This window comes from Propioniciclava sp. MC1683, assembly GCF_014164675.1.
In the GTDB taxonomy this organism is placed as follows: Bacteria; Actinomycetota; Actinomycetes; order Propionibacteriales; family Propionibacteriaceae; genus Propioniciclava.
On record NZ_JACJFX010000007.1, the window covers coordinates 1 to 55,699 of the forward strand.

At 71.5% G+C, this 55,699-nt stretch carries 56 protein-coding genes and 2 tRNA genes (1 of these 58 cut by a window edge); 36 read left to right on the forward strand and 22 right to left on the reverse strand.

The genetic code is table 11. The features are described from left to right. Positions 1-203 precede the first annotated feature (203 nt). Entirely contained in the window at positions 204-764 is a 561-nt protein-coding gene (locus H5397_RS05890; protein WP_309224293.1) for a YceI family protein, read from the reverse strand. Between the two features lie 137 nt (positions 765-901). On the opposite strand from H5397_RS05890, the gene H5397_RS05895 reads away from it, so the two are divergent. After that, a complete protein-coding gene (locus H5397_RS05895; protein ID WP_182815612.1) occupies positions 902-1,408 on the forward strand; it encodes a single-stranded DNA-binding protein in 507 nt (168 codons plus the stop codon). A gap of 59 nt (positions 1,409-1,467) precedes the next feature. Here the strand turns inward: H5397_RS05895 and ettA are convergent, their stop codons facing one another. After that, entirely contained in the window at positions 1,468-3,150 is a 1,683-nt protein-coding gene (gene ettA / locus H5397_RS05900; RefSeq protein WP_182815614.1) for an energy-dependent translational throttle protein EttA, read from the reverse strand. Positions 3,151-3,267: 117 nt separating this feature from the next. Between ettA and H5397_RS05905 the strand changes: the two genes are divergently transcribed. The 3 genes from H5397_RS05905 to H5397_RS05915 are packed head-to-tail and all read left to right on the forward strand — an operon-like array spanning position 3,268 to position 5,409. Further along, positions 3,268-4,056 (forward strand): thioredoxin domain-containing protein, encoded by a 789-nt coding sequence (locus tag H5397_RS05905; protein ID WP_182815616.1) that lies wholly within the window; start codon positions 3,268-3,270, stop codon positions 4,054-4,056. Then, entirely contained in the window at positions 4,056-4,883 is an 828-nt protein-coding gene (locus H5397_RS05910) for a cytochrome c biogenesis CcdA family protein (protein WP_220492053.1), read from the forward strand. Before H5397_RS05905 ends, H5397_RS05910 begins: the two co-directional genes overlap by 1 nt. A gap of 10 nt (positions 4,884-4,893) precedes the next feature. Continuing rightward, positions 4,894-5,409, forward strand: a complete 516-nt coding sequence (locus H5397_RS05915) for a DUF308 domain-containing protein (RefSeq protein WP_182815618.1) — start codon at positions 4,894-4,896, stop codon at positions 5,407-5,409. 44 nt (positions 5,410-5,453) lie between these two features. Here the strand turns inward: H5397_RS05915 and H5397_RS05920 are convergent, their stop codons facing one another. The 3 genes from H5397_RS05920 to H5397_RS05930 are packed head-to-tail and all read right to left on the reverse strand — an operon-like array spanning position 5,454 to position 9,285. After that, positions 5,454-6,014: an NUDIX hydrolase gene (locus tag H5397_RS05920; RefSeq protein WP_182815620.1), complete on the reverse strand. Its 561-nt coding sequence runs from the start codon at positions 6,012-6,014 to the stop codon at positions 5,454-5,456. Beyond that, on the reverse strand, positions 6,011-8,821 hold the full coding sequence (locus tag H5397_RS05925) for an FAD-binding and (Fe-S)-binding domain-containing protein (RefSeq protein ID WP_309224294.1): 2,811 nt from the start codon (positions 8,819-8,821) through the stop codon (positions 6,011-6,013). Before H5397_RS05925 ends, H5397_RS05920 begins: the two co-directional genes overlap by 4 nt. Positions 8,822-8,826: 5 nt before the next feature. Then, positions 8,827-9,285, reverse strand: a complete 459-nt coding sequence (locus H5397_RS05930) for a MarR family winged helix-turn-helix transcriptional regulator (RefSeq protein ID WP_182815622.1) — start codon at positions 9,283-9,285, stop codon at positions 8,827-8,829. A gap of 106 nt (positions 9,286-9,391) precedes the next feature. On the opposite strand from H5397_RS05930, the gene H5397_RS05935 reads away from it, so the two are divergent. From H5397_RS05935 to H5397_RS05950, 4 genes are all read left to right on the forward strand, one after another. Then, on the forward strand, positions 9,392-11,206 hold the full coding sequence (locus tag H5397_RS05935) for a long-chain fatty acid--CoA ligase (RefSeq protein WP_182815624.1): 1,815 nt from the start codon (positions 9,392-9,394) through the stop codon (positions 11,204-11,206). 22 nt (positions 11,207-11,228) lie between these two features. Further along, positions 11,229-12,086 carry a thioesterase family protein gene (locus H5397_RS05940; protein ID WP_182815625.1) on the forward strand — a complete coding sequence of 286 codons (858 nt, stop codon included), beginning with the start codon at positions 11,229-11,231 and terminating at the stop codon, positions 12,084-12,086. Beyond that, a complete protein-coding gene (locus tag H5397_RS05945) occupies positions 12,050-12,922 on the forward strand; it encodes a shikimate dehydrogenase (RefSeq protein ID WP_182815627.1) in 873 nt (290 codons plus the stop codon). The genes H5397_RS05940 and H5397_RS05945 overlap by 37 nt, the downstream gene beginning before the upstream one ends. A gap of 376 nt (positions 12,923-13,298) precedes the next feature. Beyond that, a complete protein-coding gene (locus tag H5397_RS05950; protein WP_220492054.1) occupies positions 13,299-14,087 on the forward strand; it encodes a hypothetical protein in 789 nt (262 codons plus the stop codon). 9 nt (positions 14,088-14,096) lie between these two features. On the opposite strand, the gene H5397_RS05955 is transcribed toward H5397_RS05950, so the two are convergent. The 3 genes from H5397_RS05955 to gndA form a co-directional block, all read right to left on the reverse strand. Next, on the reverse strand, positions 14,097-14,825 hold the full coding sequence (locus tag H5397_RS05955; RefSeq protein ID WP_182815631.1) for a DsbA family protein: 729 nt from the start codon (positions 14,823-14,825) through the stop codon (positions 14,097-14,099). Between the two features lie 16 nt (positions 14,826-14,841). Beyond that, the gene (locus H5397_RS05960; RefSeq protein ID WP_182815634.1) at positions 14,842-15,600 is read right to left on the reverse strand and encodes a DUF4328 domain-containing protein; all 759 of its coding nucleotides are present in this window, start codon (positions 15,598-15,600) and stop codon (positions 14,842-14,844) included. Positions 15,601-15,665: 65 nt separating this feature from the next. After that, positions 15,666-17,114: an NADP-dependent phosphogluconate dehydrogenase gene (gene gndA / locus H5397_RS05965; RefSeq protein ID WP_182815635.1), complete on the reverse strand. Its 1,449-nt coding sequence runs from the start codon at positions 17,112-17,114 to the stop codon at positions 15,666-15,668. A gap of 129 nt (positions 17,115-17,243) precedes the next feature. Between gndA and uxaC the strand changes: the two genes are divergently transcribed. Beyond that, positions 17,244-18,671, forward strand: coding sequence for a glucuronate isomerase (gene uxaC / locus H5397_RS05970; RefSeq protein WP_182815637.1), 1,428 nt, complete (start codon positions 17,244-17,246; stop codon positions 18,669-18,671). Positions 18,672-18,789: 118 nt separating this feature from the next. Next, positions 18,790-19,794 carry a LacI family DNA-binding transcriptional regulator gene (locus tag H5397_RS05975; RefSeq protein ID WP_182815639.1) on the forward strand — a complete coding sequence of 335 codons (1,005 nt, stop codon included), beginning with the start codon at positions 18,790-18,792 and terminating at the stop codon, positions 19,792-19,794. 63 nt (positions 19,795-19,857) lie between these two features. Here the strand turns inward: H5397_RS05975 and H5397_RS05980 are convergent, their stop codons facing one another. Then, a complete protein-coding gene (locus H5397_RS05980; protein ID WP_182815641.1) occupies positions 19,858-21,156 on the reverse strand; it encodes a lactate racemase domain-containing protein in 1,299 nt (432 codons plus the stop codon). Positions 21,157-21,336: 180 nt separating this feature from the next. Between H5397_RS05980 and H5397_RS05985 the strand changes: the two genes are divergently transcribed. Then, the gene (locus H5397_RS05985) at positions 21,337-22,707 is read left to right on the forward strand and encodes a mannitol dehydrogenase family protein (protein WP_309224295.1); all 1,371 of its coding nucleotides are present in this window, start codon (positions 21,337-21,339) and stop codon (positions 22,705-22,707) included. A gap of 72 nt (positions 22,708-22,779) precedes the next feature. On the opposite strand, the gene H5397_RS05990 is transcribed toward H5397_RS05985, so the two are convergent. Genes H5397_RS05990 through pyrR form a run of 3 tightly spaced genes read right to left on the reverse strand, consistent with a single transcriptional unit; the run spans position 22,780 to position 25,534 of the window. Then, entirely contained in the window at positions 22,780-24,045 is a 1,266-nt protein-coding gene (locus H5397_RS05990) for a dihydroorotase (RefSeq protein ID WP_182815643.1), read from the reverse strand. Next, entirely contained in the window at positions 24,045-24,983 is a 939-nt protein-coding gene (locus H5397_RS05995; RefSeq protein ID WP_182815645.1) for an aspartate carbamoyltransferase catalytic subunit, read from the reverse strand. Before H5397_RS05995 ends, H5397_RS05990 begins: the two co-directional genes overlap by 1 nt. Continuing rightward, positions 24,983-25,534: a bifunctional pyr operon transcriptional regulator/uracil phosphoribosyltransferase PyrR gene (gene pyrR / locus H5397_RS06000; RefSeq protein ID WP_182815647.1), complete on the reverse strand. Its 552-nt coding sequence runs from the start codon at positions 25,532-25,534 to the stop codon at positions 24,983-24,985. Before pyrR ends, H5397_RS05995 begins: the two co-directional genes overlap by 1 nt. A gap of 66 nt (positions 25,535-25,600) precedes the next feature. Between pyrR and H5397_RS06005 the strand changes: the two genes are divergently transcribed. After that, entirely contained in the window at positions 25,601-25,789 is a 189-nt protein-coding gene (locus H5397_RS06005; protein WP_182815649.1) for a hypothetical protein, read from the forward strand. Here H5397_RS06005 and H5397_RS06010 read toward each other — a convergent pair. Both H5397_RS06010 and pepN read right to left on the reverse strand, forming a co-directional pair. Continuing rightward, complete coding sequence (locus H5397_RS06010) at positions 25,786-26,916, reverse strand: Nif3-like dinuclear metal center hexameric protein (protein WP_182815651.1); 1,131 nt, start codon at positions 26,914-26,916, stop codon at positions 25,786-25,788. The genes H5397_RS06005 and H5397_RS06010 overlap by 4 nt on opposite strands. A gap of 28 nt (positions 26,917-26,944) precedes the next feature. Then, complete coding sequence (pepN, locus tag H5397_RS06015; protein WP_182815653.1) at positions 26,945-29,530, reverse strand: aminopeptidase N; 2,586 nt, start codon at positions 29,528-29,530, stop codon at positions 26,945-26,947. A gap of 112 nt (positions 29,531-29,642) precedes the next feature. Between pepN and H5397_RS06020 the strand changes: the two genes are divergently transcribed. Genes H5397_RS06020 through H5397_RS06030 form a run of 3 tightly spaced genes read left to right on the forward strand, consistent with a single transcriptional unit; the run spans position 29,643 to position 32,033 of the window. Continuing rightward, positions 29,643-30,245, forward strand: a complete 603-nt coding sequence (locus H5397_RS06020; RefSeq protein WP_182815655.1) for a DsbA family protein — start codon at positions 29,643-29,645, stop codon at positions 30,243-30,245. 39 nt (positions 30,246-30,284) lie between these two features. Then, entirely contained in the window at positions 30,285-30,740 is a 456-nt protein-coding gene (locus H5397_RS06025; protein ID WP_182815657.1) for a ribose-5-phosphate isomerase, read from the forward strand. 15 nt (positions 30,741-30,755) lie between these two features. Continuing rightward, positions 30,756-32,033: a hypothetical protein gene (locus H5397_RS06030; protein WP_182815659.1), complete on the forward strand. Its 1,278-nt coding sequence runs from the start codon at positions 30,756-30,758 to the stop codon at positions 32,031-32,033. A gap of 1 nt (position 32,034) precedes the next feature. On the opposite strand, the gene H5397_RS06035 is transcribed toward H5397_RS06030, so the two are convergent. From H5397_RS06035 to H5397_RS06045, 3 genes are read right to left on the reverse strand one after another with little or no spacing between them, the layout of a single operon-like run. Beyond that, positions 32,035-32,658 carry a hypothetical protein gene (locus H5397_RS06035; protein ID WP_182815661.1) on the reverse strand — a complete coding sequence of 208 codons (624 nt, stop codon included), beginning with the start codon at positions 32,656-32,658 and terminating at the stop codon, positions 32,035-32,037. Then, positions 32,655-33,239, reverse strand: coding sequence for a hypothetical protein (locus H5397_RS06040; RefSeq protein ID WP_182815663.1), 585 nt, complete (start codon positions 33,237-33,239; stop codon positions 32,655-32,657). Before H5397_RS06040 ends, H5397_RS06035 begins: the two co-directional genes overlap by 4 nt. Then, complete coding sequence (locus H5397_RS06045; RefSeq protein ID WP_182815665.1) at positions 33,239-33,895, reverse strand: hypothetical protein; 657 nt, start codon at positions 33,893-33,895, stop codon at positions 33,239-33,241. Before H5397_RS06045 ends, H5397_RS06040 begins: the two co-directional genes overlap by 1 nt. 38 nt (positions 33,896-33,933) lie before the next feature. Between H5397_RS06045 and H5397_RS06050 the strand changes: the two genes are divergently transcribed. The 3 genes from H5397_RS06050 to H5397_RS06060 are packed head-to-tail and all read left to right on the forward strand — an operon-like array spanning position 33,934 to position 36,193. Then, positions 33,934-34,773: an Fpg/Nei family DNA glycosylase gene (locus H5397_RS06050; protein WP_182815667.1), complete on the forward strand. Its 840-nt coding sequence runs from the start codon at positions 33,934-33,936 to the stop codon at positions 34,771-34,773. Next, positions 34,770-35,582: a hypothetical protein gene (locus tag H5397_RS06055; RefSeq protein WP_182815669.1), complete on the forward strand. Its 813-nt coding sequence runs from the start codon at positions 34,770-34,772 to the stop codon at positions 35,580-35,582. The genes H5397_RS06050 and H5397_RS06055 overlap by 4 nt, the downstream gene beginning before the upstream one ends. After that, complete coding sequence (locus H5397_RS06060; RefSeq protein WP_182815671.1) at positions 35,513-36,193, forward strand: hypothetical protein; 681 nt, start codon at positions 35,513-35,515, stop codon at positions 36,191-36,193. The genes H5397_RS06055 and H5397_RS06060 overlap by 70 nt, the downstream gene beginning before the upstream one ends. Before the next feature lie 146 nt (positions 36,194-36,339). Here the strand turns inward: H5397_RS06060 and H5397_RS06065 are convergent, their stop codons facing one another. Then, positions 36,340-36,834, reverse strand: a complete 495-nt coding sequence (locus tag H5397_RS06065) for a hypothetical protein (RefSeq protein WP_182815672.1) — start codon at positions 36,832-36,834, stop codon at positions 36,340-36,342. Between H5397_RS06065 and arsC the strand changes: the two genes are divergently transcribed. Beyond that, positions 36,833-37,189, forward strand: coding sequence for an arsenate reductase (glutaredoxin) (gene arsC / locus H5397_RS06070; protein WP_182815674.1), 357 nt, complete (start codon positions 36,833-36,835; stop codon positions 37,187-37,189). The genes H5397_RS06065 and arsC overlap by 2 nt on opposite strands. Positions 37,190-37,199: 10 nt before the next feature. On the opposite strand, the gene H5397_RS06075 is transcribed toward arsC, so the two are convergent. Beyond that, positions 37,200-37,275, reverse strand: a tRNA-Pro gene (locus H5397_RS06075). Between H5397_RS06075 and H5397_RS06080 the strand changes: the two genes are divergently transcribed. The 6 genes from H5397_RS06080 (at position 37,275) to clpX (ending at position 41,995) form a co-directional block, all read left to right on the forward strand. Further along, a complete protein-coding gene (locus H5397_RS06080) occupies positions 37,275-37,574 on the forward strand; it encodes a hypothetical protein (protein WP_182815676.1) in 300 nt (99 codons plus the stop codon). The two genes, H5397_RS06075 and H5397_RS06080, sit on opposite strands and share 1 nt — an antisense overlap. A gap of 35 nt (positions 37,575-37,609) precedes the next feature. Then, a tRNA-Gly gene (locus tag H5397_RS06085) sits at positions 37,610-37,680 on the forward strand. 46 nt (positions 37,681-37,726) lie between these two features. Beyond that, the gene (tig, locus tag H5397_RS06090; RefSeq protein ID WP_182815678.1) at positions 37,727-39,265 is read left to right on the forward strand and encodes a trigger factor; all 1,539 of its coding nucleotides are present in this window, start codon (positions 37,727-37,729) and stop codon (positions 39,263-39,265) included. Between the two features lie 90 nt (positions 39,266-39,355). Further along, a complete protein-coding gene (locus tag H5397_RS06095) occupies positions 39,356-40,012 on the forward strand; it encodes an ATP-dependent Clp protease proteolytic subunit (RefSeq protein WP_182815680.1) in 657 nt (218 codons plus the stop codon). A gap of 8 nt (positions 40,013-40,020) precedes the next feature. Further along, entirely contained in the window at positions 40,021-40,668 is a 648-nt protein-coding gene (locus H5397_RS06100) for an ATP-dependent Clp protease proteolytic subunit (protein ID WP_305072003.1), read from the forward strand. A gap of 37 nt (positions 40,669-40,705) precedes the next feature. Further along, positions 40,706-41,995 (forward strand): ATP-dependent Clp protease ATP-binding subunit ClpX, encoded by a 1,290-nt coding sequence (clpX, locus tag H5397_RS06105; protein ID WP_182815682.1) that lies wholly within the window; start codon positions 40,706-40,708, stop codon positions 41,993-41,995. Positions 41,996-42,014: 19 nt separating this feature from the next. On the opposite strand, the gene H5397_RS06110 is transcribed toward clpX, so the two are convergent. From H5397_RS06110 to H5397_RS06120, 3 genes are read right to left on the reverse strand one after another with little or no spacing between them, the layout of a single operon-like run. Beyond that, positions 42,015-42,473, reverse strand: coding sequence for a septum formation family protein (locus tag H5397_RS06110; protein WP_182815684.1), 459 nt, complete (start codon positions 42,471-42,473; stop codon positions 42,015-42,017). Positions 42,474-42,480: 7 nt separating this feature from the next. Beyond that, positions 42,481-45,066 (reverse strand): valine--tRNA ligase, encoded by a 2,586-nt coding sequence (gene valS / locus H5397_RS06115; RefSeq protein WP_182815687.1) that lies wholly within the window; start codon positions 45,064-45,066, stop codon positions 42,481-42,483. Between the two features lie 44 nt (positions 45,067-45,110). Continuing rightward, on the reverse strand, positions 45,111-45,914 hold the full coding sequence (locus H5397_RS06120; protein WP_182815689.1) for a thioredoxin domain-containing protein: 804 nt from the start codon (positions 45,912-45,914) through the stop codon (positions 45,111-45,113). A gap of 56 nt (positions 45,915-45,970) precedes the next feature. On the opposite strand from H5397_RS06120, the gene H5397_RS06125 reads away from it, so the two are divergent. The 11 genes in view from H5397_RS06125 to H5397_RS06175 are tightly spaced (at most 47 nt apart) and all read left to right on the forward strand, a layout consistent with a single transcriptional unit that may run on beyond the window. Further along, the gene (locus H5397_RS06125; RefSeq protein ID WP_182815691.1) at positions 45,971-47,311 is read left to right on the forward strand and encodes a folylpolyglutamate synthase/dihydrofolate synthase family protein; all 1,341 of its coding nucleotides are present in this window, start codon (positions 45,971-45,973) and stop codon (positions 47,309-47,311) included. Continuing rightward, entirely contained in the window at positions 47,308-47,643 is a 336-nt protein-coding gene (locus H5397_RS06130) for a DUF4233 domain-containing protein (protein ID WP_182815693.1), read from the forward strand. The genes H5397_RS06125 and H5397_RS06130 overlap by 4 nt, the downstream gene beginning before the upstream one ends. Before the next feature lie 9 nt (positions 47,644-47,652). Further along, on the forward strand, positions 47,653-48,060 hold the full coding sequence (ndk, locus tag H5397_RS06135) for a nucleoside-diphosphate kinase (protein WP_182815695.1): 408 nt from the start codon (positions 47,653-47,655) through the stop codon (positions 48,058-48,060). Further along, entirely contained in the window at positions 48,057-49,202 is a 1,146-nt protein-coding gene (locus H5397_RS18780; RefSeq protein ID WP_182815697.1) for a CPBP family intramembrane glutamic endopeptidase, read from the forward strand. Before ndk ends, H5397_RS18780 begins: the two co-directional genes overlap by 4 nt. A gap of 47 nt (positions 49,203-49,249) precedes the next feature. Then, positions 49,250-52,180, forward strand: a complete 2,931-nt coding sequence (locus H5397_RS06145; RefSeq protein ID WP_182815699.1) for a Na+/H+ antiporter subunit A — start codon at positions 49,250-49,252, stop codon at positions 52,178-52,180. Beyond that, complete coding sequence (locus tag H5397_RS06150; protein WP_182815701.1) at positions 52,177-52,605, forward strand: Na(+)/H(+) antiporter subunit C; 429 nt, start codon at positions 52,177-52,179, stop codon at positions 52,603-52,605. The genes H5397_RS06145 and H5397_RS06150 overlap by 4 nt, the downstream gene beginning before the upstream one ends. Next, positions 52,602-54,131, forward strand: a complete 1,530-nt coding sequence (locus H5397_RS06155; protein ID WP_182815703.1) for a Na+/H+ antiporter subunit D — start codon at positions 52,602-52,604, stop codon at positions 54,129-54,131. The genes H5397_RS06150 and H5397_RS06155 overlap by 4 nt, the downstream gene beginning before the upstream one ends. Next, entirely contained in the window at positions 54,128-54,712 is a 585-nt protein-coding gene (locus H5397_RS06160; RefSeq protein WP_182815705.1) for a Na+/H+ antiporter subunit E, read from the forward strand. Before H5397_RS06155 ends, H5397_RS06160 begins: the two co-directional genes overlap by 4 nt. Then, on the forward strand, positions 54,712-55,146 hold the full coding sequence (locus H5397_RS06165) for a monovalent cation/H+ antiporter complex subunit F (protein ID WP_208090933.1): 435 nt from the start codon (positions 54,712-54,714) through the stop codon (positions 55,144-55,146). Before H5397_RS06160 ends, H5397_RS06165 begins: the two co-directional genes overlap by 1 nt. Next, a complete protein-coding gene (mnhG, locus tag H5397_RS06170; RefSeq protein ID WP_220492056.1) occupies positions 55,143-55,547 on the forward strand; it encodes a monovalent cation/H(+) antiporter subunit G in 405 nt (134 codons plus the stop codon). Before H5397_RS06165 ends, mnhG begins: the two co-directional genes overlap by 4 nt. Positions 55,548-55,577: 30 nt before the next feature. Next, positions 55,578-55,699 carry the start of a TIGR03960 family B12-binding radical SAM protein gene (locus H5397_RS06175; protein ID WP_182815707.1) on the forward strand. It continues 1,825 nt past the right edge of the window, so only the first 122 of its 1,947 coding nucleotides appear in the window; its start codon is at positions 55,578-55,580; its stop codon lies off the right edge, out of view.

The following is a 55,699-nucleotide window of genomic DNA, read 5'->3' on the forward strand; positions in this document are numbered from 1 at the left end:
CGGCGAACAACGCGTCCGGGAACAGGCGGTGCCGGTGCTCGGCCAAGAACCGGAACACGCTGCCAGCCGGCAACAAATGCCCCGCCAGCGACTCCACGTCCAACACATCCCGCTGCGGACTCGACTCACCCTGCACAACCCAACAATTCCAGCCCACGACCCGTCAGACCTGCCGGCACGCGGGCGGATTGTTCAGCAGTCTCCTAGTGCGGGGCGTCCGCCTGCTTGATGGCGGACACCTCGAACTCGAGCTTCACGGCGTCGGAGACCAGGACGCCGCCGGTCTCGAGCACGGCGTTCCACGTCAGGCCGAAGTCGGCGCGGCTGATCGTCGTCGAACCGGTGAAGCCGATGCGCTCGCTGCCGAACGGGTCCTTGGCGCCGCCCTCGTACTCGAAGGACACCCGCACCGGGCGGGTGACGTCGCGCACCGTCAGGTCGCCGTCGACCTCGACGAGGTTCTCGCCCGTGATGCGGAAGTCGGTGCCCACGAAGGTGATGGCCGGGAACCGGGCGACGTCGAAGAAGTCGGGACTGCGGAGGTGTCCGTCACGGTTGGCGTCGCGGGAGTTGATGCTGCTGACCTTGACGCTCACCAGGAGGGCGGAGTGCTCGGGTTGTGCCCCATCGATGAGCGCCCAGCCGTGGAAGGACTCGAAGGTGCCGCGCACCTTCGCGATCCCGGCGTGGCGCGCGACGAACGCGATGCTGCTGTGCGCGGGGTCCAGGTGGTACATCCCGTCGAGTTCGGTGAGTGCGAGCACCAGGTCTCCCCTTCTGTCCACAGGGTCGTGGTCGGACTGACCCGAGTTTTCCACAATCCCGGGAAGTGATTGCACCAAACCGCCGCCTGCCGCCCAAGGTTCCGGGCAACTCCCACAACGACAGGAAGGGGTCCGCCATGGAGGCGCAGATCATGGTCGCCGGCAACGTCGGCAACAACGTGGAGTGGCACGAGGACGAGCGGTACGAGGGCCGGGCCAGCTTCAGCCTGGGCGTGACGCCGTCGGTGTTCCGCGACGGGCGGTGGCAGGAGGAGGCGACGACCTGGTACCGCGTCACCTGCTGGCGCCGGCTCGCGGTGCACGTGCGCGACAGCATCCGCAAGGGCGACGCGGTCGTCCTCGGCGGCAAGCTGCGCCTCGACCGCTGGGTCGACCAGAACAACGTGCAGAAGTACGAGTACGCGATCGACGCGAAGTGGGTGGGGCACGACCTCCGCCGCGGGTCGGCGCTGTTCGAGCGCGCCCGGATCCGACAGGACCCGAGTGCACCCAACGAGTCCGACGCCGACGCGGCGCGGGCCGAGTACGAGGCGCGCCAGTTCGAGGCGATGATGGTCGAGGAGGGCTTCGACGACGGCGAGGCCGTCGACCCGGCGACCGGTGAGGTCACCACGCCGGGCTGAGACGGGTCGGCCCCGGGGGACGGTGGTCATCCCCCGGGGCCGGCGCGAACCAGAATTCGTCAGTCGCGCTTGAGGCGGCGGTGCTTGCTCGCGTGCGGGCGGGCGGCCTCGACGCCCAGGCGGGCGACCTTGTTGGCCTCGTAGTCGGCGAAGTTACCCTCGAACCAGAACCACTGGGCGGGGTTCTCGTCGTTGCCCTCCCACGCGAGGATGTGGGTCGCGACGCGGTCGAGGAACCACCGGTCGTGGGAGATCACGACGGCACAGCCGGGGAACTCCAGCAGCGCGTCCTCGAGGCTCTGCAGGGTCTCGACGTCCAAGTCGTTGGTCGGCTCGTCGAGCAGCAGCACGTTGCCGCCCTGCTTGAGGGTGAGCGCCAGGTTGAGGCGGTTGCGCTCACCGCCGGACAGGACGCCGGCGAGCTTCTGCTGGTCGGGGCCCTTGAAGCCGAAGGAGGCGACGTAGGCGCGCGAGGGCATCTCGAAGTTGGCGACCTTGATGTGGTCCAGGCCGTCGGAGACGACCTCCCACACGTTCTTCTTCGGGTCGATGCCGGCGCGGTTCTGGTCCACGTAGCTGAACTGGACGGTCTTGCCGACCTTGAGCTCGCCCGAGTCGGGCTCCTCCGAGCCGGTGACCATCTTGAACAGCGTGGTCTTGCCGACGCCGTTGGGGCCGATGATGCCGACGATGCCGGCGCGCGGCAGCGTGAACGACAGGTCGTCGATCAGGACGCGGTCGCCAAAGCCCTTGGTCAGGTTCGTGGCCTGCAGGACGTCGGAGCCCAGGCGCGGGCCCGGCGGGATGTTGATCTCGGCGGTGTCGATGGTCCGGTTCTTCTCGGCCTCGGCGGCGAGCTCCTCGTAGCGGGCGAGGCGGGCGCGGTTCTTGGCCTGACGGGCCTTCGGGTTGGCGCGCACCCACTCGAGCTCGCGCTCGAGGATCTTGGCGCGCTTGGCGTCCTTCTTGCCCTCGATCTGCAGGCGCGAGCGCTTGGTCTCCAGGTAGGTGGAGTAGTTGCCCTGGTAGGGGTGCAGCTTGCCGCGGTCGACCTCGCAGATCCACTCCGCGACGTTGTCGAGGAAGTACCGGTCGTGCGTGACGGCCAGGACGGCGCCGGGGTAGCTCTTCAGGTGGCCCTCGAGCCAGGCCACGGACTCGGCGTCCAGGTGGTTGGTGGGCTCGTCGAGCAACAGCAGGTCGGGCTGGGCGAGCAGCAGCTTCACCATCGCGACGCGGCGACGCTCACCACCGGAGAGCACGTCGACGGGGGTGTCCCCGGGCGGGCACTGCAGCGCGTCCATGGCCTGCTCGAGCTGGCTCTCGATGTCCCACGCGTTGAGGTGGTCGAGCTCCTCCTGGAGGGTGCCCATCTCGGCCATGAGCGCGTCGAAGTCGGCGTCGGGCTCGGCCATCTCCATGCCGATCGCGTTGAAGCGCTCGACCTTGGCCAGCGTGCCGGCGACCGCCTCCTGCACGTTCTCCATGACCGTCTTGTCCTCGGTCAGCGGGGGCTCCTGCAGCAGGATGCCGACGGTCTTGCCCTTGCCGAGCATCGCGTCGCCGTTGTTGGGCTTCTCGAGGCCGGCCATGATCTTGAGCAGGGTCGACTTGCCGGCGCCGTTGGGGCCGACGACGCCGATCTTGGCGCCCTCGTAGAACGACAGCGTGACGTTGTCGAGGATGAGCTTCTCGCCCAGCGACTTGCGCACGTTGTGCATGGTGAACACGAACTCGGCCATGAACCGTCCTTGTGAGGTCTTGGTGTGTGGGAATGGAGTCGGGCCCCAGTATAGGGACGCGGCCCGCCGGTCAGTCACCGGGCGCCGCGGGGGAGACCACCTTGTACCGTGGGGGGTATGTCCAGCATCGCCACGCCTCCCACGCCCGCGCCCGACGCCCCCAGCAACCGCCGGGGGCGCCTCATCGTGGCGTGGGTCGTCAGCGTGGGCCTGGCCTTCCTGCTCGGCATGCAGGTGCGGCCTCTCACCCAGCCGGCCGCACCGGCGCAGACGGCCACCGCGTCCGCCGACGCCGCGCAGGCGACGCCCGAGCCCGCGGCGTCCACGCCCCCCCAGCCGAACCCCGAGCTGGAGCGGTTCCTGCTCGACCTGCCCCGCCGCGACCCCAACGACCCCCTGGCGATGGGGAAGGTGGACGCCAAGGTGGTCATGACCAACTGGTCGGACTACCGGTGCCCCTTCTGTGCCGTGTGGCACCAGCGCACGATGCCCGCGCTGGCCAAGTACGTCGAGGACGGCACGCTGCGCATCGAGTTCCGTGACCTGTCGCTGTTCGGCGAGCAGTCCGACGCGACCGCCGTCGCCGCGCGCGCCGCCGGGCAGCAGGGCCGCTTCTGGGAGTTCCAGGACGCCGTGTTCGCCGCCGCGCCCCCGAGCGGGCACCCCGACATCCAGCGCGACGACATCCTGGCCTTCGCGCAGACCGCCGGCGTGCCCGACATGACCGCGTTCGAGACCGCGCTGTCCGACCCGGCCCTCCTCGAGGCCGTGGCAGCCGACTCCGCCGAGGCCCGCCAGCTCGGCATCTCGGGCACCCCCTTCTTCGTGATCGGCGGGCAGGCCATCAGCGGCGCCCAGCCGACCGAGGTCTTCGAGAGCCTGATCGCCCAGGAGCTCGCGCGCTGATGCTCGACATCGGCTACCTCGGCGCCCTCCTCGGCGGCGTGGCCACGATCGTCAGCCCCTGCTCGGTGATGCTGCTGCCGGCATTCTTCGCCTACGCCTTCGCCAGCCGCCGCGCGCTGCTCGGCCGCACCGCGCTGTTCTACCTGGGCCTGATCACGACCCTCGTGCCGCTGGGAGCGGCCGCCGGCAGCGTCGGGGCGCTGTTCAACGCGCACCGCGAGGTCTTCATCGCCGTGGCCGCCGTCCTGATCATCGTGCTCGGCCTGGTCCAGGCCCTCGGCATCACGATCCCGCTGCCGGGTCGCGCCCGGCCCGGCGCCGACCCCACGAGTGCGCTGTCGGTGTACGTCCTCGGCACCGTGTACGGCGTGGCCGGCACGTGCGCCGGCCCGATCCTCGGCTCGGTGCTCACCGTGGCCGCCCTCGGCGGGGATGCCGTCCGCGGCGGCCTGCTGCTGGCCATCTTCGCGGTCGGGATGGTCGTGCCCTTGGTCGTCCTCGCCCTGGCCTGGGAGGCGTTCGACCTCGGCCAGCGCTCGTGGCTCAAGCCGCGGCCCGTCCAGCTGGGCCCGGTGCACACCACCGTCGGCAACCTCGTCTCGGGCGGGCTGTTCGTCGGCCTCGGCATCCTGTTCTGGGCCACCGAGGGGCTGGGCAGCCTCGGCGGCGTCCTCGGCGCGGCAGAGCAGCAGGACCTCGAGACCCGCATCCTGGCCGGCGACGCCGGCGGCTGGAGCGACATCGCGGTCGTCGTGGCCCTGTTCGCGCTCGCCGGGCTGCTGGTGTGGTCCGCCGATCGCTTCGCGGCGCGCCGCGCGCGGACGTAGGGTGTCGCCCATGGCCCGCCGCGACACGATCCACCGACCGAACCCGGCGGCGGTCGCGCTGGGCGTGCTGTGGGTCGTGGGTGGGGTGATCTTGGTCGCCGCGGGCCTGATGAGCCTGGTGCCCTCGCTCTACGCCCTGGGCGCCGTGGCCCTCCTGGCCGGGGCCCTCGGCCTCGTCGCCGCGTTCGTCCCGACGACGACCCTCTCGTTCTGGACCGAGCTCGTCCCCGGCGCCCTCATGCTCGCCTTCGGCATGGCCGTGGTCCGGTTCCCCACGCTGGAGGTGCCCACCGTCCAGCTCCTGGCCGCCGTGGTGCTCCTCGCCCTGGGCCTGGTCCGCCTCGGCGCCGCCCGCGAGTTCCTCGCCGCCTGGCGCCCGCTGCTGTTCGCCGGCCTGGTCTCGCTGTTCCTCGGGCTGGTGCTGCTCACCGACGTCGTGCCCGCCTCCCTCGCGGGCGTCGCCTTCCTGCTGGGCTGCGACCTGCTGGTCGGCGGCATCGTCGTGGTGCGAACCGCCGGGCGCTGACCCACCCGCTCAGGCGCTGGTCCGGCGCAGGGCCGCCGGCCGTGTCAGGGCCGTGAGAGCCTGACAAGGCCGGACTGCACGAGCTCGCGGACCTCGTCGAAGACGTCGCCGGGGAGGTCGGCCACCGGCCACCACGCCACCCGGTGGGACTCGTCGGACAGCACGAGGGCCGCGCCCTCGGACGCGCGCCCGACGAAGCGCACGTCGAGGTGGCGGGTGAGGTGGGTGTACCCGCGGCAGGTGATCGGGTGGCAGTCCAGGTGCACCGGGCTGGGGTCGAGGTCGACCGCCAGGCCGAGTTCCTCGCGCACCTCGCGTTCGGCCGCCGCCCGCAGCGAGGCGTCGGACGCCTCCACGTGGCCGCCCGGCTGGAGCCAGGCCCCGACGATCCGGTGCAGGACGAGGGCGACGTGGGACAGGTCGTGGCTGAACACGAGCGCGGACGCCGTGAGGTGCCCCGGCGCGCAGGACCGCTCGCACGCGTCGGGGCGGGCGGCGAGGAACGCCAGGTAGGACTGGGCGAGCGCGGCCTGCCCCGGGGACGGCGGCACCCAGTCGGTGAGGGTGGCGACGGCGTCGGCGTGCAGGTGGGCCGCCCCGCTCATGCGTGGGCGACCAGCAGCTCGGCGAAGGTGAGGGCCTGACGCGCTTGGAGGTCCTGCAGCTGCGTGCGGCAGGAGAACCCGTCGGCCAGCACGATCGCGCCCGCGGGGGCGGCGTCGAGCGCGGGGCCGAGGTTGGTCTCGAAGACCTTCACTGAGAAGTCGTAGTGCCCGGCGATCATGCCGTGGTTGCCGGCCAGGCCGCAGCACCCGTTGACGCGCACGATCGTCGCGCCCGAGGCGACCAGCAGCCGCTGCTCCGCGGCCCAGCCCATGACGGACGCCTCGTGGCAGTGCGGCTGCGCGACCACGGTGTGCCCGGTCAGGTCGGGCATCGTGAAGTCGGGGTCGGCCGCGAGGAACTCGGCGAGCGTGACGACGTTGGCGGCGACCTCGGCGACCCGGGGGTCGTCGTGGAGGAGCGCGAGGGCGTCGGAGCGCCACACGGCGATGCAGCTGGGCTCGGTGCCCACGATCTTCGCCCCGCGGGAGACGTACTCGTGGAGCACGTCGGTGGCGTTGCGGAGCTCCTTGACCGCACCGTCGAGCTGGCCCGTCGTGATCCAGGTCAGGCCGCAGCAGGCCTTGCGCTCGAGCAGGCGGGGCGTCCAGCCGTTCTCGATGAGCACGGCGGCCATCGCCGCGACGTGGTCGCCCTCGAAGGCGTCGCTGAAGGAGTCCACCCAGAGCACGACCTCGCCCTTGGCGGTCGGGGCCGCGCCGGGCAGGGCACGGCGTCCCTCGACCTGGGCGCGGGCGGCCGCGCGGTTCGAGCCCTTCGCGAAGCGGGGCATGCCGCGGTGCTGGTCGATGCCGGCCACGAGCTTGAGGACGTTGGTGATGCCCGGGGTCTGCATCACGACGTTCATCAGCCTGGGAAACACGGGGTTGGAGGAGACCAGGCGCCCCCACATCGGCAGCCAGCCCATCGTGTAGTGGTCGCGCGGGCGCAGCCGGCCCTTGAAGGCCTCGTACTGCACGCGCGACTTGTAGGCGGCCATGTCGGTGCCGGTGGGGCAGTCGCGCGAGCAACCCTTGCAGGACAGGCACAGGTCGAGCGCCGCGTGCACCTCGGCCGAGCGCCAGCCGTCGGTCACCAGCGTGCCGTTGACCATCTCCTGCAGGACGCGGGCCCGGCCGCGGGTGGCGTCCTTCTCCTCGCGCGTGGCCTGCCAGCTGGGGCACATCACGTGGCTGCCGGTCGAGGCGACGCACTTGCCCACGCCGGTGCAGCGGTGCACGTCGTCGACGAACTGGCGGTGCGTACGGAACAGCGGGGAGCGCCGCATCGCCGGGGCGCGCAGGTCGGCGTCGAAGGGCGCCGGGTCGACCAGGACGCCCGGGTTGAGCAGGTTGTCGGGGTCGAAGATGCGCTTGACAGCCGCGAACAGCTCGAGCGCCTCGGGGGAGTACATCCGGGGGAGCAGTTCGGAGCGGGCACGGCCGTCGCCGTGCTCGCCCGACATCGACCCCCCGTAGGACGCGGCCAGGTCGGCCGCCTCCTCGATGAAGGCCCGGTAGCGGGCGGCCCCGTCGGGGACCTGCGTGAGCGGGAAGTCGATGCGGCAGTGCACGCATCCGTCGCCGAAGTGGCCGTAGGGGAGCCCCTGCAGCTCGTGCCGGCGCAGCAGCGCGTCGAAGTCGCGCAGGTAGTCGCCCAGGCGGGCCGGCGGCACGGCGGCGTCCTCCCAGCCGGCGTGGGCGGGCCGCTCCAGGCTGACTCCGGCCAGGCCCGCGCCGTCGGCGCGGATCTTCCACAGGGCGGCGGCGACGACCAGGTCGTCCACCACCTCGCCGTCCAGGCAGCCGGACGCCGCGAGCAGTCCCCGGGCACGCTCGGCCAGGCGGTCGACGTCGTCGTCGGCCAACTCGACGAACACCCAGCCGTCGCCCTCGGGCAGGCGCGGCACGGCGTCCGCCCCCAGCGCGCGGGAGACGACGTCGACGATCCGCCGGTCCATGCCCTCCACCGCGGTGGGGGAGAACGGCAGGATCGCCGGCATGGCGTCGGCGGCGTCCGGCATCGTCGGGTAGCCGAGGGCGAGCATGGTCTTGTACGGGGCGTCGGCCACGAGCCGCACGGTGGCGCGGGTGATGACCGCGAGGGTGCCCTCGCTGCCGGCGAGGAACTTGGCCACGTCGAAGCCGTTCTCGGGCAGCAGCCACTCCAGCGAGTAGCCCGACACCTGCCGGGAGAAGGTGCCGAACTGGGTGCGGATGGTGCCCAGGTTGGCCATGACCAGCTCGTGCAGCGCCCGCAGCGTGGGGGAGTCGGACGCCGTGAGGTCGGCCCGCGAGTCGAGGCTGAGCCGCTCGCCGGTGCCGGTGATGACGTCGAGCGCGACGACGTTGTCGGAGGAGCGGCCGTACCCCAGCGCCCGCGGGCCGCAGGCGTTGTTGCCGATCATGCCGCCGATCGTGCAGCGGGTGAACGTGGAGGGGTCGGGGCCGTAGCGCAGGCCGACCTGCTGGGCGGTGCGGGACAGCACGTCCTGCACGACGCCGGGGTCGACGACGGCGGTGCGTGCCTCGGCCTCGATGGCGTGGATGGCGGTGAGGTGGCGGGCCACGTCGACGACGACGCCGGGGCCGACCGCGTTCCCGGCGCAGGACGTCCCGGCGCCTCGGGTGGTGAGGGGCACGCGGGCCGCGCGCGCGGCGTCCACGACGGCCTCGAGCTCACCGACCGTGCGCGGGTGGGCGACCCCCTGCGGGACGACGCGGTAGAGCGAGGCGTCGGTGGAGTACAGGGCCCGCGTCAGGGTGCTGTCGTCCAGGCCAGGGATCGTGTCGGCGGCGACGGTGGTCACCTTGGTCAGTCTGCCACCTGATTGACCGCGTTCATCGCGCGTCCCAGTGCCTCGAAGTCGGCCGGGTCGACGACGTCGACCAGCACCTCGCGCACCGAGTCGACGTGGGCGGGCGCGGCGGTCTCGAGGAGGCCGAAGCCCTCGTCGGTGAGGATCGCGATCACGCCGCGGCGGTCGTTGGCGCAGGGTACCCGGTTCAGCAGGCCCTTCTTCTCCATGCGCGCGACGGTGTGGGTCAGGCGGGAGCGGGACTGCCGGGCGGCGTCGGCCAGGTCGCTCATCCGCATGCGGCGCTCGGGGGCCTCCGACAGGCGGACCAGGATCTCGTACTCGCCCAGGTCGAGGCCGAACGGGCGGAGGACCTCGTCGAGGTGGGAGTCGATCCGCGCCACCGCGTCCAACCAGGCGCGCCACACCTTCTGCTGCCCGCTGGAGAGCCAACGCGTGGAGGACGGGGTCGACATACCGCAAGCATAGTCGGATTTGACAGTTCAATCGTTGGGCCCCGGCCTCTACACTGACCCGGAAACAGACAGGTGGGCGCCGGGCTCCGCCTGGGACAGGACGACGATGACCGACATCCAGACACTGCTGGACAACCGGCCGCCGACGGTGGGCGCGATGTTCAACTGGCGCGTGGCGGCCACGCCCGACAACGAGGCCATTCGGTACCCCGATGCCCAGGAGAACTGGGTGAGCCTCACCTGGGCACAGATGCGGCAGGTCGTCTGGGAGGTCGGCGCAGGCCTGCTGGCCATCGGGCTCCAGCCCGAGGAGCGCGTCGCGATCGCCTCGAACACCCGCTACGAGTGGGTGCTGCTCGACCTGGCGATCAACTGCGCCGGCGGCGCCACGACCACCGTCTACCCGAACACCACGGGCCCCGAGTTCGCGCACATCATCACGCACTCCGAGTCGAAGTACTTCGTGGCCGAGAACGTCGAGCAGCTCGAGAAGCTGCGCGAGCTCGTGCCGGGGGACCAGATCCGCGAGGTGATCCTGCTCGACGGCACCGCCGAGGGCACCATCAGCAAGGAGATGCTCCGCGAGAAGGGTCGCGCCCTGCTCGCCGAGAACCCTTCCGCGATGGACGACGCCGTGGCGGCCACCACCCCCGACACGCTGGCGACCCTCATCTACACGTCCGGCACCACGGGCCTGCCCAAGGGCGTCGAGCTGCTGCACAGCAACTGGACCTACGAGGGCGTCGCCGTCGACAGCCTCAACATCATCGGCGCCGACTCGCTGCAGTACTTCTGGCTGCCGCTGAGCCACGTCTTCGGCAAGGCCGTCATGATGATCCAGCTGCAGGTGGGCTTCGCGTCGGTCGTCGACGGACGCCTCGACAAGATCGTCGACGGGCTCGGCATCACCCAGCCGTCGTTCATGTGCGGCGCCCCCCGCATCTTCGAGAAGGTCCGCAACGCGGTGAAGGCCAAGTCGGCCGGCGGCGTGAAGGGCCAGATCGCGCGGTGGGCGTTCCACGTGGGTCGTGAGTCGAACCCGTACCGCGTCAAGGGCGAGAAGCTGCCCGGCATGCTCGGGGTGCAGTACAAGATCGCCGACAAGCTGGTCTTCTCCAAGCTGCAGCAGCGCCTGGGCGGCAACATCGAGTTCCTCATCTCGGGTGCGGCCAAGCTCAGCTCGCAGGTGCAGGAGTGGTTCTACTCGGCCGGCATCGTGATCGTGGAGGGCTACGGTTCGACCGAGACCTCCGCGGTCGCCTGCGTCAACGAGCCGAGCAAGCCCCGCTTCGGCACGGTCGGCCCGGCCCTTCCCGGCACCGAGCTGCGGATCGCCGAGGACGGCGAGGTGCTCATCAAGGGCCCCGGCATCATGCGCGGCTACCACAAGGACCCCGAGCAGACCGCCGAGGTGCTCGTCGACGGCTGGTACCACACGGGCGACATCGGTGAGCTGGACGCGGACGGCTACCTCAAGATCACCGACCGCAAGAAGGACCTGATGAAGACCTCGGGCGGCAAGTTCGTCGCCCCGCAGAAGGTCGAGGGCACGATGGCCGCCAACATCCCCTACGTGTCGCAGGCGGTCGCGGTCGGCGACGGGAAGAAGTACATCTCCGCCCTGTTCACCATCGACCCGGGCGCCATGGAGAGCTGGGCGCAGCGCCACGGCAAGGAGGGCATGAGCTACGCCGAGCTGACGCAGCTGCCCGAGTTCCGGGCGTCGATCGACCGGTTCCTGGCCCGCGCGAACGCGAAGCTCGAGCGCTGGGAGACGGTCAAGCGCTACGCGGTCCTCGACCACGAGCTCACCGTCGAGGAGGGCGGCGTCACGGCGAACATGAAGCTGCGCCGTGGCGCCGTCGCCAAGCGGTACGCCGACCTGGTCGAGTCCCTCTACGACGCGGAGGAAGAGGACTGAGTTGGAGCCCTACCGGGTTCGCGTGCCCCTGCGCTGGGTCGACCTCGACGCGCAGGGGCACGCCAACAACGCCGCGATCGTCGACTACCTGCAGGAGGCGCGCGTCGCGTTCCTGCTGACGGGGCCGAACGCGCACCTGCTCGGCAACGGGATCATCGTGGTCGGCCACCAGGTCGAGTACGTCGCGCCGATCTTCTTCACCCCCGAGCCGCTCGACATCGAGCTGTCGGTCGGTGACGTCGGTGCGGCGCGCTTCACCGTGGGCTACGTGGTGCGGCAGGGCGACACGGTGGTCGGCCGCGCGCGGACGCTGCTGGCCAACTTCGACTTCCAGGCCGGACGCCCCGCGCGCCTGTCCGACGCCGAGCGGGCCTGGTTCCTCGAGCGCCAGGTGGAGCTCGAGCCGATGCGGGAGGTGGGGTCGTTCGACGTGGGCCCCGACCACCACACGCTGCCGTTCCAGGTGCGCTGGTCGGACCTGGACGCCTACGGCCACGCCAACAACACCCGGTTCTACGACTACGTCGCCGAGGCGCGGGTCGCGCTGAAGACGCCGCTGCTGGCCAACTCGATCCGGATGAACCCGCACGACGAGGTCGAGCACGCGTGGATGGTCGTGCGCCAGGACATGCGCTACACCGGCCAGATCGTGCACCGGCTCGAGCCCTACGAGGTGCACACCGCGATCGGGTCGACCGGCCGCACGTCGATGACCGTGGCGGCCGAGATCGTCGACCCGCTGGACGGCTCGGTGATGTCGCGCTCGACCACCGTCCTGGTGCACGGGGACGCCCAGGGCCGCCCGCAGCCGCTGCCCGACGCGATGGGGGAGGCCGCACGCCTGTGGCCGGCGACGCTGACCGGGCGGGCCCTGCTGTGACGGCGTCCGGCCACGGGCTGCACCGCTGTGCCGTGCTCGGCCAGCCGATCGCCCACTCGCTGAGCCCCCTGATCCACACCCGGGCCTACGAGGTGCTCGGCATCTCGGGGGAGTGGACCTACGGGCGGCACGAGGTCGACGAGGACGAGCTCGCCGCCTTCGTCGCCGGCTGCGGGCCGGAGTGGGTCGGCCTGTCGTGCACCGCCCCGCTGAAGCAGGTGCTCCTGGGGTTGGGCGAGGCCTCCGACCGGGCCCGGCTGCTCGGCTCGGGCAACACCTTCCTGTTCAACGAGGGCTCGCCGCTGGTGGAGAACACCGACGTCACGGGCCTGGTCGGCGCGTTCGCGCGCGCCGGGGTCGGGTCCGCGTCCTCGGCGCTCCTGCTGGGGAACGGGGCCACCGCCCGCTCGGCGCTCTACGCCCTGGCGGAGATGGGGGTCCGGGACGCGCTGGTCCTGGCCCGGTCCGAGGACAACGCGCGCGCGTCGCTGGGGGAGTTGGGCCGCACCCTGGGCGTCCTGTTGGCGTACGGGCCGTGGGGCACGGTGCCGGACGCCCCGGCGGCCGATGTGCTCGTCTCGACCGTCTCGGCGCCGCTGGCGAGCGAGGTTGCCGGGGGGCTGGTGCGGTTGGTGGACGCCTGCTTCGACGCCACCTACAACCACTACCCGACCGAGCTCGACCGGGCCGCCCGCGCCGCCGGGATCGTCCAGCTGTCGGGCATCGACCTGCTGGTCGGTCAGGCCCTCGACCAGATCCGGCTCATGACAGGTCGCTCGTGCCCGCCCGAGCCGCTCCTCGACGCCGCCTACGCAGCGCTGGGGGGCCGGGGCTAGGCAGGTCGACCAAACTCATGCCGCGGCGTGACTCGGTGCCCGGATTCGGCCGTTTCCCGTTGCGGACTCACCCACGTGCATGAGTTCGTCGCGGAGGATGGAGTATCCGGGGCGGGATCTGCCGCGCGGGAGCACACCGAGAACAGCAGTTGTCCACAGATGTATCGGCCAGTGCTGCGACAGGCCTCGGGGGTGGTCGAGGCTGGAGGGTATGGCCCACCCACCCCCGCATCGGCCCCGTCCCCGGCCGCCGCGAACTCCCGAGCCGGTCGACATCCGCCGTCCCTTTCGCACCCGGGATGCCGCGGCGTCCGGTGTCTCGAAGCGGCGGCTCTACTCGCCGGAGTTCAGGCGGATCGTCCGAAGCGTGCACATCTTGGCGACCGTGCGCCCGCAGTCGTGGCACGAGGCGGAGGCCGTCATTCTGGTGGCGGGTGACGGGGCATTCGTGTCGCATCACACGGCTGCCCGCCTGTTCGGTGCCGTCGTACCCGACGAGGAGCACCTCCACGCGAGCATCGAACCCACGAGGCACCGGTCCACGATCCCAGGCGTGATCGTGCATCGCTCGACCCACGTGCCGCAGCGGTTCCGGGGACTGCCGGTGACATCACCCGTGGACACCTTCCTCGACCTGTCCGCATGCCTCGGCCTGGTCGACCTCGTGGCCGTGGGCGATTCCTTGGTGCACCGTGGGCGGACCACCCCGGAGGCTCTGGTCCGGGCCGCGGAGGAGGAGGGCCGGGGTCGGAGGGCGCGCGAGGCCGCCCGGTTGGTTCGCGCGGGGGTCGAGTCACCGATGGAGACGCGGCTCCGCCTCCTCATCGTGCTCGCCGGACTCCCCGAACCCGAGGTGAACATCAAGATCCGCGACGAGCGGGGGGACGTGGTGCGCCGGATCGACATGGGGTACTCCGACCAGAAGGTGGGCATCGAGTACGACGGGAAGCAGCACGCGACCTCCCGTCACCAGTACGCCGCCGACGTCCGGCGCCGCGAGGAACTGGCTGCTCTGGGGTGGCGCCTCTGGGTGGCGGTCAGCGACGACCTGTTCACGTCGCCGGGAGCGGCCTTGGCGCGGATCGTCGCCGTGATGCGCGAACGTGGCATGGGCGTTCCGCACTTGCGGGACGCGTGGCGCGCCCACTTCCGGGGCCGCGAGTGAGGGTTGCGGTCAGTCGCAGCCCTCGGGGCCGCAGGCGGGGCCGGTGGCGTCCTGCTTCAGGCCCGGGATCGTCAGGGTCTCGAACGCCGGCTTGGGGTGCGCCTCGTCCCAGACCTGGGCGATCGCCTGGGTGAAGACCTCGAACGGCTGCGCCCCCGAGATGCCGTACTTCTCGTGCAGCACGAAGAACGGGACGCCGCTGATGCCCATCGAGCGGGCCGCGTCGATGTCGCCGGCGACCTCGGCGTCCAGGGCCTCGTCCTCGAGCGCGGCGCGCGCCACGCCCTCGTCGAGGCCGACGCCGGTCGCGAGGCGGACCAGCACGTCGGCGTCCGAGATCGACTCACCGTCGGTGAAGTGGGCCTTGAAGAGGGACCGCTTGAGCTCCCACGCGATGGCCGGCGACACGGACGCCGCGGCGTGCAGCAGCCGGTGGGCGCGGCGGGAGTTCGCCACGGCGAGGGAGTCGAAGTCCATCGTCAGGCCCTCGGAGGCGGCCGCCTGCGCCACCTGACCGAACATCTGCCGCACCGTGGCCTCGGGCATGCCCTTGCGCTGGGCGAGGTACTGAGTCTCGGTGCCGTCGTAGGCGTCGGGCAGCGACGGGTCGAGCTGGAAGCTGTGCAGGGTCACCTCGACGCCGTCGCGGTGCTCGAAGGAGGCGAGCGCGCGCTCGAAGCGGGTGAGGCCGATGTAGCACCACGGGCAGGCGATGTCGGACCAGATGTCGATCTTCATGTCCGGCCCAACGCCGTCAGGCGTCCGGGTGTTCCCGGGTACCGGCGATTGCCGCGGTCACCCGCGTCACCAGCAGCCACGCGAACGGGACCGCCGCCAGCAGCACCAGCCCGCCGGCGATCGCGACCCACGTCCCCACGCCGGGGGAGGTCGACGCCAGTGCGGCGCCGATGCCGGCACCGAGGCTCCCGACCACCCACAGGGCCCACCACGCGGGCAGCCAGCCGGGGCGGCGTCCGGTCGACAGGCGGGTCAGGTCGGCGACGTTCTGGTACGGCAGCCACCACAGCCCCACCGGCACCAGCCAGGACAGCACCTGCCAGCCGGGCGTGCGCCGCGGCGTCCCGGGCGGGAACGCCTTCGCCACCCGGTACTGCCACACCATCCAGAACAGCCCGGCCACCAGCAGCAGCCCGGAGGCGGCCCCGGTGAGCCCCACCGCGACGTTCTCGGTCAGCCACTCCGGCGGGTCGGACAGGCGCCAGGCTTGCGCGCCCCAGGCGAGCGGCAGGCCGAGCCCGGCGAGGGCGACGAACACGCGGGTGACCAGCGCGAGCGGGCCCAGGCTCGGCGGGGCGGGGGCCGGCCAGCCGGACGCCGCGGGCCCGGGCGCGACCGCCACCGGCTCCACCCGCTCCACCGGATCCGGCTGTGCGGGGGCCTGGGGCGGATGGGTGGCGTTGGTCCACATGGTTCCGTCCCACCAGCGGTGCACGGGCGCCCCGTCGGGGGACGGGTACCAGCCGGCGGGCACCGCCTGCGGGGCCTGGGTCATCGGTCAACCACCTCCGGACACCAGTGTGCCCCGGGCACAAGGCCCGGGGCACACGGCGGGGTGCGTCAGTGGGTGTCGACGGCCTCGGACTCGGTGCGGTCACCGCTCCAGTTGGTGTGGAACGTACCCTCCTTGTCGATCCGCTTGTAGGTGTGCGACCCGAAGAAGTCGCGCAGCCCCTGCGTCATGGCGGCGTTGGTGCGGTCCGCGCGGACGATGTCGTAGTACGACAGCGCCGAGGCGAAGCCCGGGATCGGCACGCCGGCCTCGGTGGCCTTGGCCACGACGCGGCGCCACGACCCGTTGGCGTCGGCCAGGCCCTGGCTGATCGAGGGGGCCTCGAGCAGGGTCTCCAGGTTGCCGGCCGCGTACTCGTTGGAGATGCGGTCGAGCAGCTTGGCGCGGATGATGCAGCCGGCACGCCAGATGCGGGCGCAGGCGGCCACGTCAATGTCCCAGCCGTACTCCTGGCCGGCGACCTTGATCAGGTGCAGGCCCTGGGCGTACGCGATGACCTTCGCCGACCACAGGGCCTGGCGGACGTCCTCGACGAAGGCGTCGCGATCGTCGACCTGCACCGTGCCGTCAGGGCCGGTCAGGGCCTTGCGGGCGGCCTGCCGCAGCTCGGGCGAGCTGGAGGCGGCGCGGGCGAAGACGGACTCGGCGATGGCCGCGGCCGGGACGCCGAGGTTCAGCGCCTCCTGCACGGTCCAGGTGCCGGTGCCCTTCATGCCGGCGGCGTCCACGATCACGTCGACGAGCGGCTTGCCGGTCTCGGCGTCCACCTGGCGCAGCACCTCGGAGGTGATCTCGATCAGGTAGGAGTCGAGGTCGCCGGTGTTCCACTGGGCGAAGACGTCGGCGGCCTCGGCGGCGGACAGCCCGACGCCCTTGAGCAGGTCGTAGGCCTCACCGATGAACTGCATGTCGGCGTACTCGATGCCGTTGTGCACCATCTTCACGAAGTGGCCGGCGCCGTCGGTGCCGATCCAGGTGCAGCAGGGCTCGCCGTCGTACTGGGCGGCGACCTTCTCGAGGATGGGGCCGACGTGGGCGTAGGAGTCCTTCGGGCCACCGGGCATCATCGACGGGCCGAGCAGCGCGCCCTCCTCACCGCCGGAGATGCCGCAGCCGATGAAGTTGAAGCCCTTCTCGGCCATCATCTTCTCCCGGCGACGGGTGTCGGGGAAGTAGGTGTTGCCGCCGTCGATGACGATGTCGCCCTGGTCCAGGAAGGGCAGGAGCGCCTCGATCGTGGCGTCGGTGGCGGGGCCAGCCTTGACCATCATGATGATGCGGCGGGGCTTCTCGAGGGAGTCGACGAACTCCTCGACCGACTCGGAGGCGACGAACTCGGCCTCGGGGTGGGCCTCGAGGACGGCCGCGGTCTTGGCGTAGGACCGGTTGAAGATCGCGGTCTTGAAGCCCTTGCTGGCGAAGTTGCGGGCCAGGTTGGAGCCCATGACCGCCATGCCGACGACGCCGATCTGCGCGATGCCAGTCTTCTCGCTCATGTGTGCTTCCTTCTGTTGGGGACCGATCACGCCTCATCTTGCCCCAGCTCTCCGGACCCGGAGGCGTTTTGCCCCCAAAGCGCCGCAACCCCCGGCAACCCCCTGCAACAACTGCGGATGCGGGACAGAATGGCGGGCATGACAGTGCCGTTGACCCTGAATCCCGACCGGCTGTTCCCGGCTGAACCGCAGACGCGCGCGGTCGCCCGCAAGCTCTACGAGCAGATCAAGGACCTCCCGATCCTCTCGCCGCACGGCCACGTCCCGCCGGTGTGGATCGCGGACGACCTCGAGTTCCCGGACCCGACCAACCTGCTGCTCACGCCCGACCACTACGTCAACCGCATCATGCACGGCCAGGGCGTCGACCTGGCCGACCTGGGCGTGCCCATGGGCCGCGACGACTTCAGCGCGGAGCAGGCCCGCAACGCCTGGCGGATCTTCTGCAAGCACTGGTACCTCTACCGCGGCACCCCGATGAAGTTCTGGATGGAGGCCGAGCTGGTCGACATCTTCGGTGTCGACGTGCGCCCGTCGGAGGAGACGGCCGACCGGATCTACGACACGATCGCCGAGAAGCTGCGCACCCCGGAGTTCCGGCCGCGCGCGCTCATGGACCGCTTCGACATCGAGTTCATCGCCACCACCGACGACCCCCTGGACGACCTCGAACACCACGCCAAGCTCCGGGACGACGCGTCCTTCACCCGCACGGTCGTGCCGACCTTCCGCCCCGACAAGTACCTCGAGCCCGCGCGCGAGGACTGGAACGACCTCATGGACGCCCTCGCCGAGAAGACGGGCATCGACACCGGGACGTGGGGTGGCTGGGTGTCGGCCATGGAGAACCGCCGCGCGTTCTTCAAGAGCATGGGCGCCACCTCGACCGACCACGCCCACGTCGACATGGTCATGGCCCCGCTCGAGGACGCCGAGGCCGTCTACGCGCGCGCCCGACGGGGCGAGGCGTCCGCGGAGGAGTGCACCGCGCTGCGCCGCGCGTTCATGTTCGAGCAGGCCCGGATGGCGTCCGACGACGGCCTCGTCATGACCTACCACCCGGCCGTGGCCCGCAACCACCACCAGCCGACGTTCGAGCGGTTCGGCGCCGACGTCGGAGGCGACATCCCGCTCAGCTTCGAGGTCGTGGAGGCCCTCCGCCCGGTCCTCAACGCGTTCGGGACCCACCCGAACTTCCGCATCATCCTGTTCGGCATGGACGAGACCGTCTACAGCCGCGAGGTCGGCCCGCTCGCCGGGTTCTACCCCTCGGTCTACGTCGGCCCCCCGTGGTGGTTCATCGACGCCCCCGACGCGATCAAGCGCTGGCGCAAGTCGCTGACCGAGTACGGCACCTTCTACAAGACGACAGGCTTCATCGACGACACCCGCGCGTTCATGTCGATCCCGGCCCGCCACGACGTCGCCCGCCGCTGCGACGTCTCACACCTGGCCGAGCTGGTCGTGGAGGGACGCCTCGAGATCGACGAGGCCGAGCAGACCGCGTTCGACCTGACCTCGACGCTGCCCAGGAAGGCCTTCAACATCCCGAGCTGACACACCGACAGCTCGGCGCTTCCGGCCCCGGGCGGGCGAAGGGTACCCTCGTCCGCCCGGGGCCGGAAGTTCTCCAAACTTCGTTGCACGGAGTTGCCGGGTTGCTAGGGTTTCGACCATGGTCAATGAGCCGGGCACGGGGTCAGATGCCACCATCTACGACGTCGCACGCGTCGCCGGTGTGAGCCCCTCCACCGTGTCACGCGCCTTCTCGCGCCCGGGCCGGGTGAGCGCCCAGACGGCCGAGAAGATCCGGCAGGTCGCCGAGGAGTTGGGCTACCGGAGCCGCGAGGTGTCCCGGACGGCGGCCAAGAGCACCACCAAGGTGCTGGGCCTGGCGGTGGCCGACATCACCAACCCCTTCAACTTCCGTGTGATCCGTGGCTGCCAGGCTGCGGCCGCCGAGGCGGGCTTCGTGGTCACCCTGAACGACGCGCAGGAGTCCGAGGCGCTCGAGCGCGAGATGCTGCGCCGCTCCCTGCCGCTGCTCGACGGCCTGATCGTGGCCAGCTCCCGGCTGTCCGACACCGAGCTGCGCACGGTCGCCAAGCAACTTCCCGTGGTGATCCTGAACCGGCGCGTGGCCGGCCTGCACTGCATCATCCCCGACATGGCCCACGGCGTCCGCAAGGCCACCGAGCACCTGCTGGCCCTCGACCACCGCAACATCACCTACCTGGCCGGGCCCGAGGCGTCCTGGGCCGACGGCATGCGCTGGCGCGCGATGCGCGACTCGGCCAAGGAGCTGGGCTTCACCGAACACCGCGTCGGCCCCTTCGCGCCCACCCTGCAGGGCGGTCGCGGCGCCGCCGAGGTCATCGCCGCCCGCCGGCTGAAGGCCGTTGTGTGCTTCAACGACCTCATGGCGATCGGCCTCATGCAGGGCCTGGCCGAGCGCGGCATCAAGGTGCCCGAACAGATCAGCATCATCGGCTTCGACAACATCTTCGCCTCCGCGCTGGTGACCCCCGGGCTCACCACCGTCGCCGCCCCGCTGACCATGTTGGGCGACTCGGCCGTGCGCTACGTCGTGGCGTCGCTGGCCGGCCACAAGTCGGCCGAGACCGCCCCGGTCTCCGTGCCCGTGCGGCTCATCGTCCGGCACAGCACCGGACCTGCGTAACCCCGGACCCAACACGCAACGATCGGCCCCCGGAGTGATCCGGGGGCCGCTCGTGTCAGGGCCTCACTTCTTGCGCAGGCGGTACAGCACCTCGCCGGCGTTCTCCTGGACGAACACGTTGGGGTCGGCCTTCCACGCCTCGACGTCCACGGCGTCCAGCGGCAGGTAGCCGAGGTTCACCGACCGGCAGACCTCCTCCGGGATCTGGGTGCACAGCGTCACCTTGATGCGGTTGGTCTCGACGCCCGTCTCGGGGTCGTAGTCGCCCGCGCCACGCACGTGCGTCGAGTGGGCCAGGACGCCCTTGGGTACGTCCTTGAACTTGTCCCACTGCTTGGTGAAGTAGGGGATCGAGTGGTAGCCGATGTCGTAGATCTCGGGGTGCTGCTCGGAGACCTCGGTGACGTGCGGCGCGTAGATGATGACCTCGCCGCCGTCGGCCATGGCCGGCTGCATCTTGTAGCAGCCCTTGGCGGCGGTCCAGATGTCGTCGTAACGGGTCGGCATCATCGCGAGCACCTTGGTGAAGGGCTCGTCGACGTAGACGACGTGGCTCTCGGCGGCGATGTCCGCGGCGTCCGCCCACGACGACTCGGTGTCGCCGAAGGTGGCCGACTCGAGCTCGCCCGTGCCCGACTGGACGACGATGCACAGGGCGTACTTGTCGTTGGGGATCAGGTCGACGCCCGCGTTGATGATCTTGCGCACCGGGGTGACGCCGGGGGAGCCGATCATGTCCTCGACGCCGATGAGGGCGCCCACCCAGTGGGAGAGGTCGATCGCGTCGTGGGTCGAGCAGCCGGGGATGAAGTACTTGTTGCCGCCCGAGATGCCCACGACCTCGTGCGGGAACACCGGGCCGATGACCAGGTTGATGTCGGCCTCGACGACGTGGCGGTTCATCTCGACCACCACGTCCTCCTCCATGGAGCCGTTCGACAGCTCCTTGATCTGGGCGGCCGTCAGGGTGCCGATGTCCACGATCATCTCGGGGTCGAGGAACTCGTGGTTCACGATCGTCATGCCCGGGTAGACCGACTCCAGGGTCTCGCCCTCCCCGATCCCGAACCAGGCGTCGATCTCGTCGGGCTCCATGTAGGAGTGGGTGCCCAGGGCGATCACGCAGGTCAGCGAGTCGACGCGGTCGATGAGGTACTTGTGGGCGGTGCTGACCATGAGCCGCAGCGGGCAGCTGCGGGTGCCGTCGGGCACGACCAGCACGACCTTCTTGCCGTCGAAGTCGACGCGGGCGAACTGCTCGGCGACGAAGGCGTCCAGCTCGGCGTCGCTGACGGTCTGGTGCGGGCCGCCGATGGTGACGGCCTCGAGGGTGGTGCGTGCGCGGCTGACGTCGGTGCTCACGGGTGCCTCCTGGGTCCGGTCCGGTGGGGTCAGCCTAGACCGGGACGCCCGCGCCGAAGCGGGAATCGGGGCAGCCGCCGTGGCAACTTCGGGAGACTGCGCGCGCGGGGCCGGGCTGGGGCCTAGGGTCGGGACCAACACGGATCACCCCTTGCACCGCTGCTCGGAAAGGAACCTCTCGTGGCTCGTCGACTCTCCCGCTCGCAGGACGGACGCCCCGTCGCCCCCGTCCGCATCGTCCACCTCGGCATGGGCAACTTCTTCCGCGCCCACCAGGCGATGTACACCGACCGTGCGCCCGACGCCGCCGACTGGGGCATCGCCGCGTTCACCGGCCGCTCGCTGGGCATCGTGCCCGAGATGCAGAAGCAGGACAACCTGTTCACCCTCGTGGTGCAGAACCCCGAGGGCAACGACTACCAGGTGATCAGCTCGCTCTCGGCGACCCACTCCGGCACCGACGTCGAGCAGTTGCTCGAGTACTTCCGCAGCCCCGAGCTGGCGATCGTCACCTCGACCATCACCGAGGCCGGGTACATGCCCAAGCCCGGCGGCGGTCTGGACGCCGACAACCCGGCCGTGCAGGCCGACATCGAGGCCATCAAGGCCGGGAACCTCGCCGACGTGAAGACGGCCCCCGGCAAGTTCGCCGCCGGCCTGATCGTCCGCCGCGAGGCCGGTGCGGGCCCGATCACCTTCTGCCCGTGCGACAACGTGCCCGACAACGGCGAGATGGTCGCCCACGTGGTCCGCGACGTCGCGGCGCTGGTCGACCCGTCCCTGGCCGCGTGGGTCGAGGAGAACGTCGGCTTCGCCACCACGATGGTCGACCGGATCACCCCGTCGATCTCGGAGGAGGCCCTGCAGGCCATCACCGGCGACACCGACGTCGAGGACCCGGCGGCGGTCGCCACCGAGCCCTTCACCGAGTGGGTCATCGCGGGCGACTTCAAGGCCGGACGCCCCCGCTGGGAGGACGCCGGCGCCAACTTCGTCGACGACATCACCCCGCACGAGTTGCGCAAGCTCTGGCTGCTCAACGGCTCGCACTCGCTGATGGCGTACGCGGCCACGATCGTCGGACGCCCGACCGTGTACGAGGCCATCTCCGACCCCGTGGTCAACGGCTGGGTCAACGACTGGTGGGACGTCGCCGCGAAGCACCTGCCGCTGCCCGCCCAGGAGGTCGCCGACTACCGCGCCGCCCTGCTCGAGCGCTTCGGGAACCCCCGCATGAAGGACCAGCTCGCCCGCATCGCGGCCGACGGCTCGGTGAAGATCCCGATCCGCATCGTGCCCGCGCTGAACGCCGAGCGCGCCGCGGGCGGCGAGCCGATCGGTGCCGAGCGCGCCGTGGCCGCCTGGGTGCTGCACCTGCGCGGCGTGGGTGCCCCGTTCCAGGATGCCAACGCCGACGCGGTCAAGGGCTTCGGCGAGGGCACGCTGGAGGAGTCGGTCGAGAAGGCGTGCGACTACCTCAAGATCCCCGACCCGGCCGCCCGGGCGTCCATCCTGGCGCTGGCCCGCGAGCTTGAGGCCGCTGCCGCCTGACCGTCCACGACGAGGAACGCTCCCCACCTGATGCGCACCTGCATCACGTGGGGAGCGTTCCTTGTCCGGTCCTCAGCGGCGGAAGGTGACCTTCCCCGCCCACACCGTCATCTGCACCGGGTCGGGCAGGTCGAGGCCGTGGTAGGGGTTGTTGCGCGACTTCGAGGCCGAGCGCGACCGGTCGACCGTGGCCCGGCGGCTGGGGTCGACGAGCACGAGGTTGGCCGGCTCCCCGACGGCGACCGGACGCCCCTGGTGCGGCAGGCGGCCGATCCGGGCCGGCGCCGCGGACATGCGGTCGACCACGGTCGCCCAGTCCATGCGACCCGTGTTCACGAACAGCTCCATCACCACGGCCAGCGCCGCCTCGAGGCCGAGCATGCCGGGGGAGGCCACGTCGAACGGGTGGTCCTTGTCCTCCTGCGTGTGCGGGGCGTGGTCGGTGCCGACGATGTCGATCGTGCCGTCGACCAGCGCCTCGCGCAGCGCCTCGATGTGCTCGGAGGTCCGCAGGGGCGGGTTGACCTTGAAGGTCGTGTCGAACGACTCCACGTGCGGGGTGTCCAGCAGCAGGTGGTGGGGGGTCACCTCGGCGGTGATGTCGGCCTTGCCGCGCTTCTTCGCCCAGCGGATGATGTCGACGCTCTCGGCGGTCGAGATGTGGCAGGCGTGGTAGCGCCCGCCGGTGAACTCGGCCAGCTGCACGTCGCGGGCGATGATCACCGACTCGGCGACCGACGGCCACGCCGGCAGGCCGAGACGTCCGGAGACCTCCGACTCGTGGCAGCACGCCGACGGCCCGGCCAGGCGCGGGTCCTGCGCGTGCTGGGCGACGACGCCGTCGTAGGGCTTCAGGTAGGTCAGCGCCCGGCGCATGATCAGCGAGTCGTGCACGCACGCGCCGTCGTCGGAGAACACCCGGACGCCGTGCTCGGCCATCAGCCCGAGCTCGGCGAGCTCCACGCCGTCGCGACCCTTGGTCACGGCGCCGATCGGGACGACCTCGCAGTGGCCGTCGCGGCGTCCGAGCTCGGCGACGTACTGGGCGGCCTCGGCGGTGTCGGTCGCCGGGGTGAGGTTCGGCATGGCGAACACGGCGGTGTAGCCGCCGCGCGCGGCAGCGCGGGTGCCGGACGCCACGGTCTCGGCGTCCTCCTTGCCCGGCTCGCGCAGGTGGGTGTGCAGGTCGACCAGGCCGGGCAGCGCGACCAGGCCGGCGGCGTCGACGCGCTCGGCGTCGGACGGGGCGTCGGACGCCGCGGCGATCCTTCCGTCGACGACCGCGAAGTCGAGCGCCGACCCGTCGGCGAGCGTGGCTCCGGTGATGACGAGGCTCATCAGGCTTCTCCCTCTCCACCCAGCAGGTGGTACAGCACGCTCATGCGGACGGCCACACCGGCCGACACCTGGTCCAGCACCCGCGAGGACGCCGCGTCGGCCGCCTCGCTGGAGATCTCCACGCCGCGGTTCATCGGCCCCGGGTGCATGATCGCCGCGGTCGGCCGCAGGGCGGCCAGCCGCTCGGCGGTCAGCCCGTAGCCCGCGGAGTACTCGCGCGCGGTCGGGAAGAACCCGCCCGACATGCGCTCGCGCTGCACGCGCAGCATCATCACGACGTCGGCGTCGGCGAGCGCCGCGTCGAGGTCCTGGGTGACCCTCACGCCCCACGTGTCGACGCCGGTCGGCAGCAGGGTCGGGGGAGCGACGAGGGTGACCTGGCCGCCGAGGGTGCGCTGCAGCAGCACGTTCGAGCGCACCACTCGCGAGTGGAGCAGGTCGCCGACGATGACGATCCGCTTGCCCTCGAAGGAGTCGCTGACCCCCGGGGTGGCGCGGAAGTGCTGGCGCATCGTGTAGGCGTCCAGCAGGGCCTGGGTGGGGTGCTCGTGCTGGCCGTCCCCGGCGTTGACGACGGACGCGCGCACCCAGCCCGCCGCTTGGGCGACGGCGCCCGAGGACGCGTGCCGGATGACGAAGCAGTCCACGCCCATGGCGTCCAGCGTCATCATCGTGTCGCGCAGGGACTCGCCCTTGGAGACCGACGACCCCTTGCCCGACACGTTGATGGTGTCGGCGCTCATCCACTTGCCCGCGATCTCGAAGGAGGTGCGGGTGCGGGTCGAGTCCTCGAAGAACATGTTGATGATCGTGCGGCCGCGCAGGGCGGGCAGCTTCTTGATCGGCCGCCGCTGCACCTCGTGCATCTCCTCGGCGACGTCCAGCAGAGAGGCGACCTCGTCGGCGGACAGGTCGGCGGCGCTCAGCAGGTGGCGCATCAGGACTCCTTGGTCTGGCTCAGCGTGACCAGGTCCTCGCCGTCGATCTCGGCGACGGTCACGCGCACGTGCTCGGCCGAGCTGGTCGGGAGGTCCTTGCCGACGTGGTCGGCCTGGATGGGCAGTTCGCGGTGGCCGCGGTCGATCAGGACCGCCAGGCGCACCACGCGGGGGCGGCCCAGGTCCTTCAGCGCGTCCATCGCCGCGGCGATCGTGCGGCCCGAGTAGAGCACGTCGTCGACCAGCACGACCGTGCGACCCGTCAGGTCGACCGGGATGCGCGTGGGGCCGACCGCGCGGGTCGGGTTCTTGCGGAGGTCGTCGCGGTACATCGTGATGTCGAGCTCGCCGACCGGAACCTCGACGCCCTCGGCCTCGGAGATGAACGCCCCGAGCCGGCGCGCGAGCGGGATGCCCCGGGTGCGGATGCCCAGCAGCACCAGTCCCTCGGCCCCGCGGTTGCTCTCGAGCACCTGGTGGGCGATGCGCTTCAAGGCCCGATTGACGTCGTCGCTGTCCCAGATCACCCGGGCCCCACCGTCTGCACTCACCGAGTTGCTCCTCCGCCGCTCATTGCGGCAGTCAATCTACCCCACCTGTCCGCTACCATTTCGGCCATGTCGCATCTCGCCCTGATCCCGACCCACCACCTGCCGGGCTGGCCCGAGGTCTACTCGCCGACCCTCATGGACAGCTTCCTGATCATCGTCGCGATCCCGGTCGCGATGGCGGCCGTGGTGACGCTGTTCTTCATGGGCCCGCACTGGCTGCGCAAGTCCCAGGGCAAGGAGCTCGAGCGCGCCTAGTACCGCGCCACCCAGGGATCGGTGACGATCCGCGACACCGTCGACCCCACGCGGACACCGGCGTCCGCAGCCGCCGCCTCGAGCACCCGCTCGGCGGCCGGCAACCACGTCCACTCGGCCGCCCAGTGCGGCACGTCCACGAGCACCGGCGCGCCCGCGTGCGCCAGGAAGTCCTGCGCCGGGTGGTGGCGCAGGTCACCGGTCACGTAGCAGTCGACCCCGGCCGCGCGCGCGGCGTCCAGCATCGAGTCCCCGGCGCCGCCGAGCACGGCGACGGTGTCCAGCATCCGGTCGGGGTCGCCGCCCAGCTTCACCCCACCGGCGGTCGCGGGCACGGACGCCGCCAGGCGCTCGGCGAACGCGGCGGCCGTCATCGGCTCGGGGAGCCGGCCGATCCTGCCCAGCCCCCGCCCCGACGGCTCGCCCGCCAGTTCGATGACGTCGAAGGCGGGTTCCTCGTAGGGGTGGGACGCCCGCAGCGCGGCCAGCACCGCTGACCGCCGGCCGCGGGGGAGGGCCATCTCGACGCGTGTCTCCTCGACCTCCTCGATCGCGCCCACGCTGCCGATGGTGGGGTTGGCTCCGGCCAGCGGCCGGAACGTGCCCGTGCCGGGGCTCGTGAAGGCGCAGCGGTCGTAGTCGCCGATCGCCCCCGCGCCCGCCTTCGCGAGCGCGTCGATGACCTGCTGGGTCTGGGGGGTCGGGACGAACGTGACCACCTTGTCGAGCAGCTCGGTCGGCACCGGCAGCAGCGGGCGCAGGTCGACCAGGCCGCAGGCCGCGGCGAGGGTGTCGGCGACCCCGCCGGGGGCGGAGTCGGCGTTCGTGTGCGCCGCGAACTGGGCGATCCCGGCGCGCAGCAGGGCGGCGACCACGCGCCCCTTCGGCTGGTCGGTGCGCAGGGCGTGCACGCCCCGCAGGAGCAGGGGGTGGTGGCTCACGACCAGCTGGGCGCCGACCGCGACCGCCTGCTCGACCACGGCGTCGGTGACGTCGACGGCGAAGAGCACGTGGTCGACCTCGGCGCCGGGGTCGCCGACGGCGAGCCCGACCCGGTCCCAGTCCTCGGCGAGGGCTGGGGGATAGGCGGCCTCGAGCCACCCGGTGATCGTCGCGACAGTGGGCATGGCCCCGACGCTACCGGGCCGGGGTGGCTCAGCGCTCCTGGTTGTTCAGGGCCCGCACGGCGTCGTCGCGACGCTCGCCGACGAGGCGGCGCACCGAGTCGGGCAGCTGGCGACCCTCGAGGAACCCGTCGAGCTTCGCGATGAACGCCCGGTCGGCCAGCGGGCGCGGGAACATCAGCCCGAGCACGTGCTGGCGGATCGTGGTGGACGCCGTCGCCCAGGTGCCGCGGCCGGACCCGATCGCGTCGACCACGTCGAGGTAGAGGTCGGCGTAGGGCGCCAGCACCTCGTCCTGGTCGAGCTGCCAGAACTGGGAGCAGATCTGGAAGTGGGTCTCGTTCGGGGTGTCGCGCTCGGTCGCGGCGGCCCACGCCTCGGCCTTGGCCGCGGCGTCCTTGGACGCCGCCCGGGCCCCGGCCGCCTTCTCGGCGCCTGTCGCCGTGCGGTCGCGCTCGGCCTCGGCCGCGATCTCGGCCTCGCCGGCCGCGCCCACGCGGGCGAGCTCGGTCAGCAGGCGCCAGCGCAGGTCGGTGTCGATGGCCAGGCCCTCGGGGGCCTCGGTGCCGTCGAGCCAGGCGCTCAGCACGGCCGCGCCGTCAGCGTCGTTGATCGACAGCGCCAGGGCGCGGGCGATCGAGAGCTGGTGGTCCGAACCGGGCTCGGCCTCCTTGAGCAGGCGGGCCAGGCCGCCGGTGAACCGGTCGGCCAGGGCGCGGCGGTCGGCGCGCGGGGCGTAGTAGTCGATCGCGGTGCGCGCCTGGAGCAGCAGGGCGTTGACGGCGGTGAGGTCGGTCTCGACCCCGACGCCGCGCAGCACGAGCTCGACGTAGTCGGCGGCGGCCATCTCGCCGTCGCGGGTCAGGTCCCACGTGGCGCCCCAGGCCAGCGCCCGGGCGAGCTCGTCGTCGAGCACGTGGATGTTGTCCACGAGCGTCGACAGCGACCGCGCGTCGAGGCGGATCTTGGCGTAGGTGAGGTCGTCGTCGTTGAGCAGCATCAGGTCGGGACGCGTCTGGCCCACGACCTCGGGCACGTCGGTGTACTCGCCGTCTATGTCGAACTCGAACCGCTGGGTGCGGGTCAGGACACCGTCGACCACGTTGTAGAAGCCGACCGCGACGCGGTGGCGGCGCAGGGTCGGCCAGTCGGCGTGGGCCCACTGGCGGATGCCGAAGCGGCTGAAGACGCCCTCGGCGTCGGCGTCCCAGTCGGCGGCCAGCGTGTTCACGCCGGCGGTCTGCAGCCACTGGGTCGTGAAGAACGACAGGTCGCGGCCCGAGGCCACCTGGAGGTGGTGGAGCAGGTCGTCGAGTTGGGTGTTGCCCCAGGCGTGCTCGGCGAAGTAGCTGCGCACGCCGGCGAGGAAGTCGTCCTTGCCCACGAACGCCACCAGCTGGCGCAGCGCCGAGGCGCCCTTGGCGTAGGTGATGCCGTCGAAGTTCAGCTCGACCGCCTCGAGGTCGTACATGTCGGCGGCGATCGGGTGGGTCGAGGGCAGCTGGTCCTGGCGGTAGGCCCAGGTCTTGCGGCTGTTGCAGAACGTCGCCCACGGGTTGGCGCGGTCGTCGAACTGCGCGCGGATCTCCTCCTGCGCGAAGTGGGACGCCCACTCGGCGAAGGACTCGTTCAGCCAGAGGTCGTCCCACCAGGTCATCGTGACCAGGTCGCCGAACCACATGTGGGCCATCTCGTGCAGGATCGTGTTGTCACGGCCCTCGTAGGCGGCCACGGTCTGGCGCGAGCGGAAGATGTACTCGTCGCGGAACGTCACGCAGCCGGCGTTCTCCATGGCCCCGAAGTTGAACTCGGGCACGAACACCTGCGCGTAGTCCTCGAACGGGTAGGGGCGGCCGAAGTGGTGCTCGAACACGTCGAAGCCCCGCTTGGTGGTCTCGAAGATGCGGGCGGCGTCGAGGTGGTCGGCCAGGGACTGGCGCACGTGGATCGACAGCGGGATCTCGCTGCCGTCGGCGCGGGTGTGGACGTCGGTCACCGAGTGGAACTCGCCGGCGCACACGGCAGTGATGTAGGTCGAGATCCGCGCGGTGGGCGCGAACTCCCAGCGGGCGAACCGGTCGTCGACCGCGGCGGGCTCCACGGCGGGGGAGTTGGACAGGACCGTCCACTCCTGCGGGGCCAGCACCGTGAACTGGAAGGTGGCCTTGAGGTCGGGCTGCTCGAACGTGGCGAACATGCGGCGGGCGTCGGCGACCTCGAACTGCGAGTAGAGGTAAACCCGGTCGTCGGTGGGGTCGACGAAGCGGTGGAGGCCCTCACCGGTGCGGGAGTAGCGCATCACCGAGGTGGTCTCGAGGACGTGGTCGCCCTCGGACAGCTCGAGCGTCAGGTGCTCGCCGTCGAAGGCCTCGGCCGGGACCGGCTCCCCGTCCAGCGTCGCGGCGATCAGCTCGTCGGCGATGAGGTTGGCGTTGGTGACGCAGGCGATCGAACCGAAGCGGACGGTCGTGGTGGAGGTGAAGGTGGCGGCACCGTCGGCCAGCGGCGTCCCGTCGGGGCGCCGGCCGGTGAGGTCGACGACGACCTCGTAGCTCTCGACGCGGAGCTGGGCGCTGCGGGCGTTGGCCTCGTCGCGGGTGATGTTGGCGCGGAACATGCGGCTCGATCCTCGTGTGGTGACAGGGGAGTGACCCCGCCACCCTAGCGGCCGCCGCCCCCGGCGTCCCGCTGCAACATTTCAGTGTGGGTGCCCCGCTACGCTGGCCGGCATGACTCAGAAGGTTGACCTCTGGTTCGATCCGCTCTGCCCCTGGGCCTGGATGACCTCCCGGTGGCTGCTCGAGGTCGAGAAGGTGCGGGACATCGACCTGCGCTTCCACGTGATGAGCCTCTCGGTGCTCAACGAGGGCCGCGACCTCGACCCCGGCTACCGGGAGTTGATGGACGCCGGCTGGGCCGGGGTTCGGGTGGCGATGGCCGTGGAGCGCGAGCACGGGCAGCAGGCGCTGCGCGACTTCTACACCGCGATCGGCACCCGCTACCACCCGGGCGGGCAGGAACAGGGCCGGGCCGCGATCGAGGGCGCGTTGGCCGACGTCGGCCTCCCGACCTCGCTGGCCGATCTCGCCGAGACTGACGAGCACGACGACGAACTGCGCCGCAGCCACCACGAGGGCATGGACCCGGTGGGCGACGAGGTGGGCACCCCGGTGATCCACCTCAACGGCAGGGGGTTGTTCGGCCCGGTCATCTCACCGGCGCCGAAGGGCGAACAGGCCGGACGCCTGTTCGACGGCTTCGCGCTCGTGACCGAGTACGAGGGCTTCTTCGAGCTCAAGCGCACCCGGACCGTGGGGCCGATCTTCGACTGAAGCCGTGCACGGTGGGGCGCCGTGGGCCAGACTGGCCGCATGCGCGTTCACATTGCCACCGACCACGCGGCCTTCGACCTCAAGCAGTTCCTGGTCAAGGAACTGACCGCACTCGGCCACGAGGTCGTCGACCACGGTGCCCCTGCCTACGACGCGCAGGACGACTACCCGACCTTCGTCATCCCCGCCGCCGAGGCGGTCGTCGCCGACCCCGGCTCGCTGGGCATCGTCCTGGGCGGCTCCGGCAACGGCGAGCAGATCGCGGCCAACAAGGTCAAGGGCATCCGCGCCGGCCTCGCGTACAACACCGTGATGGCCCGCCTCACCCGCGAGCACAACAACGCCAACGTGCTCGCGCTCGGCGGCCGCATGCAGAGCCTCGCCGACGCCCTGGAGATGGCCAAGGTGTTCCTCGACACCCCCTTCTCCGAGGACCCGCGCCACATCCGCCGCATCGAGATGCTGGACGCCTACGAGGACGAACACCGCAGGTGAACTAGCTTGACGACCGTGACCCACCTCCTCACGGACGCCCTGCGCGGGTTCGGCCTCCTGTTCCGCGACGCGGGACGGGTCCTGGCCGCGCACTGGCCGCAGCTGCTCGGGCTGTTCCTGGCGGGCTGGTCGTGGCGCATGGCAGTGCTGTGGCTGGTCGTCGAGATCTCCGACTGGAGCCCCACGGTCGCGGTCCTCCTGCTGCCCCTGGCCCCCATGGGCACCCTGCTGTCGTTCGTGCTCATGCTGCGCGCGATGGCGCCGACCCTGCCCGCCTTCCGCGACCTCGTCGAGCCCCTGTCGCCCCGGCAGCGGTGGATGGACGACCTCACCGTCGCCGCCCAGGTGCTCATCCCGTTCCTGGCCGTGTACGCGTCGGCGGGCCTGCTGCGCCAGGACGTGCGCGTGTTCCTCTACGACAGCACCCTCGACGAGTGGACCAACACCAACATCCAGAGCATCGACTGGGGCCGTGCCGACTACGCGCCCGGCTGGACGATCGTCCTGTTCGTGGTCGGGGCGCTCGCCGCGCGCAAGGTGATCACGCTGATGGGCCTGGCGCAGCGCCGCCTGGCCTGGGCGGGGGTGGCGGTCTACCTCGAGGTGCTGTGGATGATGACGCTCGCCAACGCCCTCACCACCGAGCTCGACAAGATCACCGAGTGGGTGACCTCGCGCCGTCTTATCGCCGGCCTGGTCGACCTGTGGGAGCAGGTGGTGGCGACGGTCCAGGGCTGGGAGGCGTGGATCCAGGCGCCCTTCAACGCGGTCGGCGCGCTGATCGGCAACCTCGGGTCCCTCGTGGTGGTCCCGGTCGCCTGGCTGGCCATCGGGGCGTCCGTCTACGGCCACAAGCTCGCGCAGAAGGAGTTCCGCATCGAGACGCACGAGGAGGTCACCGAACGGATCAAGCGGATCCCGCAGCCGGTGCGCCGTGCGGTCAACCACGTCGTGGAGCCGGTGACGAGCCCCATCCAGTCGGCCCTCGGCGCCATCGGCAAGGTGGCCAGCGCCGGCGTCCTGCCGATGGTGCTGTTCTGCGTGGTGTTCGTGGTCGCGAACCAGATCCAGGTGGCCTCGGCGTGGGCGGTGCGCACCTTCATCGGCCCCGGCGGGGCCCAGCGCGCGTACGCCATGGAGCCCTACATCCAGCTGGCCGAGGGGGCCGTCTACTACGTCGTCGTGCTCGCGCTGCTCGCGGGTGCGGTGAACGTCATCGTCACGGCCCAGAAGCGGTCCGAGGCCGCGGCGGCGGCGCAGGCCGCCGCGGCGGAGGAGCCGTCGTCCGCCTGACTCAGGGCACCTCGAGGACGAGGTACTCCGGGTAGTGCCACCCGACCCGGAGGGCGGTCGGCTCGACCGCCTCGGGGGTGGCGATCAGGTACTCCAGGCGCCACGTGCGCGATCGTTCGACCGGCGAGGGGACCAGCTTCCCGGTGAAGGGCTCGAGCGTCGGACCCGGCGCGGACTCCGGGACGCAGCGCTGCGCGAGCCGCGCCTCCCACGGCGTGCCCGAGCCGTCGACGGACTCCATGCCACCCTCGTGGCCGTACCGCGTGCCCTCGGCGTCCTGCAACTCGATGGTGCAGCTGTCGAGGAACTGGTCGGGGGCCGCCTCGAACTCGAGCAGGATCCGCCACAGCACCGCTCCGGCGGCCGCCTTTGCGTCGCCGTGGACCTGCTGGGGGACCGCCGACAGGACCTGCACCCGGACCTCGCGCTCGCGCCGCACGTCGTCGAAGCCCAGGAAGTCCTGGCGTAGCGTGCCGGACGTGTCGTGCGCGACGATCGGCCGGGTCCAGTCCCAGGGCAGGTAGATGTTCACCAGCCGGAACGACGAGGCCACCACCGCGAGGAACAGCAGTGGGACCAGCAGGGCCAGCCAGAAGCGGTTGCGCCGCCACCACGTCGCGTTCACGGCCGCACCACCGTCGGCTCCTGCAGGGTCACCTGGGCCTCGCTGGCCCGCAACTCCGCCGCGCGCTCGGCCGTGATCCCGAGGTCGATCTCGGTCACCTCGTCGTTCTCCCACTGGCCGTTCTCGGCGGGGATGGTCAGGACGAGCCCCTCCAGGGCGTCGGCGGGCACCTCGATCGGCAGCTGGCAGGCCACGGGCAGGCCCGGGTTCGCGGGCCCGCAGTTGTTCGTGATCGCCTGCAGCCCGCCGAACCGTCGGCCGTCGGGGGCCGACAGCAGGGGCTGGGAGCCGACGAGTGCGCCCGGCTCGTGCCGGGGCGCGTACGTCACGTCGAGGACGAGCCACACGCCGTCGGTGGCGGCGACCTGGCCGAAAAGCTCGACGGTCCTGGCCGCCTGGACCTTCGTCACGGTGATGTCGGCGTTGCGGAGCCGCACGGGCTCGCCGAAGGCGCCGGCGACGGGGAACGGGTCGTCGCGGAAGTCGTCCGGCTTGGGCAGGTACTGGGTCAGGGTGGAGCCGACGAACAGGGCCGCGACCACCAGGATCGCGGTGAGGAGGCCGTCGCGGGTGAACCTCATCAGGGGGCCTCCAGCGCCTCGACGGGCAGCGTCACCCGGGCCACCGGTGCAGGATCGGACCAGCGCCAGCCCCCGTCCATGACGGACTGCCGCCACGTCTGTGCCGACAGCGTCACCGTGACCTCGGCCGGCACCGGCGTGCTGTCGGCCTGCTGCCACACCACGATCGTCGAGGTCGTCAGTCCCGGCTGGAACGAGCGGGCGTCCAGGGCGTCCACCCCGCGCAGGAGGCGCGGGGCCTCGGGCCGGTCCCCGACGGTCTGCAGGCCCTCGGCGTCCACCGTGATCGCCGGCTTGAAGTCGAGGCCCGCGACGGGGGTCTTGTTGTGCGAGGTGACGTCCAGCGACACCACGAGGTAGCGGTACCCGTCGGTGGGGTAGAGGGCCGGGCGGAGCTCGTCGAAGTGCCGCGCGCGGCGGACCGTGATCTCGAAGGGGGCGACGTCGACCGGCTCGCCAACCTTGGCCAGGGGCACCTCGGGGGCGTCCACGCCCTCGACCGCCTGCCACCCGCCGAACGCGCCCAACACGCCCAGCAGGGCCACGGCGCCGAGCAGGCCGAGGCGCTGCGGGGTGAGGATGTCGGAGACCAGCGCGTACCGCTTGCGCCAGGTCTCGAGCCGGGACGCGGCTCGCTGGGGGGTGTGCTCAGCCACGTCCGGATCCTAGCGGCGCCGCGACTACACTGCCCGCCATGCCCGAGGGACACGTCACGCACCGCCTCGCCCGCGCCCTCACGCACGAGTTCGGGGGGCGTCCGGTGGCGGTCAGCTCGCCGCAGGGACGGTTCGCCGAGGCGGTCGCCCTGCTGGACGGGCAGGTGCTCACCGGGGCCGACTCGGTCGGCAAGCACCTGCTGGTCGACTTCGACCCGGGCACGGTCTGGATCCACCTCGGCCTCATCGGCAAGTTCCGCTTCTCGGAGGACTTCCCGCCGCCCAACCCCGACACCCTGCGCCTGCGCATCACCGACGGACGCCTCGCGGCCGACCTGCGCGGCCCCCAGTGGTGCCGCCTGATCACGCCGGGGGAGCGGGAGGCGGTCGTGACCGACTCCGGCCCCGACCCCATCCGCACCGACGCCGACCCCGAGCGCGCCTGGGCGGTGGTGTCGCGCTCGCGCAAGTCGATCGCGGCGCTGCTCATGGACCAGAAGGCCTTCGCCGGCGTCGGCAACATCTTCCGCGCCGAGGTCCTCTACCGGCACCGCCTCGACCCGATGCTGCCGGGCAACCGGCTGCCGCGCCCGGTCTTCGACGCCGTGTGGGCCGACCTCGTCGCCCTCATGCGCGCCGCCGTCGAGGTGGGCCGCATCGACACCGTCGCCGAGGACCACACCCCCGAGGCCACCGGCCGCGACCCCCGCGTCGACCGGCACGGCGGCGAGGTGTACGTCTACCGCCGCGCCGACCTGCCGTGCCACGTCTGCGGGACGCCGGTGTCCACCGCCGACCTCGCCGGCCGCAACCTCTACTGGTGCGGCGTCTGCCAGCCGCCCGGGGCGTCCGGGGTCGTGGAGGTGCCCGGCTCGTGACCTGGGGCTTCACCTGCGTGGTGACCGGCGGCGGCCGCGGCCTGCTGGTCCGGCACGGTGGGGCGTCGGTGGCCGAGTTCTCCTTCGGCCTGCCCGGTGACCCGGTCGACGGCTGGGAGCCCGACGACACCGAGGCGCGCCTCACCACGGCCGACTCGTTCACCGCCCGCCTGCGCCACCTCCCCGACGACGGCGGCTGGACCACCACCGTGACCCTCGACAACAGCGCCGACGTCGAACGCGCACTGCCCGCCCTGGGCATGGCCGTGACGGTCGCGCCCGGCTGGTGCGGCTGGGCCTGGGGCTCCGACACCGAGGGGTTCGTGCTCGTGGCGCCGACCGACGCGGTCGGGCCGTGCCTGCGCGTGCGGGTCCGGCAGGGCTTCCTGCGCGTGGCCGCCGACCGGCCGGCGTTCACCGCCACTGACCGCCGCGGCGAGGGGTTGGGGGACGGTGTCGCCGCCCTCCACCTCGCGCACCCGACCGGGTCGCTGCGGGCCTTCGGCCGCCACCAGACCACGCTCGACCTCGCCGAGGTCCCGGACGCCGACGCCGCGGCTGCCGGGCTGCCGGACTGGCTGCCCGACCTCGTCGTGGCCCCGAACGACGAGGTGCGGCTGAGACCCCCGACCTGGCCGTCGTGCCCGGCCCCGGGGTGCGGTTGGCGACCGAGGACACTGCGTGCGTGCTCACGGGTGGACCCGGACACCGCGAGGTGGCGGTGCACGGCGTCCGGGGCGTGCAGCGGTTGCGCGTCACGTTCACCCCGGCCCTCGAACCCTTCCTCGCCGAGCTGGTCACGGCCCTGAAGTCGCGCCGCCCGTCGGCCACCGGTGCGCTCGTCGCCGCCGCCCTCGCCCGGCGCGCCGTGCTGGACCCCGAGGCCGCCCTCGACTGGCTCGAGCGCGAGGACTGGCTCGCCCGCGGCGACCTGTTCGGGATGGCTGCCGCCGGGATCGTGGCCACCGAGACGCTCGACGAGGCGCTGCTCGCCCAGGCGTGCGAGGCGCTGTCCGCCTCGCCGGCCGAGCCGGGTCGCGGGATCGTCGCCACCCGGCTGTGGCTGGCCACCCTGCGGCTGGGCGTCCCACCCCTGGACCTGACCGCGGTGCTGGGCGATGGCATGGAGGCCGGGCTGCTGGGCGGCGTGGACGAGGCGACGTGGACGCCGTCGGTGCTGGGCCTGGCCAACGGCTTCGGCGGCGGACGCCTGCCCGGGCAACCGGTCGGGCTGGGGGAGGCCGAGGCCGGCCTGCGCGCCGTGCTGCTGCGGCTGGTGCCCGAGCCCTGGGCGGTCCGGGCCCGGGCGTCCGAGGCAGCCGAGCGGGCCTCGGCCCTGCTGCTGGCCGACCACGCCGACGGGTTGCACCCCGCCTACGACGGCCTGGCGTGGCTCGTGCTGGGCGAGATCGGGGCCTGACCCTCGTGCTGGGGTCGAGACCTCGGGCGAACGGTGCGCGCCGGTGCGGGGGTGTTTGCCAGAATGCTCCCCATGGCCCTGGGTGAACTGCGACGCGAGATGCGCCGGCACGGGGGCTTCCACTGGTGGATGATCCCGTGGTGGGTCTACGCCGTGAGCGTCGGCGCCGTCCTGGCGGTGGTGTTCCTCGTGTGGGCGGTCGTCGACGCGGCCCTGCGTCCGCCGCCGCCCGACCCCTGGGGGCAGCCGGCCGTGTCGGCCCCCTTCTCCCCGACGGCCTCGCCCTCGCCCTCGCCCACGGCTGAGGACACGCCCACCCCCGACCCGACGCCCCTGGTGAGCCCGTCCCCCACGCCGTCGGCGTCCCCGAGTGTCACCCCGTCCGCCCGGACCACCGCAACCTCGCGGCCGACCTCCAGCGCGCCGCGCCCGACCGCGACGCGGACGTCGAGGCCGCCCGCCCCGGCGCCGACGTCGAGCGCGCCGTCCCCTGACCCGACGACGCAGCCGCCGTCCCCCGATCCGACGACCCAGCCGCCGTCACCTGACCCCACGACGGAGCCGCAGGACCCGGCACCCACGTCGAACCCTCCGGGGCGCTCGCCCTCGCCCGGGCCGCCCCGGCGATAGGGTCGCGCCATGGCCGAGGTGACGATCTTCCACAACCCCCGCTGCTCGAAGTCGCGCCAGGCGCTGGACGAGGTGGCCGGGGCTGGCGTCGAACCCACGGTCGTGCAGTACCTCAAGGAGCCACTCGACCGCGCCGGGCTGGTCCGGCTGCTGGCGATGCTGGAGGACGCCCCGGGCGCGCTCGTGCGCCGCGACCCGCGGTTCAAGGAGCTGGGACTCACGGCGTCCGACGTGGAGACGGCCGAGCAGGTCGTCGACGTGCTGGAGGCGCACCCCGAGCTGATGGAGCGGCCCGTCCTGGTCAAGGGGGACCGCGCGGTCATCGGGCGCCCGACCGAGCGCGTCCGGCTCTTCATCGAGGGCTGACAAGGGGTTCTGGTCGGGGCGACAGGACTCGAACCTGCGATCTCCTGCTCCCAAAGCAGGCGCGCTAGCCACTACGCTACGCCCCGTGAACCTCCCGGAGTCTACAGGAGCCGACCAGCCGCACGGCGACCGGCCGCGCGTGGCGTACGACCCGGCGGGTCCGGCGGGCGCGCAGGTCCGCACGTGGTTGCTCCAGCTGGGGGCCCAACCCGTCGACCGGGCCGAGCCCGGGGCGTCCGGGCTGCCGGTCGCGCCGCAGGGCGACGGGATCGCCCGCGCCGACGTGGCGGGGTTTGTTCGGGGCCTGAAGGGGGGCGGGCGGAGCCGCGGGGAGCGCTTCGACGACCACGGTTCGGCGCAGAGTTGGCCGCGCGGGAGTTTCTGAGATATCCGCTAGGCTGTAGCGGCGCGTGAGCGCACGCGGATGTAGCTCAATGGTAGAGCCCCAGTCTTCCAAACTGGCTACGCGGGTTCGATTCCCGTCATCCGCTCCGAAGGTCTCAACCGAACCGTCGACACACCACAGGAGTCAACCAAGTGCCCAGCACCGTCGAGAAGCTCGGCCCCTCGCGGGTCAAGCTCACCATCGAGATCCCCTTCGCCGACCTCAAGCCCCACCTGGACAAGGCGTACAAGGACATCGCCGCGCAGGTGAACATCCCGGGCTTCCGCAAGGGGAAGGTGCCCGCCGCGATCATCGACCAGCGGTTCGGCCGCGGCACGGTGCTCCAGGAGGCCATCAACGCCGCCCTGCCCGACGCCTACGGCCAGGCCGTCGCCGAGAACGAGCTCGTCCCGCTGGGCCAGCCCGAGGTCGACGTGACCAAGCTGGAGGACAACGAGCTGGTGGAGTTCACCGCCGAGCTCGACGTGCGTCCCGACTTCGAGGTCCCGGCCTACTCCGACCTGTCGGCCGAGGTGCCCGCGCTGGTCGCCACCGACGGTGAGGTCGACGAGCGCATCGAGGTCATGCGCCAGCGCTTCGCCACCCGCTCCGACAAGGAGGGTGCCGCGGAGGCCGGTGACGTGGTCATCATCGACCTGGTCGCCTCCAAGGACGGCGAGCCGATCGAGGACGGTTCCGCCGAGGGCCTGTCCTACAAGGTCGGTTCGGGCGGCATGCTCGACGGGCTCGACGAGGCCGTGACCGGCAAGTCCGCCGGCGACGAGGTGGAGTTCACCTCCGAGCTGGTCGGCGGCCCCGCCAAGGGCGAGAAGGCCGACATCAAGGTCACCGTCACCAAGGTCCAGACCGAGTCCCTGCCCGAGCTGGACGACGAGTTCGCCCAGATGGTGTCCGAGTTCGACACCGTCGACGAGATGAAGGCCGACCTGGCCGAGGCCGTGCAGCGCATGGCCCGCGTCGATCAGGTCAACGCCGCCTCCGACGCCGTGATCACCGACCTGGTGGCCAAGACGCCGTTCGAGCTGCCCGAGGCGATGCTCGCCAACGAGATCGAGGGCCGCAAGCAGCAGATCTCCGACCAGCTCGCGCGCGCCGGCTACACCCTCGAGCGCTACCTCGAGGACAACGAGGACGAGACCGCCTCGACCGAGGAGGAGTTCTGGGCGGAGGTCGCCACGAACGCCGAGACCTCGCTCAAGGCGCAGATCATCCTCGACAAGCTGGCCGACGACAACGAGGTGGGTGTCGACCAGAACGAGCTCACCGAGATGATCTTCCGCCGCGCGCAGCAGGCCGGCACGTCTCCCGAGCAGGAGATGCAGCACATGATGGAGCACAACCACGCTCCTGAGTGGATGGGCGAGATCCGCCGCGGCAAGGTGCTGCGCGAGGTCGTCGCCGGTGCGGTCGTGACCGACTCCGACGGCAACGTGGTCAACGTGGCCGCCGTCCGCCCCGACGGCACCATCGACGAGACGGTCGAAGCGCCCGCGGCCCCGGCCAAGAAGGCCCCCGCGAAGAAGGCCCCGGCCAAGAAGGCCGCCCCGGAGAAGGACGCCGAGGCCGAGGCCGACGCTCCTGCCGAGGAGGCCAAGCCGGCCAAGAAGGCGCCCGCCAAGAAGGCCCCGGCCAAGAAGAAGGCGGAGGAGGCCCCGGCCGAGGAGGCCTGAGCCACCCCGCCACCGACGCCACGACGCGCGGTCCCCGCTCCGGGGGCCGCGCGTCTGCCGTCAGCGAACACCGGCGCCGCGCTCTCCGAAATGTCGGCGGCAGCGGGTAGCGTCACGTCCGTGACCGAAAACAAGCTTCCCGGCCTGCAGGCCGCGGCCGGCGCCTCGGGCGTCGGCATGAACGACTCCGTGTACCAGGCGCTCCTGGCGAACCGGATCATCTTCCTCGGTTCCGAGGTCCGCGACGAGAACGCGAACGCGATCTGCGCTCAGCTGCTGCTGCTGAACGCGGAGGACCCGGAGAAGGACATCTACCTCTACATCAACTCCCCGGGCGGTTCGGTGACCGCCGGAATGGCGATCTTCGACACCATGCAGTGGATCAGCAACGACGTGGCCACCGTCGCGATGGGCCTGGCGGCCTCGATGGGCCAGTTCCTGCTGAGCGCCGGCACCAAGGGCAAGCGCTACGCGCTGCCGCACGCGCGCATCATGATGCACCAGCCCTCCGGCGGCCTGGGCGGCACGGCGTCCGACATCAAGATCCTGGCCGAGCAGATCATCGCCACGAAGAAGGAGATGGCCGAGCTGATCGCCGAGCACACCGGCCAGCCGGTGGAGCAGATCGAGGCCGACTCCGACCGCGACCGCTGGTTCACCGCGCAGCAGGCCCTCGAGTACGGGTTCATCGACCACGTCTACGAGCGCGCAGCCCAGATCGCCGGCGACGACGCACCGAACCAGTGAGGACTGACATGCAGATGAACCAGATGCCCGAGGGCCTCGCCCCGATGGTCCCGTCGATGAACTACTACATCCCCCAGTGGGAGGAGCGGACGAGCTACGGCGTCCGTCGCATCGACCCCTACACCAAGCTGTTCGAGGACCGGATCATCTTCCTCGGCACCCCGATCTCCGACGAGATCGCCAACGCGGTCATGGCGCAGTTGCTCGTGCTGCAGTCGATGGATCCCGAGCGTCCGATCTCGATGTACATCAACTCCCCGGGCGGCTCTTTCACCGCGCTGACGGCGATCTACGACACCATGCAGTACATCAAGCCCGACGTGTCGACGGTCTGCCTGGGCCAGGCGGCCTCGGCCGCCGCGGTGCTGCTGGCCGCCGGCGCCAAGGGCAAGCGGTTCGCCCTGCCGAACAGCCGCATCCTGATCCACCAGCCGGCCACCGAGGGCGGCTACGGGCAGGGCTCCGACCTCGAGATCCAGGCCCGCGAGATCCTGCGCATCCGCTCGCTGATGGAGCAGATGCTCGCCAACGACACCGGCCAGAGCGTCGAGCAGATCAGCCGCGACATCGAGCGCGACAAGTACCTGACGGCCCAGGAGGCCAAGGAGTACGGCCTGGTCGACGAGATCTTCACGTCCCTGAAGGACATCCGCTGACGCGCTGACACGGCGACGAAGGAGAGGGGAGAGCAGCATGGCTCGCATCGGGGAGACCTCCGACCTGCTCAAGTGCTCGTTCTGCGGCAAGAGCCAGAAGCAGGTGCGCAAGCTCATCGCGGGTCCGGGTGTGTACATCTGCGACGAGTGCATCGAGCTGTGCAACGAGATCATCGAGGAGGAGTTCTCCGAGGCCACCGACGTGGGCCTGCTAGAGGAGCTGCCGAAGCCGCGAGACATCGTGGCTTTCCTCGACTCCTACGTCATCGGGCAGCCGGTCGCCAAGAAGGCGCTGGCCGTCGCCGTGTACAACCACTACAAGCGGGTCCAGGCCCAGGCCAGCAGCCCGCGTCGGGCCGCCGAGGACGAGCTCGTCGAGCTCGGCAAGAGCAACATCCTGCTCATCGGCCCGACCGGCTGCGGCAAGACCTACCTGGCGCAGACGCTGGCGCGCATGCTGAACGTGCCGTTCGCCATGGCCGACGCGACCGCGCTGACCGAGGCGGGGTACGTGGGGGAGGACGTCGAGAACATCCTGCTCAAGCTGCTGCAGGCCGCCGACTTCGACGTGAAGAAGGCCGAGACCGGCATCATCTACATCGACGAGATCGACAAGGTCGCCCGAAAGAGCGAGAACCCGTCGATCACGCGCGACGTGTCGGGCGAGGGCGTCCAGCAGGCGCTGCTGAAGATCCTCGAGGGCACGACGGCGTCGGTGCCCCCGCAGGGCGGCCGCAAGCACCCGCACCAGGAGTTCATCCAGATCGACACGACGAACATCCTGTTCATCGTGGGCGGCGCCTTCGCGGGCCTGGAGGAGATCATCAACGCCCGCATCGGCAAGCGTCCGCTGGGCTTCAACAACGACTCCTCGCTGCGCAAGAAGGAGCAGGGCAACCCGTTCGAGGAGGTCCGCCCCGAGGACCTGCACAAGTTCGGCCTGATCCCCGAGTTCATCGGCCGCCTGCCGATGATCTCCACGGTGAACCCGCTCGACCTCGAGGCGATGGTGCGCATCCTCGTCGAGCCGCGCAACGCGCTCACCAAGCAGTTCCGCAAGCTCTTCGAGCTCGACGGGGTCGACCTCGAGTTCACCGACGACGCGATCGCGGCCATCGCCGAGATGGCGCTGGCGCGCGGCATCGGCGCGCGCGGCCTGCGCTCGATCCTGGAGGAGATCCTCCTCAACGTGATGTTCCACGTCCCCTCCGACGACACCGTCGGGCAGGTCGTGGTCACCGCCGAGGTCGTCCGCGACGGTGCCGAGCCGCGCATGCTGCCGCGCGCGGTGGCGTCGCGGCCCCAGCGGCGCACCCGGTCCGCCTGACGGCCGGGCGCCCCGCACGTCAGCGGTTGGAGCCCTTGAGGGTCCCGGTGATGTCGCCGGCCTCCGAGCCGACGAAGCACGTGATCGTCCGGTCGCGCAGCTGCGCCCACCCGTCCGGGGTGGGCGTGAGGTAGGTCATGTCCAGCACCGAGTCGTCGTAGGAGACCCCGACGAACGGCTCGAACTCGGCGTAGCAGAACTCCTCGGCGATCGCCGCCATGCCCTCGTCGCCCGGGTACTCCCCGTCCAGGTCGAGCCGCTTGTCCGCGAACGTCTCCCACTTGTGCGCCTCGCCACAGTCCACCTTGGTGATGTCGGCCACCTCGGCGGTGGCGTCCTGCTCGGGGAACTCCAGGTTCGTGCACTCGCCGATCGCGATCTGGGGCAGGAGCGCCTTGCCGGCCTCCTCCTGCATGGCGGAGCAGCCGGAAAGCGTGACCGCCGCGACGAGCGCGGCGGTCAGCAGGGGTCGGTTCACGTCAACCTCACTCGGTGGGTGCGAGTTCGGCGGTCACCCCCACGGTGTGGCCGTTGGCCCAGCTGATGGCCGAAACGATACGCCCGACGGCACGCAGGTCGGCCTCGGTTGCACGAAGTCGGGACAGCGCCTCCTCGGGGCCCGTGATGGTCACGGCCGTGAGCTCGGTCTTCATCGAGACCTTGGCGTTCGACTTCACGCCGCGGATGCCGATCAGGGCGGCCGCGACGTCGTCCACGAGGGCCACGTCGCCGCCGGTCGGCAGCTCGTCGACGGTCGGCCAGGTGGCGTGGTGCACCGAGCCCGGCTTCCACCACGACCACACCTCCTCGGTGACGAACGGCATGAACGGGGCGAGCAGGCGCAGCTGCACGTCGAGGGCCAGGGCGAGGGCCGCGCGGGCCGAGGCCGCGGCGTCCGGACCCTGCGCGCCGTAGGCGCGCTCCTTGACCAGCTCCAGGTAGTCGTCGCAGAACACCCAGAAGAACTGCTCGGCCGCCTCCAGGGCCGCCGAATAGTCGTAGGCCTCGAACGCCTTCGTGGCCTGGGCGACCACGCCGGAGAGCCCGGCGAGCATGGCCAGGTCGACCGGGGCGGTCACGTCGGACGCCGCGGGTGCGGCCTCGCCGCTGGCCGCGATGCCGAGCACGAACTTGGACGCGTTCAGCACCTTCATCGCCAGGCGGCGGCCGACCTTCATCTGGGTCTCGTCGAAGGGGGAGTCCATGCCTGGGCGGGCCATGGCGGCACGCCAGCGCACGGCATCGGCGCCGAACTTGTCGAGGATCTCGGTCGGGACGACCACGTTGCCCTTCGACTTGCTCATCTTCTTGCGGTCGGGGTCGACCACGAAGCCCGAGATCGTCGCGCGCTTCCACGGCAGCGTGTCGTGCTCGAGGTGGGAGCGGACCACGCGGCTGAACAGCCACGTACGGATGATGTCGTGGGCCTGCGGGGCCATGTCCATCGGGAAGGTGAGCTTCCACAGCTCCTCGTCGCGCTCCCAGCCGCACACGATCTGGGGGGTCAGCGACGAGGTGGCCCAGGTGTCCATGACGTCGGGGTCGCCCACGAAGCCGCCGGGGACGCCGCGCTGGGACTCGTCGTAGCCGGGGGCCGGCTGCGAGGCCGGGTCCACGGGCAGCGAGGCCTCGTCGGCCAGGATCGGGTGGTCGTGGTCGGGTTCACCGTCGGCGTCCACCGGGTACCAGACCGGGAAGGGGACCCCGAAGAAGCGCTGGCGGCTGATCAGCCAGTCGCCGTTGAGGCCGTTGACCCAGTTGCTGTAGCGGTGGCGCATGTGGTCGGGCACCCACGCGAGTTCCTCGCCGCGGGCGAGCAGCTGCTGCTTGAGGGCGTCGTCGCGGCCGCCGTTGCTGATGTACCACTGGCGGGTCGAGACGATTTCGAGGGGCTTGTCGCCCTTCTCGTAGTAGTTCACCGGGCGGGAGACCGGCTTGGGGTCGCCGTCGAGGTCGCCCGTCTCGCGCAGCCGGGCCACGATGGCCTCGCGCGCGGAGAACGCCGTCTTGCCGGCCACCTCGGGCCAGAAGGACGCGTCGGCGAGCCACTCGGGGGTCTCGCGGGTGAGGCGGCCGTCGCGTCCGATCACGGTGCGGGTCGGCAGGTCGAGCTCGCGCCACCACTGGACGTCGGTGAGGTCACCGAAGGTGCAGCACATCGCGATGCCGGCGCCCTTGTCCTTCTCGGCGGCGGTGTGGGCCAGCACGGGCACCTCGACGCCGAAGATCGGCGAGGTCACCGTCGTGCCGAACAGACCTTGGTAGCGCTCGTCGTCGGGGTGGGCGATCAGGGCGCACACACTCGGGATGAGCTCGGGGCGGGTCGTCTCGATGTACACCGGGGCGTCGGGGCCGTGGAAGGCCACCCGGTGGTAGGCGCCGGCGGTCTCGCGCGACTCCAGCTCGGCCTGGGCGACCGCGGTCTGGAACGTCACGTCCCACATCGTCGGGGCCTCGGACAGGTAGGCCTCGCCGCGCGCGTGGTTGCGCAGGAAGGCGCGCTGCGCGACGGCCTGCGACTCGTCGGAGATGGTGGCGTACAGGGTGTCCCAGTCCACCGACAGGCCGAGGTGGCGCCACAGGTCCTCGAAGACCTGCTCGTCGACCGCGGTCAGCTCGTGGCACAGCTCGACGAAGTTGCGCCGGCTGATCGGCACCTGGCGCTTCGGGTCGGGATTCTCGGGCGGGGTGAAGTCGGCGTCGTAGGGGATCGACGGGTCGCACCGCACGCCGTAGTAGTTCTGGACGCGGCGCTCGGTCGGCAGGCCGTTGTCGTCCCAGCCCATCGGGTAGAAGACGTGCTTGCCCTGCATGCGCTGGTAGCGCGCCACCAGGTCGGTGTGCGTGTAGCTGAACACGTGGCCCACGTGCAGGGAACCGGACACGGTCGGCGGCGGGGTGTCGATGCTGAACACCTGCTCGCGCGCCTCGGGGCGCACGAAGGCGTAGGTGCCCTGCTCCTTCCAGGCGGCGGACCACTTGTCCTCGAGGCCCTCCAGGACCGGGCGATCGGGTACGACCCACGTCGACGGGGTCGACGTGGGCACGGTACGGGAGGGCTGCGAAGTCATGGGCGCGATCCTACTGCGGAGGATCGGTGACTCCCGAACCGGGTTCAGGCGTGGGCGAGGATGTACGCCTTGAGGCCGTCGGGGGTGAAGGGCGTCACCGCGTTGAGGTCGACCGGGGTGCCGTTGATGGCGAGCGTCGGCGTCCCGCGGACGCCGTCGGCGCCGGCCGAGGCGTTCACCCCGGCGACGAAGTCCTGGGTCGCCCGGCCGTCGTAGCAGGCCTGGAACGCGGTGAGGGCGTCCCCGGTGATGCCGACCGCTGCGGGCAGCTCTGCCCGCAGCAGTGCGTCGGAGTACCCCTCGGCGCCCCGGACCTCGGCGGCCGCCTGGTGGGCGTACACCTGGGTGGAGTAGTCGAGGTAGTGCCCGGCGTCCGCGGCGCAGGCGGCGCCGAGGGCGGCACGCGTCGAGGCCGTGTTGCCGATGTTGTCGTCCATGAAGGTCATGGTCTTGTGCTGCAGCGTCCAGTCGCCGGCTTGGGCCGACTGGGCCAGCATCGGCCCGAAGGCCTCCTCGAAGGACTTGCAGTTGGGGCACTGGTAGTCGAGGTAGAGGGTGAGCGTCGGCGTCCCGGCGCGGCCCTCGGCCACGACGAGGGCGTTGCCCTCGGCGTTCGCCCCCGCGGGCACGACCTGGGCCGCGAGCGGCGTGGTGGCCGTGCTGCTCGCGGACGCGGTGGCGGGGACCTGGGCCGGCGTCCGGTTCACGAAGGCGTAGACGAGGATCCCGACGAGCGCGGCGGCGATGAGGAGGGCGACGACCCCGACGATGCGGCGCGTGACCTGCGCCCTGGCGCGGGCCTCCTGCTGGCGGCGGAGCTGCTCGCGACGGTTGGCTTGGACGTTCACGGCGCCACGATACCCACCCGGGGGGAAGCCGTCCGCACCGGTAGGCTGTGCCCGCCATGACAACCCACGCCGAGATCTCCCGCGCCCTGCAGGCGCGCTGGCCCGAGCACCGCGTCGCCCCGAGCCTGGCGCGCATCCGGGCGCTCACCGACCTGCTGGGCGAGCCCCAGACGGGCTACCCGGTCATCCAGGTGGCCGGCACCAACGGCAAGGGCAGCACCGCGATCATCATCGAGGCGCTGCTGCTCGCCCTGGGGCTTCGGGTCGGCCGCATCGCCTCGCCGCACCTGGTCGACCTGACCGAGCGCATCAACCTCGACGGCCGGCCCATGGACGCCGCGGCCTTCGACGCGCTCGTGGCCGACGTCCAGCCGCTGGTCGACCTCGTGGACGCCCAGCGCCTCGACGACGTCTCCATGACCTTCTTCGAGGTGATGACCGGCCTGGGCTTCGAGGCCTTCGCGCAGGCCCCGGTCGACGTCGCCGTCGTCGAGGTCGGGCTGGGCGGCACGTGGGACGCCACGTCGGTCGCCGACGCCGACGTCGCCGTCATCTGCCCGATCGACCTCGACCACACCCACCTGCTGGGCGACACGCTGGAGGAGATCGCGACCGAGAAGGCGGGCATCATCAAGCCCGGTTCGATCGCCGTCGTGGCCCGCCAGCACCCCGAGGTGGACGCCGTGATCGCCGCCCGGGCCGCCGAGGTGGGCGCGCGCGTGCTGCGCGAGGGCGTCGACTTCGGGCTCATCGACCGCACGCTCGCCGTCGGCGGGCAGGTGCTGCGCCTGGAGACCGTGAGCGGGCCGGCGTCCGGCCTCGTGCTGCCGGTGCACGGCGAGCACATGGCCCACAACGCGGCCCTCGCCGTGGCCGCCGTCGAGGCCCTCCTCGGGGGCAAGCCGCTGGTGCACGACATCATCGCCGAGGGCTTCGCGACGGTGAAGGCGCCCGCACGGCTCGAGCTGGTCCGGTCGGGACCGCCGATCGTGCTCGACACCTGCCACAACGTGCACGGCACCCGCGCCACCCTGGCCGGCGTGCGCGAGGCCTACGACTTCACCCCGCTCATCGCGGTGGTCGGGATGATGGCCGACAAGGACGTGGAGGGTGTTCTGGCCCTCCTGGCCGAGGAGGTCACGACGATCATCTGCACCCGGGTCGCCTCGACCGACCGCGGCCTGCCGGCCGACGAGCTCGGCGAACTCGCGGAGGAGGCGTTCGGCGCCGAGCGCGTGCACGTGCGCGAGTCCCTGCCGGACGCGCTGGAACTGGCCGTGACGCTCGCCGACGAGGCGGGGGCCGGGGCCGGCATCCTGGTCGCCGGCTCCGTGATCCTGGCCGGAGAGGCCCGGGCCCTGCTGGTCCGCAACGACGACGAGGAGGACCAGCGGTGAGGCTCGCCGACGGCAACCCGATGACCAAGACCCTGATGCTCACGCTCATCTTCGAGGTGGTCGTCTACGTGCTGGCCATCCCCGGCATGATCCAGGTCGACGCCGTGCCCCTGGCGCCCGCCTTCGGCACCGGGCTCGCGGCCGCCGCCCTGGCCGGTGTCGCCGCCGGGACGCTGCGGCGTCCGATCGGCTGGCCGCTGGCCTGGGCGGCCCAGGTGGCCGGCATCCTGCTCGGCCTGCTGACCCCGTGGATGTTCGCGGTGGGCGGCGGTTTCGCGGCCCTGTTCCTCGTGGAGTTCATCCTCGGCAAGAAGATCGAGTCGCGCCAGTAGGCTGGGGCCATGAGTGAACGCAGTCTCGTCCTGATCAAGCCGGACGCCGTCGCCCGCGGCCTCGTGGGCACCGTCCTGGCTCGCTACGAGGCGAAGGGGCTCACCCTCCGGGCGATGGAGCTGCGGACGGTTGACGCCGGCCTGGCCGACCAGCACTACGCCGAGCACGTGGAGCGCGGGTTCTACCCCGAGCTGCGCGCGTTCATCACCGGCGGCCCGCTGGTCGCCCTGGTCCTCGAGGGGGAGCGCGCCATCGAGGCCGTGCGCGCCCTCAACGGCGCCACCGACGGCGTGAAGGCGGCCCCCGGCACGATCCGCGGCGACCTGTGCCTGTCGGGGTCGCAGAACATCGTGCACGCCTCCGACTCCGCTGAGTCGGCCGCGCGTGAGATCGCCCTCTGGTTCCCGAACCTGTGAGCCACGAGCCGGGCTGGACGCCCCCACGGCCCGACGCGCCACCCCCGGGCTGGACGCCCCCACCGCAGCCCGGGCCCCCGCCCGGGTGGGCCCCCGCGCCCCAGGGCTGGGGACCCCCGCCGCCGGGGTGGACCTCGCCGCTGCCCGACCCGCGGGCCCTGCCCCCGCACCTGCGCCCGGCGCTGCCGGTGGAGGAGCGGGACTACTACGCCTTCTGGCGCGCACCGCGCTACCGCTGGTGGAAGGGGTTGCTGGCGATCCTGATGGCCGCCTTCGGCTTCCTCGTCTCCAGCACCGTCCTCACGTTCATCGGGTGGAGCATCGACAGGGTCGACCTGTCCGTGCTCGCCCAGGGGCAGATCCCGCCCGTGGGGCCGGGCTTCTTCCTGGCCAACAACCTCTCCCTGGCTCTCTGCATCCCGCTCTCGATGCTCGCCGCCTGGGTGTGTGTCCAGCAGGGCCCCCGCTGGCTGACGTCGGTGGTCGGGGGCATCCGGTGGCGCTGGCTGGGCCTGCTCGTGGCCGCGCTCCTACCGGTCTGGGTGGTCGTCATCGGGGGGACGCACCTGCTCGGCCCCCTCGACGACGTCCGCGTGCGCGACCACACGCTGGTGATGATCGTGGGCATCCTGCTCACCACGCCCCTCCAGGCCGCGGGGGAGGAGTACCTGATCCGCGGCCTCCTCGGCCGAGCCGTGGGCTCCTGGTTCCGCGCCCCCGTGGTCGGGCTGGTCGCCTCCACCGTGGCCACGGCGGTGGTCTTCATGGCCATGCACGGCGCCGGCGACCTGTGGCTGAACGCGTTCTACCTCGTGTTCGCGGCGGTCGGTTCCTGGGCGACGTGGCGCACCGGGGGCCTCGAGGCCGCCATCGCGATCCACGCCGTGCACAACACGGTCTCCATGGCGCTGCTGCCGTTCATCGACTTCTCCGACATGTTCAACCGCGAGGCGGGCGTGGGCGACGCCACCGTGCTCATCCCCATGGCCCTGCTGCTCGCGGGGGCGGGCATCGTCGAGTTCCTGGCCCGGCGCCGCCGGCCGACCGCCACCGGCGCCCCCGGACGCCGCGAACTGGAGTCCCTCGGCCTGCCACGCCCGGGTTTCGGCCCCGGCCCCGGACCGATGGTCGGGCCACGGTAGACTGACCCCCGTTCCCCGGCCACCGATCCACCGAAAGGCGTGACCGCGTGCTCCTCAGCCTCATCGCCCTGCACTTCGCACTGGGCGTGACGGCTGCGTGGTGGGTCCGGCTCCTGGGTCGCAACGCCTTCCTCGTCGTCGCCATCGCACCCGCGATCGGCTTCGGCTGGCTCCTGACACTGGCCCCGGCCGTCCAGTCCGGGTCGGCGTTCGTCGAGGCCACCCCGTGGATCCGGTCGCTCGCGGTGTCGCTGAGCTTCCACGTGGGGCTGCTGCAGTGGCTGCTGGCCCTGCTCGTCACGGGCATCGGCGTCGTGGTGCTGGCCTACTGTCGGTGGTACTTCACCAACCCGCCCGCCCGCACCCTGGGCCTCCTGGTGGCCTTCGCCGGCGCGATGCTGGGCCTGGTCACGGCCGACGACCTCGTGGTGCTGTACGTGTTCTGGGAGCTGACCACGGTCTTCTCCTACCTGATGATCGGCCACGACTCCTCCCGTCGCGCCAACCGCGCGGCGGCGACCACGGCCCTGATCGTCACCACCACCGGTGGCCTGGCCATGCTGGTCGGCATCGTGACGTTCGGCACCCTGACCGGCACGTTCCGCCTGCAGGCGATCCTCGCCGCGGCGCCCGAGGGACCGGCTGCCACGGCGGCGGCGCTGCTCATGCTGGTCGGGGCGATGAGCAAGTCGGCCCTCGCGCCGTTCCACTTCTGGCTGCCCGGCGCGATGGCGGCCCCGACCCCGATCTCGGCCTACCTGCACGCGGCCACGATGGTGAAGGCCGGCGTCTACCTCGTCGCCGCGCTCGCCCCGGTGTTCGCCGGCGTCCTGTTCTGGCGCGAGGTCCTGACCATCCTCGGCGCGACCACGATGATCCTGGGCGGCTGGCGCTCCCTGCGCCAGACCGACCTCAAGCTCCTGCTGGCCTACGGCACGGTGAGCCAGCTGGGCTTCGTCACCATGCTGGTCGGCATCGGCACCCAGGCCGCCGGCCAGGCCGGCCTGGCGATGCTGCTGGCCCACGCCCTGTTCAAGGCGGCCCTGTTCCTCACCGTGGGCGTCGTCGACGTCACCACGGGCACCCGCGACATCACCAAGCTGACCGGGCTGGCCCGACGGATGCCGGTCCTGGCCGTGGCCAGCGGTCTCGCCGCGGCGTCCATGGCCGGCCTGCCGCCGCTGTTCGGCTTCGTCGCCAAGGAGGCGGCCCTGGAGGCGCTGGTCAAGGTCGCCTCCGGCGGCGACGGCACCGGCATGCTGCCCGCCCCGGCACTCCTGCTCGCCGGCGCGATCGTCGTCGGCTCGATGCTGACCGCCGCCTACTCCCTGCGTTTCTGGTGGGGGGCCTTCGGCACCCGCCGCCGCAGCGTCACCCTCGAGGTGAAGAAGCACCCGCAGCTGGGCTTCATCGCCGGGCCGGTCCTGCTGGGCGGCCTCTCGCTGGTGCTGGGCTTCCTGGGCCCGCAGCTCACCGACCTGCTGGCCAGCTACACCCGGGCCATCCCCGTCGGGTCCGAGCCGCACTCGCTGGCCCTGTGGCACGGCTTCACCCTGCCGCTGGCCCTTTCGGCGGTCGCGATCACCGGCGGTGTACTGCTGTTCTGGCAGCGGGAGTCGGTCGCCCGGGTCCAGGCCACGTTCCCGCAGGTGCCGGCCGCGAACGACTTCTACCGCTGGTCGATGCGCCTGCTCGACGTGGCGGCGGTCGAGGTGACCGCCCGCGTGCAGCGCGGTTCGCTGGCGTCCTACCTGTCGACGATCCTGACCGTCTTCGTGATCGGGGTCGGCGGCACCCTGATGCTCATGCCCGTCTGGCCCGCCGAGATGGCGTGGTTCGACTCCTACGGCCAGGTCGCGGTCGCCGTGGTCACGTGCGTGGCGGCGGTGAGCCTGATCGCCGTCCGCGGCCGCGTCCGCGCCATCATCACCGTGGGCGTGACCGGCTACGGGACGGCCCTGCTCTTCCTGCTGCACGGCGCCCCCGACCTCGCACTCACCCAGGTGCTCATCGAGACCGTGAGCCTGCTGGTCTTCCTGCTGGTGCTGCGCACCCTGCCGAAGTACTTCACCGACCGGCCCCTGCACAGCTCCCGCTGGTGGCGCATGGTGCTGGCGCTCGCCGTCGGTGCCACGGTGAGCGCGTCGGTGCTGGTGGCGGCCTCCGCCCGCACGGCCACCCCGTCCTCGGCCGGGCTGGAGACGGCGGCGTACGAGTTCGGCTACGGCAAGAACATCGTCAACGTCATCCTCGTCGACACCCGTGCCTGGGACACCCTGGGCGAGATCTCGGTGCTCGTCATCGCGGCCACCGGCGTCGCCAGCCTCATCTTCCTGAGGTCCCGGGTGCAGCAGCGCCGCACCCGTCGGGTCACCGGCCACCAGAGCGACGGCGCGTGGCTGCGCACGACCGGCTCGCTGCACCCCGCCGCGCGCTCGCTGATCTTCGAGGTCACCACGCGCCTGCTGTTCGGGATCATGATCATGGCCTCCCTCTACCTGCTCACGGCCGGGCACAACCTGCCGGGCGGTGGCTTCGCCGGGGGCCTCGTCGCCGGGATGGCGCTCGTCGTGCGCTACCTGGCCGCGGGTGGCCGCGAGCTCGAGGAGGCCGCGCCCATCGATGCCGGTCGCGTGCTGGGCGCGGGCCTGTTCGTCGCGGCGGGCAGCGCGCTGGTGCCGTGGGCCTTCGGCGGGCGCATCCTGCAGAGCTACGACATCACGCTCGACATCCCGGCCCTGAGCGCGGTCGCGACGCCGTGGGGCACGATGAACCTGTTCGGTGACCTGCACCTGGTCAGCTCCACCGTGTTCGACGTCGGCGTCTACCTGATCGTGCTGGGCATGATGCTCGACCTGGTCCGCAGCCTCGGTGCCGGCATCGACGTCCAGGCCGAGGAGGAGCGCACGCCGCTGCCGCGGCCCGAGTCCACCACGGCCCTCCCGGCCAGCGCCCGGCAGGGGGGTGGCCCGCGATGACCGGCAACCTGACCCTCGCCATCGTGGCCGCCATCCTGATCGCGGCCGGCGTGTACCTGCTCACCGAGCGCTCCCTGACCCGCATCCTCGTCGGGGTGCTCGTGATGAGCAACGGCGTCAACATCCTGTTCCTGATCGCCTCGGGCCCCGCCGGCGACCCGCCCCTGATCGACCTGTTCGCGGGGGAGGGCATGTCCGACCCGCTGCCCCAGGCGATGGTGCTGACGGCCATCGTGATCACCATGGCGGTCTCGGCGTTCGTGGTGACGATGGCCTACCGGAGCTTCCAGCTGCACGGCAACGACGAGGTCTCCGATGACATCGAGGACCGTCGCATCCGCGAGCTGGCCGAGCGCGACGACGTCTCCGACAGCTACGAGGACATCCGGTTCTCCGACACGGGTGAGGACCGGGTGAGCGAATGAACAACCTCCTCACCGTGCCGGTGCTGCTCCCCATGGTGGGCGCGGCGCTCACCCTCATACTCGGACGTCGCCCGCGGACCCAGCGCTTCGTGTCGATCCTGGTCCTCATCGGCGTCGTCGTCGCGGCCGGCATGCTGGCCTACCAGGCCGACACCAACGGCGTCCAGAGCCTCTGGATGGGCGCCTGGCCCGTCGGCTTCGGCATCGCGCTGGTCGCCGACCGCCTGTCCGCGATCATGCTCACGGTCGCCGGCATCGTCACCCTCGCCGTGCTGCTGTTCTCCGCCGGCCAGGAAGAGGACGAGGTCCGCAAGGAGACCCCGGTCTCGATCTTCCACCCCACCTTCCTGCTCATGTGCGCGGGCGTCTCGAACGCGTTCCTGGCCGGTGACCTGTTCAACCTGTTCGTGGGCTTCGAGATCCTGCTGTTCGCCTCGTACGTCCTGCTGACCATGGGTGGCACCGCGTCCCGCATCCGCGCCGGGTCGATCTACGTCGTGGTCAACCTGCTGAGCTCCAGCCTGTTCCTGATCGCCCTGGCCACGACCTACGCGGCCGTCGGGTCGGTCAACATGGCCCAGGTCGCCGAGCGGATCCCAGCCCTGCCCGACGAGCTGCAGTCGGTGCTGCAGTTCATGCTGCTGGTCGTGTTCGCGATCAAGGCGGCGGTGTTCCCGCTGTCGGCGTGGCTACCCGACTCCTACCCGACCGCGCCCGCGCCGGTCACGGCCGTCTTCGCGGGCCTGCTCACCAAGGTCGGCGTGTACGCGATCCTGCGCACGCAGACGCTGATCTTCCCGCACAAGCCGCTCACCGAGCTGCTGCTGGTCATCGCGCTGCTGACCATGGTCGTGGGCATCCTCGGCGCCATCGCGCAGGCCGACATCAAGCGACTGCTGTCCTTCACGCTGGTCAGCCACATCGGCTACATGATGATGGGCATCGGGCTGGCCACCATCGACGGGCTCGCCGGCACCATCTACTACACGGCCCATCACATCACCATCCAGGCGATCCTGTTCCTCGTCGCGGGGCTCATCCAGCGCGTCGGCGGCAGCAGCAACCTGGACCGGCTGAGCGGCCTCATGACCACCTCGCCGCTGCTCGCGGCGCTGTTCATCGTGCCCGGCATGAACCTGGCCGGCATCCCGCCGTTCTCGGGCTTCATCGGCAAGCTCGGCCTGCTGAGCGCCGGCGTCCGCGCCGGGACGCCGCTGGCCTGGGCCCTCGTCGCGGCCAGCGTGGTCACCAGCCTGCTGACGCTCTACGCCATCGCGAAGGTGTGGAACCGCGCCTTCTGGGGTACGCCCATCGCCTTCACCGTCGAGCCCGACGAAGGCGAGGAGGAGTCGTACCCGGGGCGTCCGATGCCCGCGGTCATGGTGACCGCCACCCTCGGCCTGATCGCCTTCAGCCTGCTGCTCACCCTCGTCGCCGGCCCCTTCTACGCCTACACCAACAACGCGGCCGCAGCCCTGCTGGACGGGGCCTACGCCCGCGCCGTCATCGGGGAGGTGGTCCCGTGACCGAGCCGCTCACCCGTCCGCCCCGGAACCGGCTGCGCTGGCAGCCCCGCCAGGTGATCGTCCTGGCGCTGGTCTGGGTCGTCCTGTGGGGCCAGGTCAACCTCGTCACGGTCGTGGGCGGGGTGCTGATGGGCATCCTGGTCACGGTCCTGTTCCCGCTGCCCTCGATCGGGTGGGCCGGACGCCCGCACCCGTGGGCGCTGCTGGTCCTGCTCGGCCACCTGGTCAAGGACCTCGCCGTCGCCTCCTTCCGGCTGGCGGTGTTCGCGTTCGGCCGCGACATGCCCAGCCCGGGCATCGTCCGGGTCGACCTCAAGGCCGACTCCGACCTCTACCAGGTCAACACCGCCGAACTGGTCTCCGTCGTGCCCGGCACGATCGTCGTGGACGCCCGCCAGCGCAGCCGCATCCTGTACCTGCACGTGTTCGACATGCCCAAGGACTCGACCCGCGACGAGGTGGTGGCCGACACGCTCGCCCTCGAGAAGCGGGTCGTGCGAGCACTCGGCTCGCGCGCGGAGTTCGAGGCGCTCGACCGCGAGGTGCCCCACGACGAGCCCGAGTTCCGGGAGGTGACGTGATGCTGGACACGATCACGTTCGGCCTGGTCGCGGTCTCCTCGGTCGTCCTCGTCGTCGCCGCCATGCTCGCGCTTTACCGGCTCGCCGTCGGGCCGACGGGCCTGGACCGCGGCGTCGCCTCCGACGTCGTCCTGGCCGTGATGATCGCCGGCATCGGCGCCCACGCCATCGCCACGGGGACCTCGGTCGGCCTCATCGTCATCCTCGTCCTGTCCCTCGTCGGCTTCACCACCGCCGTGGGCCTGGCCCGGCTCATCACCGGTGCCTCCGCCCGTGAGCGGCGCTTCCTCGAGGCGGAGGCGCGCGCCGCGCACGAGGCCCGGCAGCGGGTCGAGCGGGAGCGCGCCGAGCGCGAGGGGTCCGTGCGGGAGCGGGCCGAGCGTGAGCTGGCCGAGCAAGCGGGGGAGCACCCGGGCGGGGAGGGGTCGGCATGATCGGGGACATCCTGGACCTGGTGGGGGCGGTCCTGCTCCTGCTCGGCTCGCTGTTCTGCCTGGCCGCCGCGATGGGCGTCGTCCGGTTCCCCGACGTCCTCACGCGCCTGCACGCGGCCACCAAGCCGCAGGTGTTCGGCCTCACCCTGATCCTCACCGGCGTCGCGCTGACCCTGCGCACCTGGCCGGTCGCGGTGCTCGCGGCGTTCACGATCGGGCTGCAGATCCTCACCGCCCCCGTGTCGGGCCACATGCTGGCGCGCACCGCCTACCGCACCGACCAGTGGGACGACCAGCACGCCGTCATGGACGAACTGGGCGACGACCTCGAGGCCGCCGGCTTCACCAACATCACCGACGAGGAGGGTGGCTCCACGGCCGCCCGGCACCCGCTCGGCTGACGCCCCGCCCTGCCTTAGGATGGGTGGCCTATGACTGTTGACTCCGCCACCAGCCCTGCCTCGCTGTTCCCCCGGCTCGAGCCCCTGCTCGCCCGGGTCAGCAAGCCGATCCAGTACGTCGGCGGCGAGGTGAACTCCGTCAGCAAGGAGTG

Bases quoted from the DNA above. Each gene is read 5' to 3' on its own strand.
- H5397_RS05895 (WP_182815612.1), top strand. From the start codon at position 902: ATGGAGGCGCAGATCATGGTCGCCGGCAACGTCGGCAACAACGTGGAG.
- ettA (WP_182815614.1), bottom strand. From the start codon at position 3,150: ATGGCCGAGTTCGTGTTCACCATGCACAACGTGCGCAAGTCGCTGGGC.
- H5397_RS05905 (WP_182815616.1), top strand. From the start codon at position 3,268: ATGTCCAGCATCGCCACGCCTCCCACGCCCGCGCCCGACGCCCCCAGC.
- H5397_RS05910 (WP_220492053.1), top strand. From the start codon at position 4,056: ATGCTCGACATCGGCTACCTCGGCGCCCTCCTCGGCGGCGTGGCCACG.
- H5397_RS05915 (WP_182815618.1), top strand. From the start codon at position 4,894: ATGGCCCGCCGCGACACGATCCACCGACCGAACCCGGCGGCGGTCGCG.
- H5397_RS05920 (WP_182815620.1), bottom strand. From the start codon at position 6,014: ATGAGCGGGGCGGCCCACCTGCACGCCGACGCCGTCGCCACCCTCACC.
- H5397_RS05930 (WP_182815622.1), bottom strand. From the start codon at position 9,285: ATGTCGACCCCGTCCTCCACGCGTTGGCTCTCCAGCGGGCAGCAGAAG.
- H5397_RS05935 (WP_182815624.1), top strand. From the start codon at position 9,392: ATGACCGACATCCAGACACTGCTGGACAACCGGCCGCCGACGGTGGGC.
- H5397_RS05955 (WP_182815631.1), bottom strand. From the start codon at position 14,825: ATGAAGATCGACATCTGGTCCGACATCGCCTGCCCGTGGTGCTACATC.
- H5397_RS05960 (WP_182815634.1), bottom strand. From the start codon at position 15,600: ATGACCCAGGCCCCGCAGGCGGTGCCCGCCGGCTGGTACCCGTCCCCC.
- gndA (WP_182815635.1), bottom strand. From the start codon at position 17,114: ATGAGCGAGAAGACTGGCATCGCGCAGATCGGCGTCGTCGGCATGGCG.
- uxaC (WP_182815637.1), top strand. From the start codon at position 17,244: ATGGCGGGCATGACAGTGCCGTTGACCCTGAATCCCGACCGGCTGTTC.
- H5397_RS05975 (WP_182815639.1), top strand. From the start codon at position 18,790: ATGGTCAATGAGCCGGGCACGGGGTCAGATGCCACCATCTACGACGTC.
- H5397_RS05990 (WP_182815643.1), bottom strand. From the start codon at position 24,045: ATGAGCCTCGTCATCACCGGAGCCACGCTCGCCGACGGGTCGGCGCTC.
- H5397_RS05995 (WP_182815645.1), bottom strand. From the start codon at position 24,983: ATGCGCCACCTGCTGAGCGCCGCCGACCTGTCCGCCGACGAGGTCGCC.
- H5397_RS06005 (WP_182815649.1), top strand. From the start codon at position 25,601: ATGTCGCATCTCGCCCTGATCCCGACCCACCACCTGCCGGGCTGGCCC.
- H5397_RS06010 (WP_182815651.1), bottom strand. From the start codon at position 26,916: ATGCCCACTGTCGCGACGATCACCGGGTGGCTCGAGGCCGCCTATCCC.
- pepN (WP_182815653.1), bottom strand. From the start codon at position 29,530: ATGTTCCGCGCCAACATCACCCGCGACGAGGCCAACGCCCGCAGCGCC.
- H5397_RS06020 (WP_182815655.1), top strand. From the start codon at position 29,643: ATGACTCAGAAGGTTGACCTCTGGTTCGATCCGCTCTGCCCCTGGGCC.
- H5397_RS06025 (WP_182815657.1), top strand. From the start codon at position 30,285: ATGCGCGTTCACATTGCCACCGACCACGCGGCCTTCGACCTCAAGCAG.
- H5397_RS06040 (WP_182815663.1), bottom strand. From the start codon at position 33,239: ATGAGGTTCACCCGCGACGGCCTCCTCACCGCGATCCTGGTGGTCGCG.
- H5397_RS06050 (WP_182815667.1), top strand. From the start codon at position 33,934: ATGCCCGAGGGACACGTCACGCACCGCCTCGCCCGCGCCCTCACGCAC.
- arsC (WP_182815674.1), top strand. From the start codon at position 36,833: ATGGCCGAGGTGACGATCTTCCACAACCCCCGCTGCTCGAAGTCGCGC.
- H5397_RS06065 (WP_182815672.1), bottom strand. From the start codon at position 36,834: ATGGCGCGACCCTATCGCCGGGGCGGCCCGGGCGAGGGCGAGCGCCCC.
- H5397_RS06095 (WP_182815680.1), top strand. From the start codon at position 39,356: ATGTCGGCGGCAGCGGGTAGCGTCACGTCCGTGACCGAAAACAAGCTT.
- H5397_RS06100 (WP_305072003.1), top strand. From the start codon at position 40,021: ATGCAGATGAACCAGATGCCCGAGGGCCTCGCCCCGATGGTCCCGTCG.
- clpX (WP_182815682.1), top strand. From the start codon at position 40,706: ATGGCTCGCATCGGGGAGACCTCCGACCTGCTCAAGTGCTCGTTCTGC.
- valS (WP_182815687.1), bottom strand. From the start codon at position 45,066: ATGACTTCGCAGCCCTCCCGTACCGTGCCCACGTCGACCCCGTCGACG.
- H5397_RS06125 (WP_182815691.1), top strand. From the start codon at position 45,971: ATGACAACCCACGCCGAGATCTCCCGCGCCCTGCAGGCGCGCTGGCCC.
- ndk (WP_182815695.1), top strand. From the start codon at position 47,653: ATGAGTGAACGCAGTCTCGTCCTGATCAAGCCGGACGCCGTCGCCCGC.
- H5397_RS06150 (WP_182815701.1), top strand. From the start codon at position 52,177: ATGACCGGCAACCTGACCCTCGCCATCGTGGCCGCCATCCTGATCGCG.
- H5397_RS06155 (WP_182815703.1), top strand. From the start codon at position 52,602: ATGAACAACCTCCTCACCGTGCCGGTGCTGCTCCCCATGGTGGGCGCG.
- H5397_RS06165 (WP_208090933.1), top strand. From the start codon at position 54,712: ATGCTGGACACGATCACGTTCGGCCTGGTCGCGGTCTCCTCGGTCGTC.
- mnhG (WP_220492056.1), top strand. From the start codon at position 55,143: ATGATCGGGGACATCCTGGACCTGGTGGGGGCGGTCCTGCTCCTGCTC.